The organism is Pedobacter sp. JY14-1 (assembly GCF_029269825.1).
Lineage (GTDB): Bacteria > Bacteroidota > Bacteroidia > Sphingobacteriales > Sphingobacteriaceae > Pedobacter.
Genome location: NZ_JARJHU010000005.1, coordinates 288,357 through 345,074 on the forward strand (window position 1 = coordinate 288,357; position 56,718 = coordinate 345,074).

Genomic DNA, 56,718 nt, shown 5'->3' on the forward strand with positions numbered 1-56,718 from the left:
GTGCGGAATACAACGTCTTTCAACGTTTTACTGAACTGACCCTTGGTAAAATGGCTGTACTGATCTCACATCGTTTTTCCACCGTAAGGATGGCGGACCGCATTGTGGTGCTGGACAAGGGGGAGATTGCAGAGATCGGCACGCATGATGAGCTACTGGAAAAAGGCGGGCGGTATGCTGAGTTGTTTGAGTTGCAGAAGATGGGGTATCAGTAAATAAATTTATATTCACCATAACCAAAGCCCGTTTGCAATGAACATCCGTATTGCCTTCCTCTCTACCCTCCTATCGATCGCAGCACTACCTTCAACTGCCCAGCAGCCGCAAACGGAAGCGCAGAAAAAAGGCCGCTTCAATGTTGGTGATGTCACTACTGATCCCCGCATTCACGATCCGTGTATGGCAATGGAAGACGGGACCTATTATGTGTATTCAACTAATGGGGGCATTCAGGTTTATTCGTCTAAAGATAGGAAGTCCTGGAAAAAGGAGCCTTCGGTGTTTGACAAGGCACCTGCCTGGGTGTTGGAAAAGATCCCAAGCTTCAAGGGACTTAGTTTTTGGGCACCTGATGTGAGCTACCATAACGGGCAATGGTATTTGTATTATGCAACCTCGGTATTCGGCAAAAATACTTCGGTCATTGGACTGGCTACCAACAAAACGCTGAATCCGAAGTCTAAGGATTATAGGTGGGTAGATCAGGGTATGGTGCTGCAGTCGGTCACTGGGCGGGATTACTGGAATGCCATCGATCCGAATCTTGCTGTAGATGAGGAGGGCACGCCCTGGCTGAGCTTTGGATCACATTGGGGAGGTTTGAAGCTGGTGAAACTGAATAAGGATTTCAAGACGGTCGCCGAACCGCAGGTCTGGTATACGATTGCAGCACGTCCGCGCGACTTTAAATACCGTGATGAGGAGCCCGGGAACTCGGCGATTGAAGCTCCGTTCATTTTCAAAAAAGGTAATTACTACTACCTCTTCGTATCCTGGGATGCCTGCTGCGTTGGTCCTAAGAGCACTTATCATATCCGGGTTGGTCGGTCGACCAAGATCACTGGGCCGTATCTTGATAAGGATGGTGTGAGTCTAGCCCAAAATGGGGGCACACTGGTGCGTGGTGGTGACACCGGGCCTGACAAGAAGGTTTACGCAAGGGGGCATAACTCAGTGCATACTTTCAATGGAACGGATTATTTGGTTTTTCATGGGTATACGGATACGTATGAGAAGATGGGGATTGAGAGGATTACGTGGAAGGATGAGTGGCCGGTGGTGGAGGTGCAAAATTAGCTGTAAAGGTGGCGGAGGTAAAGCGCTGGGTTATCCAGAAAAGATTTTGTAAGCTGATAATGCTCGGTTTCCTGATAGGTGGTTTGTTGGACTCCCGAGTCGCTAAACTCAAAAACCGCAGCGTCCGGATAACAAATGAGCATCGGAGAATGGGTAGCAATAATAAACTGTGCCCGTTCACTGATTTGCAATTCGTGGATCACAGAAATGAATGCGAGGATCCTTGCTGGTGAAAGTGCTGCCTCTGGCTCATCCAAGATGTAAATTCCTGATGTAAACTGATTGTTGAACAGCGAGAGAAATGATTCGCCATGCGACTGCTGATGAAGTGATTTGCCACCATAACCCTTAAGTACTTTATCATCTACCTTGGCTACCTCATCAATGTAGGTCGCAAAATTGAAAAAGCTTTCCGCGCGCATAAAAAATCCGTTGGTGATCCTGCGGGGCGTCCAGGTAAGGTGCAGGTATTTACCCAGCGGGGATTCATAACCGGCAGTATCCTGACCAAGAAGGTGGTTTCGGTTCCCGCCCCGCAAGCTAAAGCCACATTGATCAGCGATTCCTTCTAACAATGTAGACTTGCCAGATCCGTTTTCGCCAACCAGGAAGGTTACGTTCTTCGTCAAACGAAGATCAAGTCCATTCCTGAAAGATGGGATGCTTTGCAGGTAGCTGCTATCATCGATCGGGGATAGCCTGATATTGGAGAGGATGGCATAAGGCGTTTGTATAAATCAAATTTATGAAATATGCCCGGGTTCTGCATCTTCTGGTTAACTTAACGAAAACCAAATATGACCAAAACCTCTTTCGCCATGATTTGCTTATGGCTTCGAACTTTAGCATTTAGCACCGTGCTTTTATTTTCCAGCGCTGCCTTTGCGCAAGACACCAGACTTGATGCGATTAACAAAAAGGCTTACGCTCTGAGCCTGGATTCGACCGCAGCGGATAAAGAACTGTCTTTTTTGTCTAAGGAGCTTCAGGGAAAGACTGTTGTAGCAATTGGTGAGGCTTCGCACGGGACGCACGAGTTTTATGCGCTGAAGACTCGGATGATTGATTACCTGGTGCGGAACTGCGGCTTCAAGGCGATCTTGTTTGAATTTCAGAAAAATATGATTGATCCGCTGAACACATATCTGCAATCGGGAAAAGGAGATCTGAAGGCATTAATGCAGGGTATGGCGCTGTACAATACTAAAGAAATCTATTCGCTTTTTGAGCGGATGCGAAAGTACAATATTGGCAAGGATGCTAGTGAAAGGATAACGCTCGCCGGTGTAGATCGTGAAGAGTACTGGGGTGACCCGATCGGCCGGGATAAGCAGATGGCGGCTAACCTCATCAACTACAATGACAGCACGAAACGGAAGGCGATCCTTTGGACGCATAATGTGCATGCACTGAAGGATACGACGATTGACGCGGAACCTATGGGCTATCATCTGAAGCAGCATTTTGGGGATAAGTTTTACGTGATGGTGTTTGATACCTACCAGGGCACGGTAAATGTGTTGAATAACGGTGCGTTTGAGGCACATGATTTCAAATCCGGAGATGATGGCTTAACGGGGTTGCTGGCACGGGCCGGTCATAAGGTATTTTATCTTCCGGTCCACGGCGCCGCAAATCCATTGGGTACGGAAGTCCGCAAGATCATGAATATTTATTCAAACTGGCAGGAACCGAAGCCGCTCCCGGTGCGACCTGGAGTGGACTTCGATGCGATTATCTTTGTAAAGGATACGAGCGCTTCTGTGAAGTTGGAATAGCCTGTTATTCTTCCAGAAAAGGATAATCGATATATCCTTCTGTACCGCCGCCAAACATGGTGGCCCGGTCGGGTGCGTTGAGCGGTCCGTCCTTTTCAAATCTCTTTGGAAGGTCGGGATTGGCCAGAAAGAGGGTGCCGTAGGAGATGAGCTTAGCGACGCCCTTTTTCAGTTCTGCTTCGCCGGATGCCTTATTGTAGCCGCTGTTTGCAATTACGGTGGTTTTGATTTGTTTGCCGAATAGTTCGATCTCGTCATCTGGCGGGTAACTGGCGACGGGAAACATGGGGCTCCGTTTCATCAGCTCGACATAAGAGAAATCCAGTTGATTGAGCTGATCGATCAGGTATTGGAAGGTTTCGACCGGATTGTCGAACAAAATATCGCCGTAAGGATGAAAAGGTGATAGTTTGATGCCTACTTTGTCCCCTCCTACTGCAGCGATCAGTTCTTCCATGACTTCCAGGACAAAACGGCTCTTATTGGCGATGCTGCCGCCATACTCGTCTGTGCGCTGATTGGCATTGTCTGCCAGGAACTGGTTGGGTAAGTATCCGTTTGCAGAATGCAATTCTACGCCATCAAACCCTGCTGCCATCGCGTTTCTCGCGGCCTGGCCATAATCTTTAACGATGGCTTGAATTTCGTCGATGGTGAGTTCCCTGGGTGTCTCGAAGTCTTGAGGCCCCTGGGAAGTGAAGTGCTTCGACCCGGTGACGGCGACAGGTGACGGAGCTACCGGAAGTGCGCCTTTGCGGTCTATGGAGTGTCCTACTCGGCCGGTGTGCCAGAGCTGCGCAACGATAAGGCCGCCTTTTGCATGAACGGCCCCGGTTACCTTACGCCAGGCTTCGGTCTGTTCAGTTGTGAAGATGCCCGGCGTGAGGGGGCTTCCGATCGCCTGTTCGCTGATGTTGATGGCCTCGGTGAGGATCAGTCCTGCTCCTGCCCGTTGTGTATAATATTCGACGTGGATGTCGCTGACCAGCCCGTTAACGTCTGCACGGCTTCTGGTCATTGCAGACATGACCATGCTGTTTTTGAGATGTAGATTTCCCAGTGTGGTTGTTGTTAAGAGTTTCATGATATTTAGTGTTTACTGATGATTGACAGTGATTAACTTGTTTAAATTGATGTTGTTTGGTTGGGTCAGGCTTTTTGAGTGGTGAGATCAATCGCTATTTTGCCGATGTAGCCTCCTTTTTCGGCATAGGCATAGGCTGCCTGGGTTTGTGAGAACGAAAAGACCTTGCTGACGTGGATCTGAAGCCCGTTTTCTACGGCTTGTAGCAAAGTGCCAATGTTTTCCTGTGACGGCGCAGTGATGAGGGTAATGTGCTTTCTACTCCGGAACAGGTTTTTAATAGGCGTGGTGATTATATCTATTGGTCGCGGAACGGGATCCAGGTATATGCCCCTGGCATTGAGGAGTTGCTTTGCGTTTTGATAGCCCAGTTTACCAGAAAGGTCAATGACGATATCGTACCGGGCTCCCAGGGTAAGTGGATTCTCATTGCGGTAGTCTATGACGGCATCTGCTCCCCATTCCTGGGCATACTCGGTGCCGGCTGTGCTGGTAACCGCAGTAACATTTGCGCCTTTAGCTTTCAGCAATTGCAGCAGGAACATACCGAACCCGCCGGCGGCTCCATTGACGAGTACACGGGTGCTGGAGTCGATGTTGCCCATTTTTCCAAGTGCAGTCACTGCAGCCGCGCCTGCGGTCGGAATTGCCGCAGCCTGGTTTAAAGTGATTTGTGCAGGCTTCTTCCAGATCAGGCTGGCGGGCACGGCGACGTATTCTGCAAGTGCCCCTTCTTTCATGTTGTTTTTGACAACGCCAAATACTTCGTCTCCTTTTTTAAAACCGGATACGGAACTGCCGGTTTCCTCGATGATTCCCGAGAAATCGGTTCCTGTATGTTTGGGAAATCTGGAGCCGGACATCAGTTTCATCTCTCCTTTCCTGATTTTCCAATCTAGTGGATTGATGGAGACGGCGCTGACCTTGATCAATACCTGATCTGGCTGGATGGACGGTATTGACTCTTCTGTGGTTTGCAATACGCTGGTATTGCCGAACGCTTTGTATGCGATTGTTTTCATATGTCTTGAGTTATGAATGAACTACGCAACAAAGATGGTGGGTTGGCGGCTAGTAGACTTGTATCAAATCACTGTTGTGCTTTAAGGCTGTGGGAGGCATTCCGAACATCTGGTACATGTACTTATTCAATTGTGGAAGGTCATAAAAGCCGGAGTAATAGGCGATGTCGGTGAGGGCCTTGTCTTTTTCGGATAGGGTGACGTAGATGGCTTCTCTCAATCGGGTCCAAAGCAGGTATTTGGAGAGGCTGCTGCCGGTTTGCTGTTTGAATAATGAAGCCAGGCGCGAGGGAGAAAGGAAAACCAGGTCTGCAAAGGTTTGCGGGTTGATTGCGCGTTCGAAATAGTTGGCGTTGATGTAGTCGACCATGGTGGTTACCCTTTCGTCGTATTGTGGGGTTGCTGTGTCGGAAGTCAGGGAGGCAATAACGGAATGGGTATCGAATTGTTCCGTTTCCAGTTTGAAATGGTTTTGTATGTCGGCTTTAGAGGTAAATAGGATGCAATCTTGGCCGGGCAGGAAGCTTTCGGATAGCTTGAGACCAACATTGGAATAGGGCTCGATATTTAGCACGCTGAGGCTCCCCTGCTCGGCATTACATAGATGCGTGACCTGGGGTTTGATGATGAAGCCGTAGATGTGCTGGTGGAGCTGGCCATTGATCGTTGAGGTGAATGGCAAGTCGCCCGACAGGACGATCTGGTAGGCCGAATGCTGATGAATTTCTACGGTGAGATTGCGCGCAGTGAGTGCAAGGATAAATGGATTTTTTAATTGGGCTTTCATTGTGTAAATTCACTTCTAAATTAACAATCTATGTCCAAGATTAAGTCAGCATTTTCTACTGATACTCCTGGGGTGACCATCTAACTGTTATGGAACTTATAAACATCATTGCAAAAGTTTTGATCGCGGTTGTCGCGATCGAACACCTGTTCATTTTATGGATGGAAATGTTTGCCTGGGAAACAATTGGGAAAAAGGTATTTAAGAAGGCTATGCCTGAAGAATTATTTAAGCCTACCAAAGGTTTAGCAGCCAATCAGGGATTGTACAATGGTTTTTTGGCAGCAGGGCTGATATGGAGTTTTTTCATTTCCGATCCGGTATGGCAAAAGAACGTTGCGCTGTTTTTCTTAGTATGCGTAATCACTGCGGGTACCTACGGTGCAATCGTGTCCTCTAAAAGAATATTTGTCACCCAAGCATTGCCAGCAATTATTGCTTTGGCGTTTTTGTTGATGACGTAGGGCGAGGGCGGGCTGTACCCGGTAGTCAACTGACATCACAGGCTACCATTTCCCATGTTTGATAACAAAGGTTGACCTAAGGAACATCGATGTGCCGATTGCAGGTAAGAAAACCACAAAAATGAGCCAAACCAACTTCTCTGGTCGGGTCAGGTTTTTGTTTTTGATTACTGCTACAAGTCCATATAAGATGAAACAGAAGATAATGAGGTATATAAGATTAATCAAGAGGCAGTGATTTAGATAGTTAAAAATAGCATTTTCCAGGTAATAGCTGTAAAGAGGATACAAAAGGAAATTATGAGCATTTGAAAACGTAAAAAATATCCATAGGCGATTTTGCTGGGATTTGCAAAAGGTAACCTCAGCTGATCATCTTTGCTTTGATGGGTTAAGTAGTTGACTGCAGGAACAAAAATTATGATAATCGCATAAAATTAATATCTTTAAGAAACTAATGATTGAAAGTATGCAGCCATTTCAGCCAGTGAACCCGATACTACAACTGATCCGCCGAATATTGATCTGGGGAACAGTTGAAGCCCTGTTTCTTCGTTTTTTCCTGAATGTACCATGGGTACTGGTGATGATTTTTGTGACCGGCTTTGTGATGGTTCAGGTGGCAAGGCACTTCTGGAAAGCCAGACGGCTGGCTTCCTGATCAATTGCTCATAACCCGTGCCGGTTCATAAAGGATTTTTCTTCGTCTAAAATATGGTCATCATCGATTGCCGGTGCGGCCTTGATCCCTGCCAGGGAAAGTTCATCCATAATGTCAACAAAATTCTTGTAGCTGGAGCCAGAGGTAGGCTTAATGATGATAAACAGGGGCTTACGGTTATCATTATGATTTGCTAATGCTACTTTTTGCATACTTTCTATAATCGATTTTCTGATCTGATTGAAGTTGGTTATGTCAGGTTTGACCTTTCCGGGCTCACCCACATACCAGGCGATTTTGTCATTTTTTCCAAGCAAAATGGTCATTGTCCTGGACGCAGGCCAAGCCTCCTGCACGCCGCCGTCATCCGGCTTTGCCACATCCATAGCAACGGGCTTTGAAAGTGAAGTGGTCAACATAAAAAAGGTGATCAACAGGAATGCCAGATCAACCATTGCAGTGAGGTCCACTTTAGGGACCGCCCTACTGTTTCGGGATACGCTAAGTTCAGCCATAATCTTTTAGTTTTAGATATCTGAATGATGACACAATCTTCAGAAATCCATACGATTATTCGCTTTATATAGAAAAAAATGCACCCTTATTCTTTGAAAGCGTTACCGATAGCTGGCTTATTGGCCCAGTCAATCCGGTTATTCCTCAGTTGAAACTTCTCCTGAACTCCATTGGCGATAACTCTGTACGCGCCTTGAATAACCTGCTGAAGGACTGCGGATGCTCAAAGCCCAGCGCATAGGCCACCTCACTGACCGATAAGTTTGTGGTGGACAACTTTTCCTTGGCCTTTTCGATGAGCCTTTCATGGATATGCTGCTGCGCGTTCTGCCCGGTCAAGGTCCGCAACATATCGCTCAGGTAACTGGGCGACAGGTTCAACTGCCCGGCAAGATACTGTACAGTTGGAATACCGCGGCTCAGCGCCTGCTCATCTGCAAAATAAGCGGACAGGATTTTTTCGAGCTTTACCAGCAGGTCGCTGTTCACCACCTTCCGGGTAATGAACTGCCGCTTGTAAAACCGTTCCGCATAGGTCAGCAGCAGCTCAATCTGGGCGACGATCATATCCTGGCTCAGCTCGTCGATGCGATTGTCCAGTTCCTCCCCTATGCTTTCGAATATCGCAATGACTTTTGCCTTCTCGCTTTCAGACAGGTGCAGGGCCTCGTTCGCAGCATAGGAGAAGAATCCATATTGCCTGATCTTCTTGGCCAGGGGGTAGTTCCAGAGCAGGTCCGGGTGGATCAATAGCGTATACTGGGAACAGGCACCACTGCTCAGCTCCTCTCCACCACCCATCACCTGCCCCGGAGCGGCAAATAAAAGCCCGCCCTCATCAAAATCATAATGACCCTGGCCGTAGCGGATGCGTCCGCTCAGCCGGGGTTTATAGGAGATCTTATAAAAGCTCAGTACATGTCCACCGGCCGGTGGCCGGACCTCTGCGTCCGTTCCGGTGCCGATCAGGGCCACCAGCGGATGTTTGGGACCGGGTAAGCCCATGGCCTGCAGCGCCTCGGTGAGGGAGCTGAATTTTTTCGGTGCTTGTTCTTCCTTCTTCATTACAATAAAGCTAAGCGTTAGTCATCGCAAAACCAGACTTATTTTTGCGCCGATGCAGAAATCTCGTTCCATTCTTCCCAAACGGCCATCCGTTCCTGGTAAGTCTTCCGGGTCCATTCCAGGTTATGACTGCCCAGGTTGAAGCGCAGCGGCGGATTGCCGGAGTCGACCATTTTGAACAGTGCCTGCGGCGTCGCTTTAGGATCGCCACGTTCCAGCGCCTGCAGGCTTTTGAAGAACTCCGCTTTATAGTCTCCGTAAATATCCATGCCCGCAGCAAATTTCAGCGACTCCTGGCTGCCGAATTCGGTAGCATATGCTCCGGGTTCGATAATGGTTACTTTGATGTTGAACGGTTTCACCTCGGTCGCCAGGCTTTCATGAATGGCTTCGAAGGCCCATTTGGATGAACAATAATAACCGATAACCGGCAGCGTAACGTGGCCGAGGTTGCTGGAAGTACCCAGGATATGGCCATAGCCTTGCTCGCGCAATAAGGGCAGCGCTGCCTGGATGACCGAAACAGGTCCGATCACGTTCGTTTCATACAGCATACGAATGTCATCGGCACTGCTTTCCTCTATTGTTCCTACCAGCGAATAACCTGCATTGTTGAGCACGATATCCAGATGACCGAAATGTGCATATGCTTTTTCTACTGCATCTTTGGCCTGCTTAGCGTCAGTAACGTCCAGTTCGAGCGTCAGTACGCGGTCCCCGTATTTATCGTTCAGGTCGGTAATGCTGCTGAGTTTACGTGCGGTGGCAGCGACCCTGCCGCCACGCTCCAGGGCTGCCTCGGTCCATATCCTGCCAAATCCGCGTGAGGCGCCGGTAATGAACCATGTCTTTGATTGATAAGTTTTTTGTTCCATAGTGGTACAAATGTCCCTATTGTCTTTTCTGGAGAAATAACTGAAACGGGGATGTTTGTAACCGAAACCGGGATGGAATACCCTTGCTCCTATGACTGCCTTAACTTCACAAAGCGCTGGTCCAGGTACTGGACACCTAAAAAGGCGACAACTACTGTGAGAAGGACAAACTTACCTGAGTACAGGATGCGCAATAGCTGTTCAGCGAGCGACGCGTTTAAAATAAACAGCCCGATGAAAACGAGGCAACCGGTCAGCAAACCCCAGGCCACTGCAGCTACCGAAGCCTTAAACTGCCTTGACCGGGCAAATACATGGCGTGTGACCATCGCCGGAAAGCCAAGAGGTAAATCCACTTTAGGTTCTTCCTTCAGGGCCTGCATCAGCAGGCGGTCCAGTTCCTCATTTTTCATATCACTCATGCTTTAAGTAAAGTTCCAGTTTTTCCCTTAATAATTTCTTCGCCCTGAACAGGTAGTTTTTTACTGTGCCCTCCGGCATGCCGGTGATCTCCTCGATCTCCTGGTAGCTGAATTCCTGCAAATGGTACAAGGTCAGCACCGTCCGGTAATTCAAGGGCAGCTGGGCGATCAGGTGGTGCACATAGGCGTTCACGTCCTTCCGGATCAGGATTCGCTCCGGTGTATGCTCTGTAAAATGAAGGTTATCCAGCTCGTCGTTTTCACTGGTGCTTCTGTTCAGTTGGTCATTTTTGTATTTACGCAAATGGTTAACGGAGGTCAGATAGGCGATCCGTGCGATCCAGGTACTCAGTTTAGACTGAAAAGTGAATGTGCCAAGTCCCTTATGTACCTTAATAAATACTTCCTGGCAGACGTCGCTCAGATCGTCTTCATTCCGGATCATCCTGCTGCTCACATGGAGTACCAGCCTTTGATACTGCTCTACCAGGCACTTAAAGGCCCGTGCATCTCCGGCGAGTACTTTACTTACCAATTCCTTTTCAGGTACCATGCGCGAGTAGACACGGGCAATCCGTTTAATGTTGCAAATTTTTTAAAGAAAGTAACTGGAATAAAATATCGTATTTTTCTGCAACATTATAAAAAAGCGGCGTGTCTACTGTGGCAATTGATCACATTTAAAATTTACGATTATGCAATACATGGAAAGTATCACCATCTCAATAGCGTTTTTTGTTACCGTGGCAGTAGTTGTCATCGCTGTTTTGAACTTCATTCTTAAAAACCGGCTGATCAGTTCTGGTCAGACAGACCCTGAGCTGCTCAAAATGCTCAGCAATTCTTTCGACCATCAGCTGGCCTCATTAAAATGGGGCGTTGTCCTGGCCTTTGCCGGACTGGGCCTGGTGGTAATTAATTACATCCCGGATGCCCGTACCCTTGAGTCGCCGCTGCCCTACGGCATCGAATTGCTGTTTCTGGCCATCGGTTTCCAGGTTTACTACCTGCTGGCCATGAAGTCAAAAAAACCATAATCCCTCAAAGGCTCCGACTACACTTACATCATGAGATCATACACGAAATTCCTGCTGATTTTAGCAGGCCTGATCAGTATTGCCTTTTCAGAACCATCGAATGCGCAAACCAAATACGCTGGTTTCAGCATACAAGGGCAATTGATCGACTCGGCAAGCGGCAGGCCCGCATCCTGGGCAACCGTCCGCCTGCTGAACAACAATGCCCAAAATGTCAAAAGTACTACCGCAGACAGTACGGGCAAGTTCCGGATCGGTAGTATCCCCGCAGGCAGATATTCCCTGAATATATCGCAGATTGGATACCAGGACAATACCCTCCGGGTAGACCTGGAAGACACGCTGAAAGCTCAGACCGATCTGGGTATGGTCCGTATCCGGGCCAGCGCGGCACAGCTTAAGGGTGTTGAGGTGCGGGCCATAAGGCCCCTGGTGAAGCAAGAGACCGACCGGCTCGTTTACGATGTCCAGGCAGATCCGGACAGCCGGGGCAACAGCGTACTGGAAATGATGCGAAAGGTACCTTTTGTTTCGCTGGACGGGGAACAGAACCTCCTGCTGAAGAACAGTACGGGTTTCCGGATATTTATCAATGGCAGGCCGTCAGGAATGGTCGAACACAACCCCAGGGAAGTACTCAGAAGCATGCCGGCCGCTACCATTGAAAAGATCGAAGTGATCACCAATCCACCGGCCCGGTATGACGCCGAAGGATTTGCAGGCATCATCAACATCATGATGACGAAAAAAACTGCTGATGGCTACAATGGTACCCTTAACGCTAACGTCAGTCTTCCTGCCGGAGGCCCGGGCCTTGGCGGCAGCTTCAACTTCAAGGCAGGCAAATTCAATGCTTCAGTATTTACAGGTGCGTCTTACAACGAGGTGCCTGCCACTACTCAGTATCTGCAAAGAAATGCCGGGGACGGCAGCTTTCTTGATCAGTCCGGTCAGCACAAATCCAGCGGTAAGACTGGCTATGCCGGTACAGAAATCAGCTACGAGATCAGCGAGGTGCAGTTGCTGTCTGCTCAGTTCAATGCCAACAGGAACTGGTCTGATGCGTTTCAATGGCAACAGTCTGCGCTTACACAAAATGGCGCTTTAATGCAAGGTTACCGCCTGGAAAATGTCTTTAATGGCAACAATGACAATATTGAAGCATCTGTCAATTACCAGCTCGGGTCAAGGACCAGCAAGGCACGCGCCTTTACCTTTTCCTATCGGTATGCTGATTACGAGAATGAGAATGGCAACCGGCTTGCCTTATCCGAACTGGTCAGCTACCCCTATTCGGGTTTCCGGCAAAACAATGAGGCAGGTACCGGCGAACATACCCTCCAGGCCGATTACGTGGATAAATTCGGCGAACTGGGTCTTGAGGCGGGTATAAAGTCCATCCTCCGCAGCAACAACAGTCACTTTACTTATTCATCGGCAGAGGTTACGCGGAATGATTTTAAGCCGACGCAGGATGTATACGCAGCTTATACTTCGTTAGCCTATAAGTTTGGAAAATGGGGCGTTAAGGCCGGGGTAAGGGCTGAGCAGACGATAGTCGGCGGCGACATCGGCCAGGATTACCTCAACGTAGTGCCGTCCCTGTCCATTGGTACCCAGCTATCGGACAAGCACAACCTGAATTTCGGGTTTTCCCAGCGGTTGAAACGCCCGGGCATCAACAGGCTCAACCCCTTTACCGATCGCAGTAATCCCAATGCGGAATTTACAGGCAATCCTGCGCTCAGACCATCTACCATCAACAATGTCATGGCTGGTTATAACTTGAATGGCAAACTGTCCGTTAATCTCGGCCTGACCTGTTCTTTCTTCAACAACCTCGACTTCCGCATCGTTACCTATGACGAAGCCACCAAGGTTACCAGGAGTACTTATGCTAATGTCGGCAAGGGAAAAGCCCTGACTGCAGATCTTTACCTGAATTACACACTGGGCAAAAAGGCAAGCCTGAGCTTCAATGGTAATCTCGCGCTTTTAGATGTCTCTGCTAAAAACGAAATTGTACCGCCAACCGAAGGTGCGTTTCATAATTTTACATTTACTGGCAGCTACCGTCCGCTGGCTGTCTGGCGGTTATCGGGAAATGTCAACGTGGTCGGAAGGTCACCCAGTTCCCGTTCCTTTCAGTCATTTACAGCGTCCCTGGTCAATACCAGCTTTACCAGCAGCCACGAGCTCATTAAGGACAAACTGGACTTTACCGTGACGCTGAACAATCCCTTCTCTAAGTTCCGCACACTGGTAATACTAACGGAGGGCTCTGACTTCACTGAACGCAGCAGCGACCAGTCTTATCTGAGGGCTTACAGGTTCAGTCTCAACTATAAGTTCGGAAAGTTAAAGGAGGGCGTTAAGAAAACCAGGCGTGGCATCAGGAATGATGATGTATCCAACTAAAACTGGCGATCCAGCGTATAATATTTTGAGAGAGCGTTAATTTAGATGGCGGGGCATGGCCAGTAGGCCTCGCTCCGTTTTTTTTTATTACCTGTTAGGCTGAGGTGTAGTCCTCAGGTAAGGTTTGATCACCTTGTGTCCTTTAGGGAATTTTGAAGGGATATCCTCTGTCTTAATGCTGTTGGCGACAACGACATCCTGTCCGTCTTCCCAGTCTGCAGGGGTAGCCACGCTATAATTAGCGGTCAGTTGCAGGGAATCGATTACCCTAAGTACTTCGTTGAAGTTACGGCCGGTTGAAGCCGGATAGGTAAGGGTCAGCTTTACTTTCTTGTCAGGAGAGATCACAAAAAGTGAACGTACGGTCAGGGTATCGGAAGCGTTGGGATGGATCATATCATAAAGATCGGCTACCTTTTTGTCCTCATCTGCAATGATCGGGAACTCTACATTCGTATTCTGTGTCTCGTTGATGTCGTTGATCCAGCCTTTGTGCGATTCTACGGAGTCTACACTTAAGGCAAGTACCTTTACATTCCTTTTTTCGAATTCATTCTTCAGCGAGGCGGTACGGCCAAGTTCAGTAGTACACACTGGTGTATAATCTGCAGGATGTGAGAACAATACTCCCCAGCTATCGCCAAGGTATTCATAGAAGTCAATTTCTCCAATGGAGGTTTTTGCCTGAAAGTTGGGCGCGGTGTCCCCTATTCTTAAACTCATAATTGTTAATTTTTAAAGTTTATAATAATGTCTACAATTTAGGTATAGTAATTAAAATAATTCTCTTTGATTTGTAATATCTTCATCTGGCCTCAGGAATTTAATTTCGGGGATCTTCGCGCCCAGATGTTTGTTGAACTGCTGAATGGTATAGTTTGCAAGGATTGGCGTGTCCTTTTCGTCATGCTGGTGAAGGAAGAAGTATATCTCAGAGAGTCCCTTATCCATCCACAATGCGATTCTTTCTACCCATTCGTCTACCCTTGAAAAATCGGAAGCCTGGTGCTTTTCTCCGTTCCCCACAAAACGGACGAATATCTCGGGTATGGTCACTTCCATATGTACGCAATCCCTCCTGCCGCTTGCATCGGTAATGACGGCACCTTTTCCATAACGGGAGAGCATTTCAAAAAGCCCACTCCTTGCACCCGGATCTGAAAACCACTGAGGGTGTCTGACTTCGACAAAGACTTTCAGGTCTGCTGGCAAGTGTTTAAGATAGTGATCAAGCACATCCAGGTTGTTCGGACCGAAATTATCACCCAGTTGCAGGAAACAGGGGCCCAGAAATTCCCCAAATTCATGTATGCTGGCCAGGTACAGGTCTGTAGGTATCTCGGCGTCCTTCAAACGCTTAATATGGCTGATGGTCCTGGAAAACTTAGGACAGAATACAAACTTATTTGTGGCGTTTCCGGCGGTTTTATCGTACCATTTCCTGATGAGTTCAGGTGCAGGAATACTGTAAAAAACGGCATTAAGTTCTATGGAATTGAAATGTTTTACGTACTCGTCCAGGAAGTTCGCTTCCTTGGTTTTAGGCGGATAAATCATCCCTAACCACTCCTTACGCCCCCATTTGGCGCAGCCTACAAAAAAATGCGGATCGGGCACCTTGCTCCTGTTTAATATCTTTATGGTCTGTGCCCCGTCAGCGGGTAAAGTGAAGTCTACGGATTGCAGTTCTTGATCAGGTAATTTTCCAAAATCCATCTGAAAGGTAATTAAATACAAAACCCCGAAACTAATGTAAAGTTTCGGGGTTTGCCATATATCCTGAAAAGGAATTTCTATTTGTAGACCTTGATCATGAAAACGTAGTCCTTGATCTTCTCGATCTGTTTGGTTTTGCTCAGCCCCTGGAGATTATTCCTTTTGCTGAACGCAACTTTGGTATTCAGCGAATCGTTTGGAATAGAGTTCAGTGCTTCCTGGATGTATTTTGACTTAACTGCGAATGTGGCACCGTCAACCTGGTTCTGCTTTGCACTGATGACACCGATGATATTGCCACGCTGATCCAGTAAGGGACCTCCGCTGTTTCCGGGGTTAACCGGGATGGATACCTGGTATTGAGTGGTATCTCCGTTATAACCGGTCCTGGAACTTACATAGCCTCTTCCGTAAACGGCATCATCTTTCGGAAAGCCGAGGGTGTATACTTCCTCACCCATTCCGATGGTATTTGATTTAAGCCTGTATGGCAGACTGGAAAGTCCTTTAAACTTATCGTCCGTGATCTTCAGGATGGCAAGATCATACTGTGAATCTGTCCTGATGACGCGTACCTTGTAAGGTGTACCGCTATTGTCCACCACAGTGATGGATTCTGCTCCTTCAATAACATGCAGGTTGGTGAGCAGGTAGCCATTGGAGGTAAGTGCGAAACCTGTACCGCCATAATTTGCCGGACGTTCATTCCTGGGCTCCGTGGCAACGGCCGCAGAGGAATTTATCTTTCTGATCAGGCTGCTTTGAGAGTTTTTGATCTTGCCCAGTTCGCTCCGCATCAGTTCCACATTCCCGATCTGCTGAGTGTTCTGGTTAATGGAATACAGCATCGCAAAGGAAAGCAGGATAAATGAAGCGGCAATGCCTATGGTCGCCTTGTTTTTACGCCACATGTTGACGATAAAGGAAGGATGCGGCCTTAATGCCTTACTCAGGGCTTCGACATCAATACTTGCGTGGGCCTGGTCCATTCTGTGCTTTAGCGCTACGGTTTGTCCATAGTCTTTAAGTGATTCGAGGAAGACTTTGTGGGCTACGACCCTATGGTCTATAGACGGGTCCTTGATGCGAAGTGCCTCGAAGGCCTGCATTTCAGCCGGGGTAAGTTTACCGTTCAGATAATCCTCAATAATTGCTTCCAGTTCTATCTCGTTTCTCATTTCACTATGTTTGAAAAAACAACTTCTTTAACCTTTGCAGACATTTATACTTTTGTGTCTTTGCATTATCTGTATTGGTATAACCAAATTTCTCACAGATATCCTGCATAGACAGGTTATGGATATAAAAGTCCTGAATAATGGTCTTGCAAGGTTCTCCAAGATGAAGGAGCGCAGCCTGCATCTGCTCAAACTGCCGGTCTTTCTCTTCATGATGCTCGATGTCTTCATCGACAGCGATCACAACATCTTCGAAGTCGGCGATATTACTGGTCTTCTTACTCTGCTGTGCAAGTTTCTTTAACCAGATTCGCCTGCAAACCGAATAAAGGTAGGTTTTCAACTTACTGCTCAACTCGAAATTGCCGCTTTTAACCTTATTATATACAACGATGATTCCTTCCTGGTAAACATCTTTGGCGTCGTCATCGTCCCCGTTATTGTTCAGTATGAACTGCAACACCATCGGGAAATATCCTGCATACAATCTGTTCAGCACCTCCTCCGAGCCATTCAGTATCCCTAATACAACCTCTCTATCTGTTGGAACTGAACTGCTTAACTTATTATTCACCAATTAATACTTTTATACATGAATGGTAACCCAATGTTAAACAAAAAAAAGATCATTTTTTTGTCACAGCTTCTTTTTAACCCGGAAAAATATACCTTTTCGGGCGTAAAACAGGACCGGATATTTTTTTTTTATTTTTTTCGGGTTACCTGGGTTACCTTTTGCCTTCCGGGGTATTAAGAGTAAAATTAATTAATTATTTAAAACAGAATTAGAAATGAAAAATGCATTTAAATTTGGCTTTTTAGCTTTAGCAATCTCTTTATCAGTAGCTGCTTGTAACTCTGAGAAATCAGGTGAGTCTACAGACACTACAATGACTGACTCTTCTACTATCACTACTGAAGTTGACACTACTGTAACTGACTCAACTGTTAAAGATACAGCTGTAACTACCACTACTACTACTACTGACACCGTTAAGCACTAAGCTAAACTTGACAGATAAAAAAGGCTTCTGATACGTCAGAGGCCTTTTTTATTGCCCTCGTATTTATTATTTGAATAATGTTAACTTTGCGGCTTAAAAAATACCGCAATTCATGACTTTATCTTCTCTCCAGGCCATTTCTCCGGTTGACGGACGTTACCGAAATACTACAAATGCCCTTTCCGGTTACTTTTCAGAATACGCACTGATAAAATACCGTGTGTATGTAGAAATTGAATATTTTATTGCTTTGTGCACTATAAATATTCCGGGGCTGCGGGGTTTTGACCAGGTTAACTTTGACAGACTGCGTGCGATACATGAGCAATTCTCTGAGGAAGATGCACAAGAGATCAAATCAACGGAAAAGATCACCAATCATGACGTAAAGGCGGTAGAGTATTTCATTAAGAAAAGGTTTGACCAGTTTGGCCTTCAGGATTACAAAGAGTTCATCCATTTTGGACTGACTTCGCAGGACATCAACAATACGGCCATTCCGCTGACGGTGAAGCTTGCACTGCAGGAGGTCTACTATCCACAACTGGAGACACTGATCGGTAAGATCAGGGAACTGGCCGGAGAATGGAAAAACGTTCCCCTGCTTGCCCACACCCATGGACAGCCAGCCTCACCTACAAAACTTGGAAAAGAGTTCCTGGTATTTGCTGAAAGGTTGGAAATACAGCTGGACAGCCTGAAAAAGATCCCTAACAGTGCAAAGTTTGGTGGTGCCACAGGCAACTTCAATGCGCATCATATCGCTTATCCGGAAGTGGACTGGGTTTCGTTTTCAAATCACCTGGTAAACGACATACTTGGGCTGCACCGTGCACAGCATACCACCCAGATTGAACATTATGATCAGTTTGCCGCACAGTGTGATGCAATGAAGCGGATCAACAACATCCTTATAGACATGGACCGGGACATCTGGACCTACATCTCCAAGAACTATTTTAAGCAGAAGATCAAGGAAGGCGAAGTGGGTTCTTCGGCCATGCCGCATAAAGTAAATCCTATCGATTTTGAAAATGCGGAAGGCAATGCAGGGATAGCCAATGCACTGTTTGAGTTCTTTGCAGCCAAACTACCGGTATCCAGGTTACAGCGTGACCTTACTGATTCCACTGTATTACGCAATATCGGGGTACCCGTGGCCCATACTCAAATTGCCTTTGCCTCTACGTTAAGGGGCCTGAACAAGCTGCTGTTAAACGAAGAAGCCATAAACACTGATCTTGAAAATAACTGGGCTGTAGTAGCGGAAGCCATCCAGACCGTACTTCGCAGAGAAGCCTATCCGAATCCTTATGAAGCCCTGAAAGACCTTACCCGCACCAATGAGAAGATCACTGCCGCAACGATGTCAGTATTCATTGATGGATTGGATGTGAGCGAAGCGGTGAAACAGGAACTGAAGGAAATTACGCCCTTTAATTATACCGGAATATTCTAGTCCTGATAGCATAAAGGTCTTTAGCGTCATAGGATTATCCTGTCCAGGTGAACTATATAATGACCTAAAACAGACAACGCCGTCAGTCTTTGCATTGGGTAATTATTTATTTTTGTATAAAAAAAAGGAAATGACCATTAACGTATATACAGAACAAACACCAAACCCTGCCACCATGAAGTTCATGGTCAACAAATTACTGATCAACGGCAGTGAAGACTTTGCGACCAGGGAAAGTGCGGAACACTCTCCTTTCGCCAGGGAGTTGTTCAAGTTTAATTTTGTGAACGGGGTATTCTTTGCGAGTAACTTTGTTACGATCACCAAGACGGAAGATGCCGATTGGACAGATATAGAACCGATCCTTAAAGACTTTGTGAAGGGGGCAGTAGAGTCAGAGTACAAGATAAAGGAAGATACTACAGCTGAAAGCCCGGTCTTTGAAGGAACAGACACAGAAATTAAGATACAGCAGATCCTGCATGACTATGTGCGTCCGGCCGTGGAGCAGGACGGTGGTGCCATCAGCTACAAATCGTTCGACGAAGCTGAAGGGGTAGTTACTGTCGAACTGAGAGGTTCCTGCAGCGGATGCCCCTCTTCCACGATCACTTTAAAATCGGGAATACAAAACTTGCTGCAACGCATGGTACCAGAAGTAAAGGAAGTTATTTCCGAAGCATTATAAGAAAAAGGCCGCTTAAGCGGCCTTTTTTATTTGTTGAAGTGCAGGCGCATTTCATCCAGTAATTCTGCCTCTACTTTTCCGTTACCGGCAAGTATTTCCCTTTCTTCTATAAATTCTTCCCCGCCTTTAAAATTTGATACGGTGCCGCCGGCCTGTTGTACCAGGTAGGCACCGGCTGCTACATCCCAGGCATTGAGGTTATATTCGAAAAAAGCATCGAACCTTCCACAAGCCACATAGGCGAGGTCAACTGCGGCAGAACCCATCCGCCTTAAGCCGTGGCACTTTCTCATTAACGAGCCTAGCAAATCCATGTACTGTTCCTGATGTTCAAATGCATAATAGGGGAATCCGGTAGCCAAAAGGCTGTCAGCAAGCCGGGACCTGTCTGATACGCTGATCTTCCTGTTGTTCAGGAAAGCGCCGCCGCCTTTATACGCATAGAACATTTCTGACCTGTTGATCTCATAAACCACTCCGATCACAGGCTGATCTGCTTCATATAAAGCGATACTGATTGAATAAACCGGTATGCCATGAATAAAATTGGTGGTGCCATCCAATGGGTCTATGATCCAGTTGTAGGTCTCCCCTCTGCTGGTTTCGGTCTTTTCCTCAGTGGTGAATCCCGCCTCCGGCAACAGCTTCTTCAGGTTTCTGGTCAGTTGCTTTTCCGCATTCTTGTCTACATAGGAAACCAGGTCATTCAGCCCCTTGGTTTCTATCGCAGAGGCATCGAAGCCCATCGATTCCTTTCTGATGAAATTACCAGTAAGGCGCGCGATCGCGACAACCTTCGTACATAACAGTTCGTAATCCAAATCTTATAGCTAATAATTCTTCAATTTTTCCTTGTTCCTTATGGAATAGGTAACCAGCAACAGTCCTGAAAGGAACAAAAGTACCGAGATCATCTCGGCCTGTGTAAAGCTAAGCCCTCCAACATGGTATTTTGTGTTTACCCTGATCAGTTCGATAAAAAAACGCTCCACACCATTCATCATCAGGTAAATACCAAACATCATGCCCGGCAGCTTGATCCGGTTTCGCAACTTCCATAAGATCAGGAATAAAACAAAACAAACGATGACCTCGTAAATCGGCGTAGGGTAAACGGGCTCGGGGAGTACATTGCAGAATCTGCCGACGCAGCCAGGTATAGGTACACCTTCATTGGCTACGTTATTGGGATAGGTATAGGCCCATAACCAATCGGGAAGCCAGCTGAAAGGTTTGGGATTCAGGTTAACAATCCCCCAATCACCATCTCCTGACATGTGGCAGCCGATCCTTCCCACACTGTAGGCCAGCATCATACCAGGCCCGCCGATATCGAGCATATGCAAAGGCTTGATCCCATTTTTATTTGCAATATAAAGTACCGCGGCACCGCCACAGATCAGGCCGCCATAAAAGGTCAGGCCGCTAAAGGAAAGCAGGCCACCGATCGGATCCTGTACAAAAGTATCCCAGTGTTCAAGATTATCAAATATCTTAGCACCTAAGAACCCCCATACTGCGGCCCAGACGATCAGATTGCTCATCAGTTCATGAGGTTTCTGGATCACCTCAACGTTTTTGGGTTTATCCAGCTTACGGGCCTCTTTCTCTTTATAATCCCAGTAGGCAAAAAGGCCGGCAAAAAATAATCCGCCTAGAAGATTTCCCTTCACCGAGAGCAGTACGGCTTGCGCATCGCTTACCAGTAGCTTGTAGTTGAGCAGGGAATAAACGAGCTTATATCCTATCAGGAAGCCGAAAAGGCCATTCAGCACCAGTTCGCCTGCAGTCGCGGGCTTACCTGTCAGTATTGTCTTTTTTATAAATCTTAAAATGCCCAGTGCTTCCTTACGTTTAAACTCCTCGGTAAAAGCCCAGTACCCGGCAATGAAAGCCAAAGCTACAAATACACCGAAAGTGTTAAAGGGAAGTGGGATCTGAATACCGAAAAGATACTCCAGGAAGTGGGAAACAGTAGGAAACATACGTAAAAAAGTTTTATGCGAATATAGGATTAATGCGCTAAAACCGTTTCGATTTCGGCAACTTCCACTTCGCCTGCTGCACCGATCTCTACCAGTTTGACCAGTTTGACTTCATTGACAAGTACAGGGTCATATTTTGCCCGCACTTTTACATAGTTCCGGCTAAAGCCATGCATAAACCCATCCTTCTGATCATCCTCAAAGAGGACTTCCGCAACTTTTCCGATCTGGGACTCATAAAAGGCCCTGCGTTTTTTGTCTGAAAGAATGTGGAGCATTTTGTTCCGGTCAGCGCGTACGCTCCCGGCAACGCGTTCCTGCATTTCTGCAGCGGCGGTCTGTTCGCGTTCAGAATAGGTAAACACGTGCAGATAAGAAACTTCCAGCTCATTGAGGAACTGGTAAGTGTCCAGAAAGTCCTCCCGGGTCTCACCAGGGAACCCCACAATAACGTCCACACCGATACAGCAATCGGGCATTACCGACTTGATCCTAGCCACCCTTTCCGCGTACAGTTCCCGGCGGTAACGTCTGCGCATTAAACCCAGTACTTTATTGGAACCCGACTGGAGCGGAATGTGAAAATGGGGGACAAAACGTTTAGAGATAGCCACAAAATCAATGATCTCATTAGACAGCAGGTTAGGCTCGATTGAGGAAATTCTGATCCTTTCTATCCCTTCTACTTCATCCAGCGCCCTTACAAGGTCAAAGAAACGGTCCTCCCGCCTGCCATCGCGTATCCCGAAATCGCCCAGGTTTACACCGGTAAGCACAATCTCCTTGACGCCTGAGGCGGCGATTTGCCGCGCACGGTCCATTACGTTTTCTATGGTATCGCTCCTGCTGCCGCCTCTGGCCAGAGGTATGGTGCAATAAGTGCAGGGATAATCGCAGCCATCCTGTACCTTCAAAAATGTACGCGTACGGTCGCCAATGGAATAGGCTGCAATGAAGTTATGGTTTACCTTTTCGATGTTCTGCTGATGGATAACGGCTTTTGGCTGCTTGGTGAGGTCGGAAATAAACTCTACGATACGGAATTTCTCCGCTGCGCCAAGCACCATATCTACGCCCTCGATCTCCGCAATTTCGGCGGGCTTTAACTGGGCATAACAGCCCACGATCGTTATATAGGCGTCAGGAGAATATTTCAGGGCCTCCTTCACTACCTTGCGGCACTTTCTGTCTGCGTGTTCAGTAACTGAACAGGTATTGATCACATACACATCCGCACCATCCGTAAACGCTACCACGCGATAACCTGCATCCGTAAACAACCTGCCTATGGTGGAGGTCTCTGAAAAATTCAGCTTGCAGCCCAGCGTGTAAAATGCAACCGTCTTCATTTAGCCCGCAAAGATAACAAAACTATTCGTTCCACCGAAAGCTGTCCTGTTCCAGTCCTGCCAGGTCGACTACCCTGCTGACTACAGTTTGAGCGACATCTTCAATGGTCTTGGGCAAGGCATAAAAGGAAGGACTCGCAGGACAAATGATCCCTCCGGCTTCGGTGACCGCCTTCATGTTGTTGATATGGATCAGGTTAAGCGGCGTATCTCTGACCACGGCAATCAATTTCCGCCTTTCCTTAAGCATCACATCCGCTGCACGGGAAATCAGGTCGTTGGATATTCCATGTGCAATACGGCCCAGAGTTCCCATCGAGCATGGAATAATAATCATAGTGTCAAATTTTGCAGAGCCTGAAGCAAATGGCGCATTAAAGTCCATTTTATGATAAAAATCGAAAGGATAACTGTCATACAGATCATTGCCCAGTTCATACTGCCATACTTCCCTGGCATTGTCAGACATAACTACGCCTACGCTGGCTATCTGCGCTTCCAGTGCTGTTAGATTATCCAGCATCAATTTGGCATAAATGGCCCCGCTTGCACCCGTAACCGCAATAACTATTTTTCTTTTGCCCATCCTTACTATAATATTAAAAAGCGGTTGATGCCGCCGGAACTCCTTATAAAAACAAAAAAAGGGCCGAAAAATTACTTTTCGACCCTACATCTACCTATGAAAAACATACCCCTTTGAAAGGGTAAGCTCAAATGTAATATCTTTTTTTCAATAAATGAAAGTTTAAACACAGTTTTTTGTACGACTGCACACAGGTTTTATTCAGCAAACTTTCACCGTCAATAAGCGTTAACCATTAAGATAAACATACATTATGGACAAAAAAACAAATGAGTATTTCGATATCGAACTCGAAGATCACGATAAGAAGATCAGTGTCTCAGTGCACCGCAATGAAACTACAGACGGCTCCCCCTTTTTTGAACTTGAACTGGGCGGTAAAAAGGTACAACTCCGTAAAGAAGAACAATGGCAGGTCATCTGGGGTGAGATACCTCAGCATGAAATCGACAGGATCGGCAGGGCCATTGACCAAAAGATACAGACCTCTGCCTTATAATACAAGTACCCGTTCCGGATTGGCGATGCAGTCCTCAACTTCCCTGAGCAGGTAGTTGATTTCAAAGGGTTTAGCGACGAAGGCGTTGCAGCCGTAACTACCCAGGGAGAGCAGCACTTGAGGATAAGCAGAACAGATGACCACAGGAACGTTTGCTGTAGTAGGTTCGCGTTTCAGTTGTGCACACAGCTCGCCACCGTTTATACCCGGCAGCAGATAATCCAGCAATACTACATCTGGCTTGTGTTTGTCAAATACAGCAAAAATATCATCCACATGCTGATATGCATAGGTCTGATATCCATTGCCCTCAAAGATCTCCTCTAACAGCTGTAACAGCGATTGATCATTCTCGATGATCAGGATCCGCTTTGGCTCACGCGCATTCATTTCAACAATAATATCCTGTAATGGCTTAGGATAACAATTCCTCCCAGTGTTTGTTTTGCACTTTTAAAATTCAGCATTATTGGCACAAAAAAGACCCATTACTTAAAATATGCGTATATTATTACTATTATTCTTATTTTTAACGACACACCAAATTAAACCTGACCAACCTATGAAGCCGCAGTTGCTCAAAGTTTCTAACCACCCAGTCAACTCCTTTAATGCAAGAAGGGACAACGTACCTTACATTAACAACCGCTGGCATTATCATTCCGAAGTAGAACTTATCTATTTTAAAAAGGGTAACGGGACTCAATTTATTGGGGACAGCATTAAGCGTTTCCGTTCAGGCGACGTGATTTTGGTAGGTGCGCACCTTCCCCATTACTGGAAATTCGATGAAACTTACTTCAGCGAAGACCAGAAAAATAACGCGGATGTAATCGTTGTGCATTTCAATGAAAGCTTCTGGGGAAGTACGTTCCTTAACCTTCCCGAAAACAAGCCACTTAAGACCATCCTGGAAAAAGCGCAACGGGGTGTCGTGGTACAGGAGAAAAGCAAGAAACCTATCGGGGAAATGATTGAGTCCATTCTTTTCTCTGAAGGCCCCAGGCGGTTGCTCTTGCTCATTGAGTCGCTCCTGGCCATAGAGGCAAACGCAAACCCAAATTTACTGTCTTCAATTGGTTTCCGTCACAATTTTGAGGAAACGGAGAAGGACCGTATCAATGCCATTTATAATTATTCCCTTACCAATTTCAAGCGTAAGATCCCCATGGAAGAGATGGCGGCAGTGGCCAACATCAGTCCGAATTCATTCTGCCGGTATTTCAAATCGAGAACACGTAAAACGTATACGCAGTTTATCAGCGAAATACGTGTCGGCCATGCCTGCAAATTATTGATCGAAGACAACATGAACGTGAAGCAGATCTGTTATGAAAGTGGTTTTCAAAACTTTGCCAGTTTCCACAAGCATTTTAAGATGATTACCGGAAAAAGCCCGCTAAGCTACCAGAAGTCATTCCTTCAGAAAGGTTAACGGCCCATCCAGCCTCCGTCAACAGTCAGGACAGTGCCATGAATATAAGCGGAAGCCTCTGAAGCAAGAAAAACCACTGGCCCCCTGAAGTCATCCGGATTGCCCCATCTGCCTGCGGGTATACGTTCCAGGATTGCCCGGCTGCGCAGCTCGTCCGCCCTTAAAGCAGCTGTGTTATCTGTCGAAATATAACCAGGCGCAATAGCGTTGACATTTACTCCTCTTCCGGCCCACTCATTGGCAAAGGCTTTGGTCAGCTGACCTATTGCACCCTTACTTGCTGCATATCCCGGTACATTTATGCCTCCCTGAAAGGTAAGCAGTGAAGCGGTAAAAATAATTTTTCCTGTACCTCGGCGCACCATCTCCGCTCCTATTTCCCGGCTTAATATGAAAGGTGCGGTCTGGTTCACGGCAATAACTTCGTCCCAATATTCATCGGGATGTTCAGCAGCGGGTTTCCGCTGTATCATACCTGCATTGTTCACCAGGATGTCAATAACAGGGTGGTCGGCCTTAACTGCATTACAAAACGCCTTCAGTGAATTTCTGTTTCCGAAGTCGCACCGGTAAGCATAAAATCTCCTTCCCGCAGCTTCAACGGCCTGCGCGATTTCACTATTTTGCAGTTCCATGTTAGTGGAAACGCCGATAATATCTGCCCCGGCGTCTGCAAGTGCCTCAGCCATTGCTTTTCCAATCCCCTTATTACAGCCCGTAACCAGGGCCAGTCTGCCATTTAAATTAAAAAGTTCTGATACTGGCATGATTAAAATTATTTTAATACCCTAACAATTACCGGTTTCCGTAACCCTTCTGAAAACCGCTCAAGATAGGCAAACCACAAGGCATGGTCTGTGATATGGCCTGCCTTATTCCAGGCTGATCCATGGTAATAGACCAGTGGCTGACCTGGTTTTGCATCAACATGCATCAGGAAATGCTTCTTGTCCTCATCTATTCTTAAGGGACTTACCTGACAGATCACGCCTATCCCCGTGTGGCCATCCTGCCCGTGTTCAGGTTCCCAATATCCAAGTATGCCGGATTTCTCCCGCATCAATACCCTCCCTTCTCCTTCACGCTTAACGATACCGACAACGGCTGGCAGTTCCTTTCCGCTGAATTTGTAGGCGACCTCTACACGGTTCATGTACGAGCCTGCATCCAGCGAAATGGTCTTGGTCACCGAAACCGGTTTGCCAGCCACATCCCAATTTTCATAGCCAAGCTGAAAAGTAAACCTCAGAGGTCCGTTCTCCAGTATCTTCCAGCTCCGGTAATTGCCTGAATAATAGATAGAGTCTTTATTAAAGGGAGCGATATCGCCTGCACCCAGTGTAAATCCGACACTATAATAATCCATACCCTCTCCATGATCGGTATGATAATCGCCGCGTTTATACCAATCGTCAATGATCAGGCGTTCCGTCCGCTTTACCCAGACATCTGTACCAAAGGCATTATCCTTTCTGTTTTCCAGAGCTTTTCCATACATGCGGTGCGCCACCTTGTCATTTTCCCAGGCAAAATCATCGAACCTTTCCGGCACATACCGGCCATATACCTTACTGTCAAAAAACATAGCCTTACCCGTCAGTACAGTCAGTTTCATTTTCTCATGCGGGGCCAGTTTCAATTGCAGCAGCAACCTGCGCTTACCACCGGCATTCCCGTTTTCCAGTTGCCATGGTACTTCTGCTCCTGTGGCATCGACAACCTTAAAATTTGCCGGGTCTATGGCAGGATTTCTTTTAATCAGCGCTGACCATTGAACCTCCGCCAGCTCACTGCGATCAAGAGCCGAAGGATTCTCAACCGCCAACACCGCCATCACCTTATCCTGTGATCGGAGTTCGGCACCGGCTGAAAGCGCAAACAACAACAATAAAGACAGGTATCTTTTCATGCATTTACCTCAGTTCCGTTACCGCACAATGGTCCATATCGCCGTAATCGAGATTCTCACCTGCCATTCCCCAGATAAAAGTATAGTTTGATGTACCTGATCCAGCATGCACTGACCAGTCCGGAGAGATCACCGCCTGTTCATTCTGCACCCATATATGCCTGGTTTCCAAAGGATCTCCCATAAAATGACAGATTGCCTGACCATCCGGAACCTCAAAATAAAAGTACACTTCCATCCTCCTGTCATGCGTATGCGGAGGCATGGTATTCCAAACGCTCCCCTCCTTTAATTCTGTCATGCCCATCTGGAGCTGGCAGGTCTTCACTACGCTATTTACGATCAGTTTATTGATGGTACGTTTGTTTGCAGTTTCGGCAGCACCAAGTTCAACCACTTCGGCATTTTCCTTTGATACCTTCACAGCTGGGTAAGCGGTATGCGCCGGTGCGCTGTTGATATAAAATTTCGCCGGTCTTTCCGGATCATCCGAGATAAAAGATACCGCTTTGGTACCCCGGCCTATATATAGAGCTTCCTTATAATTCAGGTCATAAGACTTTCCATCTGCAACCACTTTTCCGCTGCCGCCTATGTTGATCACCCCAAGTTCCCGTCTTTCCAGAAAATAATCTGCCTTTAGTGCTTCCGGGGCCACAAGGCCTATGTGGCCCTCAACCGGCATAATGCCTCCTGCAATATACCGGTCATAATGACTGAGGGTAAGACAGACACTATCGGGTTTAAATAAAGAGGTGATCAGAAAATTAGTTCTTAATTCCTCTGTATCCATTCCCCTGACCTCCCTTGGGCTGCAGGCAAAACGCCCTTCAAAATATGTTTTCATTTGTCAACTGGATGCTGTGTTTTGGTTTTATAACAATGCAGGTTCCTGAAGCGCAAGCTACTCATATTTTTCAAGTTACCGAAAACGGGCAGCTTCCGGTCATAAAACCACAAAACCTTGCTAAAATCGTATAATTTTTAGCCAAAAACGTAGAATTTCAGGTTTGTTTAAGCTTTACTTTTACCGCCCATACTCAACCAGATATGATTACAGTCGGACTCTTTATACCATGTTATGTGGACCAGTTTTACCCCGGAGCAGCTATCGCTACCCTGAAATTACTGAAGAAGCTCGGGGTCAACGTGGTGTACCCTGCAGGGCAGACCTGCTGCGGGCAACCCATGGCGAACTCAGGGTATGAGCACCTCACAGGAGGTTGCAACCACCTGTTCATCGATAACTTTTCCGGCTTTGACTATATCGTCTCTCCTTCCGGAAGCTGTGTGCTCCACCTGAAGGAACATCTTCATGCACAGGGCCAGGAAGACAAAGCAGCGCACATCAGAAACAGGATATATGAACTTACGGAGTTCCTGACCGATGTGCTCAAAGTAAAAAAGCTTAATGCCCGCTTTCCTCATAAGGTAGGTGTACATCAAAGTTGCCACGGACAACGCGGGCTGATGTTGTCACAGATGAGTGAACTGGTAGCCCAGCCCTTTTCAAAGCCGATGCAGTTACTGAATATGGTCGAAGATCTGGAAGTGATCAGCCTGAACCGGAAGGATGAATGCTGTGGCTTCGGCGGAACCTTCTGTGTAGCCGAAGAAGCCGTCTCTGCGAAAATGGGTAAAGACAGGGTGAATGACCACCTGATGAACGGGGCCGAATACATTACCGGTGCAGACATGTCCTGTCTAATGCACATGGAAGGCATATTAAGGAGACAGAACAGTAACGTTAAAGTGATTCATATTGCTGAGATCCTTAACGCAGAACCAGAGCGTATACCTGTCACAACCGATTGATTCCCATGAACACAAAAAATAAAGACCACGCGGCCCTGTCCGATGATTTTAACAGGGATGAAGCCAGGGTAAACTGGCATGACGAAACGCTATGGTTCGTACGTGCAAAGCGTGACAAGGCGGCGCATCAAATCCCAGAATGGGAACAACTGCGGTCCGCCGCCTCGCAGATCAAGGATAATGTACTTTCCAACCTCCATGACTATCTCCAGGAGTTTGAGAAAAATGCAGCAAAGAACGGAATTACCGTACACTGGGCATCAGATAGTAAAGAACACAACCAGATCGTACATCAGATCCTGAGCAGACACAAGATCGACCGTATTGTCAAAAGCAAGTCTATGCTTACTGAAGAGTGCCATCTTAATGAATATCTGCAACAGCAAGGCATAGATGTAGTGGATACGGATCTGGGCGAAAGGATCGTCCAGCTTGCAGAGGAACCTCCAAGCCATATTGTACTACCTTGTATCCACAAGAAAAAAGAGGAGATCGGGGAACTTTTCCATGAACACCTGGGCACACCTGAGGGCATGGCAGACCCGGTTTTTCTGACCGCTGCCGCCAGAGTACACCTGCGGGAGAAATTCGTTACCCGTAAAGCTGCCATTACCGGTGTAAACTTTGCTGTCGTAGAAACCGGCGAATTCGTCGTATGTACCAATGAAGGAAATGCAGATATGGGCGCTCATCTGGCCGATGTCCATATTGCCTGCATGGGGATTGAGAAGCTCGTCCCCCTGCGCCGGCATCTGGCGATATTTCTGAGGTTGCTGGCCAGAAGCGCCACGGGACAACCGATAACTACTTATTCCAGTCATTTTAGGAGACCGAGACCAGGCCAGGCTATGCACATCGTGCTCGTAGACAATGGCCGAACTACGCAGCTTGGAAGGGAAGATTTCCGCAATTCCCTGAAATGCATCCGTTGCGGTGCCTGTATGAATACTTGCCCTGTATATCGCCGTAGCGGTGGCCACAGCTATCATACCGCCATTGCCGGTCCTATCGGGTCTATCCTGGCCCCCAATCTGGATATGGATAAATATTCAGATCTGCCTTTTGCCTCTACCCTTTGTGGCTCCTGCAGCAATGTTTGCCCGGTGAAGATCAATATTCACGAGCAACTGTATAAATGGCGGCAGGTCATCGTACGGGAAGGACATTCTGATGGTAAAAAAACAGCGGCAATGAAAGCGATGAGTCTTACATTATCCAATCCGGCATTATATAAACTGGCAGGAAAAGCTGGCCGGCTGGTCATGCGTTATGCGCCCTTTGCCGTCAGTAACGGGCTCAACCCCTGGTATAAGCACAGGGAAATGCCAAAGGCACCTACGCAATCCTTTAGTGAATGGTATAAACTGAACAAAGAAAATGAATAGCAGGGCACAAATACTCTCCAGGATAAAACAAAATCAGCCGGGCTACCGTCCGCTGCCAGATGACATACAACAATATGCTCCGGCAGGTCAGCAGGAAGCACAGGCCGTCAACAAAGCAGCCATCGAACAGTTTAAAACTGTACTCATTGCCATTGGGGGTGCCGTAGCCGATGTGTATAGTTATGAAGAGATATCTGCATTCATCGCGACCCATTTCAAAGACCATAAGCGCATCATCAGCACATTTTCCCAGTTATCGGGCAGCATCGAAAGAGACTGGCAGGAAAATGACCCGCACAGTTTCGAGAATCTTGACCTGGCCATTATTGAAGCGCATTTCGGCGTGGGGGAAAATGCGGCATTATGGATTACAGAAAGCCTGATGCAGCAACGTGTCGTACCCTTCATCTGTCAGCAGCTTGCCGTCGTGGTACGTGCGAGGCGCATTTACCCAACCATGCATGAGGCTTATAAAGAGATCGGGGCTACGGATTATGGGTTCGGTGCATTTATCGCAGGTCCTTCCAAAACTGCAGATATCGAGCAATCACTGGTACTCGGAGCTCATGGCCCGAAAAACATGACCGTCTTCCTGCTGCATGACTGAAATCTTCCGGATAAGATTGAATTACAACCCGAAATAACTTTTTGCGTTTTGATAACAAATATCGCCAGCGATCTGCCCGATCCATTTTTCGTCGTCAGGTAGCAGGCCGCTTTCCATTTCCGCGCCAAGGAGGTTGCAAAGTATCCTGCGAAAATAGTCATGCCGCGAATAAGAGAGAAAACTTCTGGAATCCGTGAGCATACCAATAAAATTACTCAAAATGCCCATATTGGACAATGCGTTCAATTGCCGCTCTATGCCGTCCTTCTGGTCGAGAAACCACCATCCTGAACCGAATTGCATTTTTCCTTTTACATCCCCATCGGCAAAGTTTCCGGTCATCGCGGCAAAAGCCTCATTATCGGCAGGATTAAGGTTATAAATAATCGTTTTGGCCAACTGGTCGGTTGCACTGAGATAACCAAAAAATTTAGACATGCGCTCTATCTGTGCAAAATCACCAATAGAGTCATATCCCGCATCAGCACCCAACCGGTAAAACATACCCAGGTTATTGTTCCTGATCGCGCCCAGATGGAACTGCTGAACCCAGCCCCGCTCATGATACATGCGGCACAGTTCTGTCAGCACATGCCCGCAAAAGGCATCGGGGTTGGAGAAAACACTTCCTTCGGTCATCAGAAAAACTTCAAACTCTGACTTTTCCGCATCAGTCAGCAGGTAAGTTGCAGGTAACGCAGACAGGCCATGATCTGAAATAACGCAATGGTGCAGATCAAAGTACGCCACTCGACTTGCCAGGGCTTCAATCAGCGAAGGCAGATCTGTGATCTCTACACCGCTTACGGTAGAAAGCCTTTTCATATATTCCCGGAACTGTTCTGTTTTATCAATCATCAAAGCCTTATCCGGCCTGAATGATGGCTTGACCTTCACAGCATATCCGTTCTCTGTTAACTGCCGGTGATGAGCGAGATCGTCGCAGGGATCGTCCGTAGTACCCACCATTTCTACCTTATAGTGTTCCAGCAAGCCCTGTGTCGAAAACCCGTCCTGGCACAGCAACTCATTACAATGTGCATAGATCCATTCTGCCGAGCGTTCATTAAGGTAATTGTTCAAACCAAATGGATCCCTAAGTTCCATGTGCGTCCAGTGAAAAAGCGGGTTTCTTACCGTAGCGGGAACGATCTTCGCCCAGGCCATGAACTTTTCATAGTCTGAAGCCTCCCCGGTAATAAATGCTTCGCTTACGCCAAGCGCACGCTGGGCACGCCATTTATAATGGTCCCCTTTCAGCCAGATCTCCGTCAGCGTGCTGAACTTCTTATTTTCTGCAATCTCAGCGGGAGGCAGGTGATTGTGGTAATCGATTACCGGCAAATCCTTAACATAATCATGATAAAGCACCCTGGCTTTACCGCTGCTTAATAAAAAGTCTTCTGATATTACTGCACCTTCTGTCATTGCCCGGATTTGTATAATTCGCAGATCAGGCCAAATTCCAGGCCTCTTAGTTCGGCAAGTCCTTTTAACCTGCCGATACCCGAGTAACCGGGATTTGTATTTTTTTTCAGGTCGTCCAGCATCTGATGCCCATGATCAGGACGCATGGGCAGCCGTACCTTCCGCTGTTGCTGAATCGCTAATATAGCACTAACGACAGCATGCATGTCCACATCTCCCTCAAGATGATTATCTTCATAGAAATCTCCTTCCTCGTTCCTTCGGGTACTTCTCAGGTGAAGGAAATGTATCCTGTCACTAAACATCTTCAGCATTTCAGGCAGGTCGTTGTCTTCCCTTACCCCAAAAGAGCCGGTACAAAAGCAAAGTCCGTTGTTTACCGACGGAACAGCCTTAAATAAACGTTGCAGCATCCCGGCGGTACTGACTACCCTGGGCAGGCCGAAAATGGCATAGGGAGGGTCATCCGGGTGGATTGCCAGCTTTAAGCCCTCTTCATCTGCCACGGGAACAATTCTGGAGAGGAAATAGATAAGGTTTTGTGCAAGCCGGTCCGCATCAATACCCTTATAATTATCCAATGCCTGCTGAAACTGCGCGAGGGTGAAACTTTCTTCGCTTCCCGGAAGGCCGGCGATGATATTCCGCTGCAGGGTTTCTCTTTCCTGTATATTCATGGCTTCAAAGCGCAGCTTTCCAGCTGCCAGTTCTTTAGCAGTATAATCGTCTTCTGCACCGGGCCTGCATAACATAAATACATCAAAAGCAATCAGCGCTGCACGCTCAAACTTCAGTGCCTTTGCTCCATTGTCCAGTTCATAAGCCAGGTCCGTTCTGGTCCAGTCAAGTACAGGCATGAAATTATAGGTAACGACCCGGATGCCACAGTTTGCGAGGTTCCTAAGCGATTGAAGATAATTATCAATATAATGCTCAAAACCCTCACGCTGTGTCTTTATCGCCTCATGTACCGGAACACTTTCTACTACCTCCCATTGGAGACCCGCATCTGCGATCAGACGCTTATGCGCTTTGATAGCTTCCACAGACCATATTTCTCCGTTGGGGATGTGGTGTAAGGCACTTACCACCCCAGTACATCCCGCCTGGCGTATGTCCCATAAACTTACCGGGTCACTTGGCCCAAACCAGCGCATTGTCTGTTCCATAGAATAAATAGTTCCTGTATCGCTCATGATATATTTGTTAGCTAAATATAGAGCTTGAAAACACAAAAGGGGCAGTTCCTGCCCCTTTTATTATCGAAAACGTTTGCGCTATTCTACTTTGTAACGGACGATCTTCCGGCCCAGTTTTCCATCGGGGGTCATCCCTTCTACCAGTACACGGTAAGTGCCTTTGCTATCTGCGTTGAAGAAATCAAAACTTGCCTTTCCATCCTTGCTGACGATCATCGGGTTCCAGTAAACAGTTGTCCTCAGGTCAGCAAGCTGGGAATCATTACCATCATTATTATACTTAGGTGAGTAAAATTCCTTGCTCACGTCGTAGCCCTGTTGAGAATATTGTTTCACCGAGAAATCGTTACTCAGTCTGTAGGCTCCGTGCTTGGTGGTGACTATCAGTGCGGATCCGCCGATCATATTCATCAGCGCCATGTTACTGCGGACTACATCGATCTTGACAATATCCGAAGGGTTAGCCTCGTACAAAGGCAGGTTTTCACAAGGGGTAAGCTTGCGTCCGTTAAGGATAATGGTCAAACGCTCATTTCTGGAATAAGGGACCATCAGCTGACCGCATTCGCCGGTATCCTCCATCCTGAAGGTAACGTTAGGGAGACGCATGGTCATGAACTCAAGTACATCCTTAAACTGATCAGTAGGATCGGGTTTGATGGTATTGTCTGCATGCCCGTCAGGAATGGAGTAAATTCCGTTGGAATTTGTCGAACGCTTGCGCGCCTTGATCTGTACCTCCCTCAATTGCTGTGTCCTTCCCAGCATTCCGCGCTTCAGCAGGTCACTCTCCTGTTTTCGTGAGTTTTCAAGTACAGAAGCCATCGTCTTGCGGGAATCCAGTTCTATATCACCTATATTAGGGTTAGGTGTAGGCAATTGAGCGCTTGGCATATTCAGCTTCAGTTCAACCTTATTGCTGCCTTTATCAGATCTCGCCTGGACGGTAAACTCTACACCTTTCGCAATCAGCAGACGGTCAAGCTTAAAATTGCCCTGGGCATCCGTAACCGTATCTCCAACAATGCCACCCATCTTATTGCTCATAACAATCACCTTAGCACCCTGCAAAGGTTTGTTGCCCAGGGTAAGTACCTTTCCGGTAATTTCCGAGGTCAGCTTCTCAGCCTTGAAGCTCTGCACTGACGGCTTTCCTGAAGCAAGGTCTTTCCACAGGAATCTTCTGTATCCCTGGGTCATCATCAGTATATCCAGGTTCGACCTGGTTTCTTCACTCACATTTGTAAAGTAATAGTTTGGCTCCTCGATATAGCCTTTGATATCCGAAGTCAGGAGCAGTTGCGCAAAAATGCTGTTTTCCCTGCCTTCTTCCACAGGAACAGCAGTTTCATTGATCACTGATACAGAAAAGCTACCGGTCAGCGGTTTGCCTTCCGCATCCGATGCGGTCAGGTCAATGGCTACTTTTTCCCTGACTCCATAAGACTGCTTCGATGGCGTCAGGTTCAGTTTCATCTCCTCACCATGCTGTATAAATACGATACGTTCGTTTATGGCAGCACCGGCTGAAGAGATCAGTGTAAACTGTACAATACCGGTCGGCAGTTCCTTAGCAGGTACAGGTATCGTTACAGTAGGTTTGTTTACAGCAATATTGTTGGCGAAAAATACCGTACCGCCAGACTGGGCGATCAGACCGACACTTTCATTGCCACTTTTTGAGGCCGCAGCACCGGGTCTTATCCTGATCAGTACCGTATCGGTCTCTGAGTTGTTAAAGACTGCCATATTAAAGCCATCGTCTGATGCTGCAGGCAGCTTTACCGTATTTTGGGAACCATCAGCATAAGTCACCTTAGCGGTATACTGCTTGCCTGTTTCTGGTGTCATCTGGAAAACACCCATACCAAGGTGGCTGCTTTCAAACTCTGCTACCTGGTTATTGTCATTGTCCACAATAACGCCCTTTACATCAATACCGTTTCCGCCGGTACCTGTAGCTTTAAATGCTATACGGCTGCGCGCCCCGTTTACAAGCGGCCCGCTTTCAGGGAAAAACTGGAGATCAGATTCCATAGCGACCGATTTGACCATAAAATTCTTGGTAACAACAGATTCCTTGTCAAGGCGAAGGCGGGTGGCCAGACGAGAATTGGTAAACTTACCCTGTTTGCCGGGTTTAAGTTCTATCCTTACTTCTCCCTTAGCATCTGTCTGCTTCTTTCCGTTCACGATCATGCTGCTGTTGTCGAGCACGTCATAGCTTACCTCCTTGCCGGCATAAGGTTCACCCTTATCATCTGTATAAGTTACCACAGCAGTCACGACTGTATTGGCTCCGTTCTTTGCATATTCATATTTTATCGTCGAATATACCGGGTTTGCGATACTGTTACCCACCCTGAATACACGGTCATAAAAATAATCGCTTCCGGCATTCCGCATCCACTGCGTATAAGCCCTTATCCTGTAGCTGCCGTCGCTCATGGTACTGTCCGCCAGTACAAATGCGCCGCTCGCCATGCCTGCTGTGAGCGGTAATTTCAATGATTGTGCAGTAGAGTCCGATTCACTGATCAGGTCGACATAAACAGCGCCGCTGAGTGTCGACAGCTGATGTTTCGCACCAACAGCAACATAAGCCTTAAACCAGATGGTATCTCCGACCAGGTAGTAAGGTTTGTCCGTATGCAGATAGATTTTTTCCTGAGGATTGGCGGCCGTCCATTTTTCCAGGGCAGCTACCAGCTTTTCAAGCGGATCATCATTCCCTGGGGCAAATGCAATAATACCTGAAATCAATAATGTGGTTAATAGAAAAATAAAGGAGCGCTTCCGGCGTCCGGTGATAAAGGAGCGTTTTGTATCCATAATAGGTTTTTTATAAGGTTATATCTGCGACTAATATAGGGAATCAATTTGCAATATCAAACGCTACCGGCTGCCGGCCTGAGGGAACTGCGCTATCCTCAGTGTAGTGCAGCCATAAGGGACCAGGGTAATTTCCTCTTCTTCACTTTCCGTTTCCAGTCCATAAATATGACTGTACGGAAGTGGCCCAGCCATGTCATTATACAACTTCCAGGAAGGGATACGTTTTGCCCTGGTCTTGATCTGTAAAGGAGCATTCTCTAAATTCCAGGGGTAGTTACTTACTTTTCCGGTGGCCTCTATCCTGAAATGCTCTGGTAGCTTGTCATTGCTCATGTCATAGATCCCGTAATTCCATGGGGTCGTCGGATACACTTCATAATAGTAATCACCATAATCCTTCGGATCTTTAACGTTTGTCACTTTTTTAAAGTCCTCCCCTATTTTTAGCGCATAGGTAATCGGCCCGCGCTCAATGGATATGGAATTTTCATACCACTTGTTCTTAAAGAGATGCATCGGCAGGCTCAACTCGATCACATCCCCCGGCTTCCATTCCCGGCTGATCTTTATGACCTGGTTTCCTGCGGCCTCCTGCTGCAGTTGACCATTTACCTTTACAACAGCCTTTTTACACCAGGCAGGTATGCGCAGGTGGAACGGATAACTTGCCTTCTTGCCACTTTGCAACGTAAACTTAATCTTCTCCTCAAAAGGATAATTCGTTTCCTCTTTCCAGGTTACCTCTACGCCACCGGCAACTTTCGCAGTGGCTTCACTGGCCGAATATACGAGGGCAGCGATCCCCTTGTCAGCAGTAGTGTACCACAGGTTCTGCGTAAATTTTGGCCAGCCCTGGTGCATATTTGAGGCATAGCAAGGATAGCCCGTCAATAAACCGAAACAAATGTCCGTACCACCGTGGTTATCGCCAAAATTATGCATCTGCCTGGTCAGCATAACCTGGTTTGCCTGCTGAAAATACTGATGCGTCATAAAATCATCCGAAATCTGTGTAGGTAAAGCATTAAAGGCGATCTTTTCCAACTGGTCGGCATATTCCGCATCTCCTGTAATTTCCAGTCCGCTTTCCAGGGTAAACATCATTTCCACTGCAGTACACAGTTCAGAGCCCTGTGTTGGATTGTTGCCGTGGAGCGCCTCGTCACCGCCATACAATCCATGGGCCATCCCATTGTATTTGCGCAGATCGGCAAAGCCCTTTTTTGCAGCGTCGAGGTATTTCTGTTCCGGGTGGTGCTGATAATAGATCAGCGGTTCCTTCATGCCCTGCGAAAGGTTCACAGTATGGATGCTGCCCATCCTGGTCAGCATGTCCGTATTCAAAAAGGCATTGGTGAAATCAAATGTCTGCTTATGCAACAAGTCCCCCAGCTCCAGTAAAAACTGATCGTGCGTGATATTGTACAACCAATAGACCATCATCAAATTATCGCCGCCACGGTACCGTGCCCAAAAAGTCCAGTGGTCAAGTGGCTTTCCGGGCAGCTCCCTTAACTGGTATTTGAAATAGTTGGTCATCAGTTTAATGACACGCTGATCTCCTGTTGCCGCATAATACTGCTTTAGTATCTTCAGCATGACCATTTTCGGCCACCAGTCCCGGCTATTGTCTCGCTGGACACCCGGCTCTCCCGGATAATCCTTTGAAGGTCCGAAGTACCCATCCTCGGTCTGGCTTTTTAGCGACCATTCTATCCAGGGTTTCACCTTATCAATAAGCGTTTTATCCTTCAGTATATAGGCAAGCGGGACAAGGCCGTCTATCCAGTATGGCCCACGCTCCCATTGGTCGCCATCCCCGCCAAGCCAACCATTACGATGGTTCATTACCAGAGGATAAAGTTTGTCCAGGTTACCTGTTGCACCATCCTTCTGGCGCAATAGCATTTCCTTTAACCAGCCCTGCGGCTTAATAGCGCCCAGTGGCAGTTCTCTGTATGGGTTCTGCCTTAACTGCGCCGAGGCTTTCAATGAAGCGCCCAGCAGCAGCATGATCATGATCTGTTTAAATTTCATTTGTGGTCAATTTGGTTTTGTGCGGTGCCATGCAGCACATGCTGGTGCTGCACACATAGCTGCAATATAAAGCTATTGCCTCATATATCCGGAAACGATGTGGTTAACTGCCGGAAATTATACCTGTCAGACCCGGGCGGCAAACAGGACATCAGTCCATCAAACAGAACATTATTCTTAGACAATTAGCAACAAACCACATACAAAGAATTTTATTTCAAAAGACCTGTTTTCTTCAAAATAATAAGTTATATTTGTAACACAGGCGCTCATCCCTTGTCTGTTTTAAGAGGACCTGATATAATTTACGGATTTTTTTAAAGACTACAGTAAACCAAGGCTGTATGAGCACTCAATATCTAGACCAGACCGACCGCGAAATCCTAAAGCTGCTTCAACAGGACGCAAAGCTTACCAGTAAAGAAATTGCCGCAAAACTGCGCCGCAGGCCCAGCACTATTTTTACGAGATTTAACCGTTTGAAGAACCTGGGTTATATTAAAGACAGCGTAACACTCATCGACAGAGAAAAACTGACCGGCCTGATGATCGTTTTCATCAACGTACAACTCGCCGATCACAGTTCAGGGGCACTCACCGTATTTCAGGAACAGATCAGGGTACATCAGGAGGTCATGGAATGTTACCATACCACCGGACAGATCGACTTCGTTCTTAAGATTGTCGTACAGGATATGCTCGCTTACAAGGAATTCCTGATCCAGAAGCTCTCAAAGATGACAAATGTACAAGCCTATACCAGTCATTTTGTGATCAATGAAGCCAAAAGGGAACTTGCTTACCCGCTGGAAAACATATAACATTCATCGGAATAAAAAAGGGCCTTCCTGTCGGAAGGCCCTTTTCTTAAAGTGCATTTTCCAGTTTCAGCACAATCAGCTTTTCCGGCACATCTCCGGGCTTCAGGCCTGAAAGGTCTACAACCGCATCCTTACCTGATTTCTTCAGATTCAGTTTCGCGTTACTACCCAGTATACTTACCTTAACACCTACTCTTGGATTCAGGCCACGTACTTTAAGAACCGGGCTGTAGGCAGGATAAATACAAAACAGATCCTTACCCTTCACCGTATAAAAAGCCTCTACATAAGCCTGTTCCTTTGTCGGCTGCACCATTTTGGCAATATCATATCCAGCCATATAGCTTTTACCGCTTTTTTCAGGCATCTTGCCTTCGCTCCACTGATACGATTGTTTATATGCTTCTGTCCCATATATCGCCTCGCCGTTTATGGTAAGCCAGCTTCCGATATCTGTCAATCGCTGCTGCATGATCACGGGGATACGCCCGTCGGCGGTTGGACCGATATCCAACAGCAGGTTCCCGCCCCTGGATACAATGTCTACCAGCATCAGGATCAGATCATGGCTGGTTTTGTAATCCTCCAGCTTTTCATTCCTGTTATAACCGTACGAATGACCTATTCCCCTGCTTTCTTCCCAGATTACATTTGGGTCCATACCACTTCCATACTCAGAAGTTGTATAAGTAGAAGCCGTATTCTTCTCCCTGGTATTGCTGCCCCACCGGTCGTTCACCACCACTTCCTTAGCCACAGGTGATTCATTATAGAGCCAAGCCAGGAGTTCAGGACTGTTCCACTCCGTATCCTTGAGGTCCCATTCTCCGTCTGAAAATATTACAGATGGCTTGTACCGGGTGACCAGGTCTTTAAATTGGGGGAACATGTGTTCTTTTACATACTTTTGCCGGTCCTGTTTCCAGACGGGGTTGTACCACTCATAGAGCGAATAATAATAACCCATCTTTAATCCTGCATCGCGGACCGCACTGGTCAGATCGCCCAGCAGGTCGCGCTTTGGCGTACCGCTTACCGCATTCCAGGGCCTTCCCCAGCTTTTATCCGCTTCCTTGCTGTCCCAGAGCGCATAACCTTCATGGTGCTTGGAAGTTAATACCACATATCTGGCGCCCGAACGCTTAAACACATCGGCCCACTGCTTCGGATCAAAGAGTTCTGCATGAAAACGCTTTTCAAATTGAGGGTATTCAAAGTCGGCACCAAAATTCTTGTTATGAAAATCAAGAAAATTCTTCGATTTCTCCATGATCCGGTACCAGTACCATTCAGAATAGCTTTCGCCGCTGTTTTCAATTACAGGAGCAAAGGAAGGTACTGCATAGACGCCCCAATGGATAAAGATCCCGAATTTGTCCTGGTGAAACCACCCGGGTATCTTTCTTTGGTTCAAGGAATTCCAGTTTGGCTCATATTTCTGGCCCTGCGCCACTCCCATAGACAAAGCCATAAAAAGGATGGTAAATAACTTCTTCATATTTGGTTTGTGTGTAATTTACCATCCAAGATAGGTATTTCCGCTAAACTTTTAGCGTACCTTCTATGGAATCGTCAAGCGTTCTGCCAATAGCCGCTCCGATCATCATCTTGATGCCTGCCACCAGGTTGCCGTTTTTATTGTCCCAGTAATAACCAGAGGCGGGCGCAACCTTGATCAGGGATATCCTTGGATCACTTTCCCCTTCGGTAAACCAGGTCTTCATAATTGGGTTCCACAGCTCCCTGATCTTATCCCTGTCTCCAGATATCTCCGCCTCACCTGTCAGATACAGAAAATCCGAATGTTTAGAGCCCTGAAAATAAAGTTTCACACGATTGTCCAGTGCAATCTCCGCATTGGCATGGCTGTCATTGGCACTCATGATCCACAGTATGCCCTCCTCATCTATTTGCTGTACCGTCATGGGACGTACCCCCGCAGAAGGTCCGTTTGCAGGTTCTGTGCAGAAGAAACATACGTCCGACTGTTTTATGATTTCACGGATCTTTTCGATGGCGTCATACTGGCTCAGGTTTTCTGTATTGTGTTCCGGCTGGTTTTGATTGATGCTGTTCATAGTTATGTTTTTTTTCTGAACTAACAACGGAAAGCCGGATTTTGTTACAGTAAACCTGATTTACCCTGTTCTGCCTCAAATTCTGCATCAATAGCCAGTGCCGTTCGGTTCCGGGAAGCAGCTACAGCGAGCTGGTCACAGCGCTCATTCTCGGGATGGTTATTGTGTCCTTTCACCCATACGAACTTCACTTCATGAAGCCTGTAGACCTGCAGGAACCTCATCCACAAATCCTTATTCTTTTTGCCTTTAAACCCTGTCCTTACCCAACCAAAAACCCATTTCTTTTCGACAGAATCGATCACATACTTAGAATCTGAGAATACAGTTACCTGCTGTCCCGGAGATTTCAACGCACTAAGGCCTACGATCACGGCCATCAGTTCCATCCGGTTATTTGTCGTCATTCTGTACCCCCCACTCAGTTCCTTATAATGCGCGCCAGCGCGCAGGATAACGCCATATCCTCCGGGCCCCGGATTGCCGCTTGCCGCTCCGTCGGTAAAGATCTCAATCATCATAAGCCGCAAAGCTAGCTTTTTACCGGGAATTGCCATAGTGCGCCACTACTTGCCTGTCACTGCTTTCATACCTGCTTTATTGCATTATATGCTTAAAAACTGGTTGTCTGACTACATACTTTCCCGCTATTGGCACCGGCCTGTAGTTTTGCCCAAAAAAAACCTATGAACAAACGGAACTTTTGTCTCAATGCGCTATCCCGCAGGGTCATAGTTTTAACAGCATCATTTTGCATTTCATTAGGTACACCCGTACTTAAGGCACAACGCATCTTCGATAACAACTCATTCCGCGCTCCCCTGAACCTGCCCACGGACGGTAATTCTCCCCGCTATCTTGCATCAGGCGATCTGAACGGCGACGGTAAGCCAGATATTGTGGTCAGCAATACCGAAAGCAATTCAATTACGATCTTCCCTAATGCTTCAGCACCAGGAAGCATTAGCTTCGCTCCTAAAATAGTGTTGCCGACAGTACCGGCTACGGGCGCTACATCCGGAGTTACGGTCAAAGACCTCGATGGCGACGGAAAGCCGGACATCATTGTTGCCAACGCAGTAGACAGAAGCCTGACCATTTATCATAATACGACAACAGATGCGGCCTCGGTCACCTTCACTTCCAGCAGCATTACGCTGGGTGGCATACTTTATCCATTTGCTACAGTTGTATCGGACTTTAATGGTGACGGAAAACCGGAAATAGCGGTATCTACAGGGGCCAACAGCATCGTTTCCAATATCGTGATACTTCCTAACCTGTCAATACCGGGGCAAATGAGCTTCGGCCCGGCGCAAGTGTTTGAATGTGGTCCCGCCAATTCAATCGCAAATTTCTTCGATGCATCAGACCTCAATGCGGATGGCAAGCCAGATCTCGCCATTACAGTGGGAAATAACGGAAAACTATCGATAATACTCAACACTTCCCCAGCCGGAGGTCAGCTCGCCTTTACCGATCCCGTCTTCTTTGATAACGGCGCGCAGCCTAAAGGGCTTAAGATTGCTGATATGGACAGTGACGGCAAACCCGACATCGTGGTCAGCCAGGCAAACAGCCTCGTTGTGTTCAGAAATAACCATACAGGATCAGGGCCTTTCACCTTAGATACGCCGGTTCCCATTGGATACGCCAACTTTGGGCTGGATATAGCCGATCTGGACAACGATTCCAAACCAGACGTCATTTCAAGTGCAATTGTCAATTCCGCTGTCTATGTGTCACGAAACAAATCAGTACCTGGACAAATTAATGCCAGCTCATTTAATGCTCAGATTACGCTGAATACCGGTCAGACCTATACCCATCAGGTGATCGCGGCTGATCTTGACGGCGACGGTAAACCTGACCTGGTTGCGGCTAACCAGATCAGCCACTCTGTTTCCATATTCCGGAATACAATAGACATTACAGCTCCTGGTACGCCAGCGGGGCTAACCGCCCGTCCCGGCAGTACGCAGATTGTCCTTAGCTGGAATGCCGGAACCGAACCAGACCTGGTCAGTTACAAAGTCTACGGTGGTACCAGCGCTGATCCTGCAACCCTGTTGGGTACTGTCGATGCCCCCACCAGAAAATTCACAGTGAGGGGCCTTACAAACGGTACAAAATACTATTTCCGGGTTTCAGCTGTCGACAATGTAAATAATGAAGGTACGCCATCTGCGAACGCCAGTGCGACTCCGGTATTCCCGCCTGCCATTACTGCCTTCAGCCCACTTTCAGGACCAGTAGGAACACCGGTAGTGATCACCGGAACAAATTTTAACAGTGACGCCTCGTCCAACGCCGTATTTTTTGGAAGTGTAAAGGCCGCAATAATCTCAGCTACTGAAGACCGCCTGGAAGTCAGCGTACCTTCGGGGGCCACTCATGAACCCATCACGGTAATTAATACCGCATCTGATCTTATGGCTTCCTCAACACATGCTTTTAATATCACTTTCAACAACGCTAAAGGGCAGCCATTTGAAAATGGCAAAACTTTTTCACCACAGGTCACATTTGAAGCAGGCGGCGGGCAGGCCAGCGAGATCAGGATAGCAGATCTTGACGGCGACGGAAAAACCGATATCATTGTCGGAAGCGGCAGTGTAAGCCGTTTCGCATTATACCGGAATACCTCATCGGCCGGTGGTTTCAATACCAGCACATTAGATCGGATCATCCTGGAAACACCTGGCATGCAGACCAGCAGGTATGCAATCGGCGATGTCGATGTAGACGGCCGTCCGGACCTGCTTGTACCTTACGGAGCGCGTTTGTATGTTTTCAGAAACACATCGGCTACCGGAAACATTTCTTTTGACGCCCCTGAGGAATTTCTGATCGGCAGCTTTACCTACGGACTCGAAGTGGCTGACGTAGACGGAGATGGCAAGCCCGACCTGGTTGGTGGCAGCTCACAGGGAGGTTATACGACACTGGAAATCCTCCATAACATCAGTGATGGTGCCGGAACATTGGATTTCGCTGCACCGGTGTACCTCAACAATCAGTCATTCGATCTCCTGTCTGTGAGCGATCTGGATGGCGACAACAAGCCGGACATTGTGGCTTCAGGAGGCTCGGGTATCTATATCTACCGCAACCGCTGTGTTCCGGGGAAAATAGAGCCCGGCTCATTCGAAGCCCCATTCGTTCAGGCAGACAATTATGGTGTCCGGGACCTCACCACGGGCGATATCGATGGGGACGGAAAACCGGAAATCGCATTCAACGGATATCCCGGGCGGTCGGTCTCAGTCCTGAAAAACAATTCGTCTGCCGGTACCTTCAGTTTTACCCAGACCGATCTGACTGCAGCAACAGGTACGCTTTGGAGCATCAGCATCAACGATATCGATGGAGACAGTAAGGCAGACCTGGTCGTTACTTCCGATGTCAGTCCTCAGTTGTCCCTTTTCAGGAACAACGGGACACCGGGCAATATTAGCTTTGAAAATGCGGAGGGTTTTGTTACCGGCGCTTCACGACCGGGCATTACAGGCGATCTCGATAATGACGGTAAGCCTGACCTGGTAATGGCCGGAGGAAATTCACTTTACATTGCCCGCAACAACATCATCATTAAGGAAGACCAGACGATTACCTTTGCCCCTTCACGTACTGTAACCTATGGCGACGCTGATTTTCCGGCTGGTGCGACCAGTACGAACAGTACGATACCCGTCACCTATAAAGGTAACAACGACCAGGTAGCTACGGTAAGCAGCGACGGCACCGTTCATATTGTGAAGCCAGGTAAGGTCAGCATTACCGCCAGCCAGGCAGGTAGTGACCTTTATCATCCTGCAACAGATGTGGTGCAGGAATTAACCGTTGCCAAAGCCGCCCAGACCATTACATTTGCGGCGACCCGCGCCATACCTTTCAATACCCCTGATTTTGAGCCGGGAGCTGTAAGTAACAATCCGGGGATACCTGTTGTATACCTGAGTGATGACCCCGCTAACGCTGCAATTGTCAACGGAAAGATACATCTGCTGAAGCCCGGCTCGGTAACTATCAGGGCCACGCAGGCCGGAAATGACTACTACGAAGCGGCACCCGAGGTTGTTCAGGTACTCACGATCGGAAAGCTGAGCCAGCAGATCACCTTTGCCGGTACAAGGACAGAAGTATTTGGAACGCCTGACTTTGAGCCCGGGGCACAGAGCAGCAACAGTACAATACCGGTCGGTTATGCAAGCGCAGACCCAGCCATAGCTACGATCGTCAACGGAAAAGTACATATCGTTAAGGCCGGTACGGTAAAGATCACTGCCAGTCAGCCGGGAAATGAGTTTTATGAAGCGGCTGCCAGTAGAGAACAGATACTGACCATTGCCAAGGCAGATCAGACCATCGCTTTTGCCGCTATTCCGGTTAAATATGAAGGTGATGCAGACTATGACCCGGGTGCAGTTGCTTCATCGGGACTGACGGTCAGTTACCATTCCGATAATCCTGCTGTGGCTGCCATAGTAAATGGAAAGATACGCCTCCAGGGAAATGGTACAGCCAATATTACCGCCAGCCAGCCAGGCAATGAGAACTATAATCCGGCGCCGTCGGTCAGCCAGTTGATCCGGGTAACTTATTTCCAGGCCGAGATCATACCTGACGGCCCACTCAACTTCTGCGAAGGACAAAACGTAACCTTTACCGCCTCTGATGCCAGCAGTTACAGATGGCTGAAAGATGGCCAGGCTATTAACGGACAAAGCGGCAAGACGCTGAAAGTTACCCAAAGCGGTAATTACACTGCAGAGCTGACCTTTACTAATGGTTTGCTCAAGACCACCTCTGCAAAAACCGTTACTGTGTCGTCTGTTTCCGCCACCATCTCCTCTCCCTCCGGCACAGAGATAACCAGGGGCACGACATTGACACTGGAAGCTGCAGGAGGGGTCACCTTTAACTGGGAAGACGCCCCAGGTATAATTGGAGCAAGAAACGAGGCATCTTTGACCATACAGCCACAGCAAACTACCGTTTACAGGGTCAACGTCAGCAACAACCTGGGTTGCGGGGCCATCGCAGAAATTACCATAACTGTCAGGGACAAAGAACCTGAACCGCCGCAAAACCCAGTCATTACTGCCGGGAATATCATCACACCTAACGCAGACGGCATCAATGATACCTGGACCATAAAGAACATCGAGCTTTATAAAGGGAACCAGGTCAGGATCTTTGACCGTGCAGGCAGGTTGCTTTATTATAAAAAGGGCTATGCCAATGACTGGGACGGCACCTATAACGGAAGCCCGCTGGCGGAAGACACCTATTATTATATCCTGGATCCAGGTGACGGAAAAACGGTAATAAGGGGATTCATTACCCTTGTCCGGGACGGTCGCTAGCTTACCATTTACATCTTATATATGAAACTCAGACATATCCTTCTTTTTATTGCGGCCCCGATGTTTGTGCCGTTACTGACCAGCGCACAGCTGAATCCTCCTGCGGGACAATATTTTTTCAACCAGTATCTTGCAAATCCTGCAATGGGGGGCCTCAGGAGCGGGCTCACCTTCAGTGCAATGATAAGGAAGCAATTTTCAAATACGCCGGGCGGGCCGATGTCCCAGTCACTCACCGGCGAATACCAGCTAAGTCCCAGGGCAGCCATAGGGGTCAATCTGTTCAATGACAAAGCCGGGCTGCTCAGGCAAACCAAAGGATTTGGTACGTTTTCCTATCATATCCCGCTGAATGTAAGTGGTTCCCACCTGCACTTCGGACTTGGTGCAGGATTTATGAATGAGCGCATCAATCCTGCAGATATCCAGGGAGATATAGATCCCTCTGTTGCCAGGTTAAATGACCGAGAGACCTTTCTGGACGGCTCCTTTGGCATTGCCTTCACTTCTTCTGCATTTTCCCTGCAGGCAGCAGTACCGCATCTGAAGCAGGTTTTCGCCAGAGAACAGGAAAGGATCACTGTCGACCGGGCATTACTTTTCAGTGCGGCGGCCTACAGGTTTTCGTTTGAGGAAGGGATGGACAGCTGGTTTGTAGAGCCTAAGGCAGCATTCAGGCTGATCAAGGGTGCAGACCACATTGTTGATGCAGGGGTACAGGTAGGTCTGATGCAGGGCCGGCTCCGGTTCCTCTCCGTTTACCACTCTTCTAAGGCCGCAAGTTTCGGATTTGGTTTTAGCGGACTGTCCGGATTAGACTTCCAAGCCATCTACACCGCTCCCACTACCGCCACCACTCGTGGCCTCGGCAACAATTTCGAGGTAAATGTAGCCTTCCACTTTCCCGGAGAATAGCGCATAACCTCAGTGTTTGCCATGGCCATGGCCTCGCCCGCCACCATTACCCCTGCCCTGGCCATCATGCCTTTTATAATGGCCTTTGGCCTTCCCCGGGTGTCCTTTCACCACAAAATACTTCGGCTCCCTGCTATTCCTGATCACAAGCTGGTTGTGCATCGATCTGTAACCAGCATATTTCACTTTGTGATCATTAAAGTAACGGTAGGGACGTGGCGAATTGAGCACCACCTTGTACCCCCTGTAGAGGTTATAACCTGCATATCTTGGAGGCAGCCCTGAGGAAAATACCCATTGCCCGTTGCTGAGATAAATGAACTGATGCCGGGGCACAGAATAATAAGTCTCTATCTCTGGCAGATAATAATAATCGGCATAATCATACCCGGCTGGCCCCCAGAGAGGCTGGGAGCCGATGTTTACATTGATACTGACTTGTGCCTTTGCTTTCGGGACAACCGCTGCGGTAAGTCCAAAGCATATGATGAAGATGATTTTTTTCATGTTTACATTATTTTAGTTCAATGATACCTGCATCCGTCTGCTGGCCTGCGATAACCGATACTTTGGGTAATACGACCTCATTATATCCCTCGAAGGGGACAATTTTCAACTGATAGTTTCCGGTGCCCAGACCGCCGATAGTAAATCTTCCGGTTACGGCATCTGCTAAAGTCCCTACAGTATCTGTACCCGAAATGGCCAGTATTTCAGGATGTGCGTCAAGCGGCAATACTGTTCCGGTAATCAATCCTGTTGTAGCGGCAGCAATTCCCCTTACCACAGGCTTTAATATATATTTACCATTGCCAGTGCGCAAAACCGATCTGGCGGCGTCGAAATCCAGCAATAAGGTATAAGTGGCTCCCGGAAGCAGCTCAGGGTTCTCATTAAGTTTTACCTTCCATCCCGAACTTTGTGCACTTGGTGTTATCAGGTCTTCTTCCACACCATTTACTACGATCGTATTGCCGGAATCATACAGTACCAGCCTTACTTCTGAAACTTTCCCGGAAGGCATTTCCCCGTTGGCGATCAGCAGATCGGGAGTAGCGGTACCCATCCGGAAATCAAGGACATTAAATACACCGTTACTCACCTCAAAAGAGTAAGGCTTTCCTTCAGACACCAGGATCACCTCTTTCACATGCAGGTTAATCTTATCAAAATCACCAGGTGCATCGGTCATCCTGATCTGTACCACGGTTGTGCCTTCCATCTCTTTGTCTTTTTTACATCCTGTAAAAGCCAGTGCTGACAACATCAGCATCAGGAGCGCAGGTAACATAAATTGCGTTTTCATAGCTACAGATTTTTAGTTTATGGTCCAAAGCTCAATACGCAACATGAAATGCACATGAAATCTTATTTTTTTTTCCTTTTTGTTTTTCATCTTAAATTCATTTTCGGTGCTGAACTTCGATACTGATTTGAAAAAGCAGCAAATCAAGAAGTTTTTAGGGGAGTGATTGTTTGCCCCGAAAGGGGCAAACTTTCTATATTTACCATATGAGCATGCAAAAGCCATCGACATCCCGTCTTCTTGTCAAATCCCCGTCGTTTATCGCCGGACTGGTCCTATTCAGTATACTACCCTTCGCATCTGCTGCACAGCAGGTAAAGAAGAATAAAAAGCAACAGACAGAGGTCAGCCAGCCGGAAGTCAGGAACAATATACACAAGCCTGATATTAAGGAAGTACCCAGGTCCAGGAAGCAGCTCAAGCCCGCCAGTGTAAAGGCTAAAGTGAAACCAATTAAGGTGGTGCGCCCTAAAATCAAGAAACCCTGATCTATGAAAGCTATTGCCTGGCTTACCCCCGCTCCCATTCTGTTATTGTTTTTTTGCAACAGCTTATATGCTCAGCAGCCCTCCGGGACAGGCATACAGGAAAATGAGAAGCCAACATTAACCTTAGCTGCGTTATACAGCAACAATGTCAATTATTACGGGCAGTCGACAGCCGAAAGACTTCCTTATGTACTGGCCAATGCTACTTTAAGACTACCGTCTGGACTTTACTTTTCAGCCGGTGGCTACCAGTTGTTGAATGTAGGCGGAGGCTTGTCAGAGACCGATCTGGGGCTTGGTTATGACCATGATTTCAATGAGCACTTCAGTGCCGGCCTGGCTTATACCCGTTCTTTTTTCCCAAAGAACTCACCGCTTTTACAAGCCTCAAATCCCAATAACATCAGTTTAAGTTCCAGTTACAACTGGGCGTGGTCCAAAAGTGTCCTCTCTGCCGATTACGCGTTTGGCGAAGAGAACGATCTTTTCCTCACAATTACGCAATCAAAGGATATAGAGCTCGGCACCTTGTTCAGCAGTGAGGATATGATATCAGTTGAACCGGCTATCGAATTCGTCGGCGGTACACAACATTTTCTTACTACCTATCAGCGGGAAAAAGAGAAACGGAACAACGGAAAGGGACAGGGCAGCAACAAGCCTGCAACCGAAACCATCACAGAATCCCACACCAGCTTCAATATGCTCAGTTACAATTTTCGGATACCGGTCAGTTACAGTCGTGCCAGTTATATGGCTGAAGCCGGTTACCAGTTTTCAGTTATCGGAAGGGATGCCGCAACTGAGACCAAACGATACCAGCACTACCTGAACCTCGCATTTTATTACCAGTTTTAGCACCCGGAATAGATGAAAGTACTCATCATAGAAGACGAAAAAACCCTGGCCTATGAAATGGAAACCTTCCTGAAAAGGGCCTTCTATATCTGCGATCTTGCCCATACGTGTGTTCAGGCGAAAGAACAGATCGCTGTGAACGGGTATGACTTCATCCTTCTCGATCTTGGTTTGCCAGATGGTGACGGACTTGATCTCCTCTCTTTAGCAAGAAAACAAAACCCGGACGCTGCTTACATTATCCTTACTGCCCGCGGCAACCTGGAAGATCGTATTAAGGGGCTGGATCTGGGTGCTGACGATTATCTTCCCAAACCCTTTTCATTATTAGAACTCCAGTCGCGCATGCAGGCTATTGCACGGCGGAAGTTCAGCATCAGTGAAGAGACCATCCCCCTTGGCGATTTCCAGGTTAACCTGCAAAAACGGATATTACTCCACGGCAATAGCGAAATCGAACTTTCCAGGAAGGAATTTGACCTGCTTAGTTATTTACTGCTCCATAAGAACCGGGTGCTGACCCGTATGCAGTTAAGTGAGCACATCTGGGGCACCTTTGCCGATGACGATTATGACTCCAACTATATCGACGCCCACATCAAGAACATCCGTAAAAAACTCAATGTCTTTGCCGGGACAGAATGGCTTGAAACAGTGCGCGGAGTAGGATACCGCATCAGGAAATAAACAAACAGCACATGAAGTTATCGGCCAAACTTATCTACTACATTACCGGTTCCAAGGTGGCCATTGCCCTGCTCTTCATTATTTCTTTGCCTTTCCTCATATCCGGGATCGCATCACAGTACACCAATTACTCATTACGCGACCAGCAAAGAAAAGTGATGACCAGCATCCGCAAAAATGGCGTGTCATTTTATCTGCAGGGCGATTCGAGTTACGGCAGCTATACCATGCTCAAACAAGAGTATATTGCCCTGGAACCGGTTTCCGATACAACAAGTACCGATACCATCAGGACAACCAGGCGTATTGTAGAACAGGATACCCTCAGCTATAGGGTACTCAGCTATACCTTCAGGGAAGGTAACAAAAATTACCTCCTTGAGATCGGAAAAACCACCGCGAGTATCAATCAATACAACAAACCGCTTCAGCGGATCGCACTCTATATGCTGATGGGCCTTATAGCTATTACCCTGCTCGTTGACCTAATTTTTACCCGTATCCTCATCCGTCCGCTTGGTCAGATCATCAGGACCAAGCTCATCAACCGGAAATTCCCTTTCAAAGAACCGGTAGCGCCGGTGAAAACAACCACACAAGACTTCCGGTACCTGGATCAATCACTTATGAGTTTAATGGAGCAGATCAGTGCCGATTTCCAGAAAGAACGGGAGTTTACCGCCAATGCATCACACGAGTTAATGACTCCTATCAGTATCCTGCAAACGAAGATGGAAAACCTGCTCGCAGAAGAACATATTACCGAAGAGATGTCTATGGCCGTGATTGCGATGATGAAGACGCTGGGCAGGCTTAAAAAAATATCTTCATCATTGCTGTTTATATCCCGAATTGAGAACGATCAGTTTGCCAGAACAGATCATGTCCGGCCTGCCATACTGATTGCCGAAGTAGTAGAGGAAATCGGGCACAGACTGGAAGAAAAAAAACTTCACCTGGAAATTAACCTTTCTCCCGACGTTGTATTGACTGAAGTCAACCAGGACCTCATGTTCCAGTATTTCTATAACCTGATCAATAATGCCATCAAATACAATAGATACGGCGGAAGTATCAGCATTACAGATCAGAGGACCCCGCAGGCTTACACCATAACCGTCAGCGATACCGGCATAGGCATTCCTCAGGAAGAACTTCCCTTTATATTTGACCGTTTCCGCAAAACAAACCTGGGCACTACTACCGGCTATGGACTCGGATTGTCTATTGTTAAGAGTATCGCAGTTTACCACGGCTTTGAGATCAGGGCAAGTTCAAAGACAGGAACAGGCAGTAGCTTTGTCAGTATTTTTTCAGGTGCAATATAATCTTCAGAGCGCCCGGATTCATACGTTCATTACCCGGACTGAGTACCAGATTTAGGCAATACGAAGTGCATTGTCGTACCGGTCCCTTCCTCACTGTCGCACCAGATGCTGCCACCATGCCACTGAATGATCTGTTTAACGATGGAGAGACCGAGGCCGACTGATGGCTCTCCATTTAGTCCGTTACGCCCCGCATCACTGAACCGTTCAAAAAGTGTTGGCAGCTTATCCGGGGGAATACCCAGGCCGCTGTCCGAAAAATCAAATCTAACCTGGTCATCCAGTTCACTAATCGTAAGCATGATCGAGTCGCCTTCCCTGGTAAATTTAAGTGAATTTGACATCAGGTTATTCAGCACCTGCATAAACTTGGCATCGTCGATATCCATGAAAATATGCTCAGCGGAAGCAGAAAGGCCGATCTTGCGTCCTACTGTCTCAGAAACCATATATTCATCGAGATATTCTGTGATCATTTTTACAATATCTGTACGCTTACGGACCAGCACCAGCTCCGTGGTTTCCAGGAATTCTCTGGTCAGCAGGTCATTGATCAGCCGGAGTGAAGATTCAAGAATACTTTTGACACTATAGGCCTGATCGAGCATCTTGCCATCGGTCATCTGCTTTTGCATTACTTCCAGTAACGTTCGGGCTATATTCAGAGGGCCCCGTAGATCATGACCCAGCATGTGCAATACAGAGTTTTTCTTATTGGCATATTTCAGGATAGACTCATTGTGTTCCGTCTCACCGGTAATGTCTTCGGCAGATCCCACTATCAGAAAATCGTTTCCCTGGCTTGTTAAGATAGGGACGATGCGCAACACGCTGTATTTATTATCATTAATCACACGGATGGTTACGGAACCTGTAAATGTGTTGCGGCGTAATCCCGGATATATTCCTTTAAACACCTGGATATCCTCATGATGTATCTGGCCGACGATGGGTGCTAAATCTGCTTCTACTTTGTCCAGTCCGAAGAGATCAGCAAGCATAGGATGCATAAAACTGAACCGACCGGCTGCGACGTCATATACAAAATGGACATTGGCCGAAAACCGAAGCCGCTCTCGCATGGATGCGTCATATTCCATAGATGGTAAAGCTGTTTACTGCAATAACAGTGATTTATCTGGAAATGTTCTTGAAAGCTCATACAACATGCAACTGAACCAGATCAAAAGGCTTCATAGTTAAATCGCTGTACACGTGTACTGTTTGTAAAATTGACTGTGATCCCGCTTACCAAACCTTCCTCATTAAATTCCAGACGGGGTTTATAGACTGATGCATCCCGAAGAAAGGGTTTGACAGAGGTGAGTTGCCAGACGTTTGCATTGTATTGCTCTGCGCCTACGCCAGGCAGGTCTACATGATACAATGGGTTCGGCCTGCTGTCAAATTCTGTGGTTATTTCTGATAACTGTACAGGAGCGTAATTACGGAATTCAAGCACCCTGCACTTAACAAGATTGCCTGCATGATCAGGTGTATAGCTGGATTCACTGCGGTATGCCCCGTCAGCAGTCCGGTAATAGACCTCCTTCACCAAATGACCGGCATCATTGAAGGTAAAAGTACTTTTAGCTGCCCAGGCGCTGTCCGGAAAGAGTCTTTTCGCAGTGATGCTTAACTCCATTGCAGAAGACCATAAATATTCAACTACCAGTACCGGATGAAAAGGATCCCCATTACCCGCACGGGCCTTGACCTCGATTCGGCTCAATGTGTCTCCCTGGTAAAAATAAGTATGCTGTTCCCTGTTCTGATTGTCAGAATTCATCCCGATAACCGTACTGATTTTCCCACCCTGGTAGAAAAGAAAATAGGTGTAATCGTTGTTGCGATAACTTTTAAGCCGGTATTTCTTCACCGTTTCAGTCAGTGGTTTAGTTTCCTTTTTACAGGACAAGATGAAGACTGGCAAAGCCAGCATAATGACCAGATATCTACTGAATTTGAGCATAGATGATAATCCCGTGGCTTTCCCCGTTCAGAAGATAAATATAGTATTGTTTATGAAAGAAACCCACGCTATAGTTAAAGTTCCTTTTACTATTGTCAGTATCTACCAGAGGGACTATCATGACCTAACGGTACTGGTATCGGTAACAGATGTATCTCTTCCTATTACCCGTCGTATCAGACGGAGTGCCTGACCTGTTTATTAAAACAGAAAGACCAGTAACAATCCTGTGTAAATACTTGCACCATACTCTGGATGATACTTAGTTATCTAAACCTTTTAAAACATAAAAGCAGATATCGGTACGAATCCTGAATCCCAGCCTGTGGTATAATGCTACCGCCCTGGCATTGTCTGTCCTGACATGTAAATAAGGCGTATTACCTGTAGCAACGATATCACGTATAACAGAATGGATAAGGCTTCGCGCATATCCTTTCCCACTATGTTCCGGGTGAGTACATACAGCACTGATCTCCGTATAACCTCCTGACTTTAAACGCTGGCCGGCCATCGCCACAAGAATATTACCCTCAAAGATCCCTTTATACCCGCCAAAAGCAATTGTCCGTTCCGTAAAAGGACCCGGTTGGGCGAGTTGCGTCAAGGCCAGCATTGCAGGGACATCTTCATCGGCCAGAGAGACCGGATCACTTCCTACTATAGCTTTTGGAAGTATTCCCTCAAATACCATCTGATAGCCGGGAATTTTTGCTATAGTCTCAAAAGGTAAGGTATCAAGATTTGCCTTCGGTGAAAACATCACCACCACCCTATTACTTTCTGTCCTATTATAAAGCTCCCTGAAATTTTCCGGTGTATCCTCTTTAACCGCCCCAAATGGAGCAATATCAAGGTCAAACAACTTTACCTGGTCTGTCCCGCTACCTAAAGCTGAATTATCTGAACAAAGCGCAGACCAGATCGGGTTGTCTAACAATGCTGTCCTGTCAATCATCCGGCAAAGATAAAGATATGCGCAGTTTCTGCTAATTTGTATCTTTCTTACCAGGTAGGATATTTTTCCGGTAGTCAGGTAGGCTACTTCGCTTAACGAATAACGATCATTTTCCATCAATTGAATAGCTTTGTCGATCCGGAGCTTACGCATGTATTCGCCAAAGGAAAGATTATCAAAATATTTGGAGAACTCCCTGGACAGATAGGCTGGGTTGATCTCCAGTTCCTCAGAGGCCTGTTGCAAACTGAACGTCATGTTAGTGTCCAACTGATCCTGAATCATTTCCTTCAGACCCGCTGACTGGGCCGCAAAATCATAACGGTCTGTATCTGCCCCCCGGACAATAGCTGCGATCCGGTCTAATGCTTCATCCTTCAGCCAGTTGGACCAAAATACGTATTACTACCTGATTCTCAGAATAAAACGCAAAAGCGTCTGAGTTAATACGGATTCAACTCAAAGTGTTGATGATTAACAAAATAACTACTAGTCACCAGCGTATTGTATACGAGTAGCATGTTTTTTAGGGTTGATAAAAGGGAGCACCGGATGGAACTCCCTTTTTTAGTCAAAATCATCGGCTAGAGCCCCCAAACAAAAACACATAACTCCATGTTTCAACTATAATACAACATAAAAACAAACATGATGAAGATACAAATCAACACGGACAGGAACATCGACGGGAATGAGCGTTTACAGGGATACTTTGATAGCAAAATTACCGCTGCATTCAGCAGGTTTGAGCGCCACATTACCAGCATTATTATACATTTAAGTGATGAAAATGCAGGAAAAAGCGGACCTGATGACAAACGGTGTGCTTTAGAAGTTCGTGCAGATTCAATCAATCCTCACACTGTAAGTGCTAGTGCTGATACTCTGGACAAAGCTGTAGACGGCGCGATCGCAAAAATGAAACGGGTACTCGAGACCGAATTCGGAAAGTTGAATGAAGTCAGGTAGTAATAAATATCTCAACTTTAATCACTTTACATGGACCTGCTCAGCTTAGTTCATTCAAGTTTATTCAGTTGTGTTTAAATTCGAAAGGCTGATATAACCGGAACCTGGCTGGTTTACCGTCCCTTAGGCCGGGTGTATATGGAGGCAAGAGCTTTAGTATTCTTACCACTTCAGATTTCACCTCTGCCGGACCGACACCGGTGACATTCCAGGAAGATACCGTGCCGTCCTTTTCGATGACTCTGGCTACTTCCAATTTGGTATATATCTTGTTTTCCTGCATAATCTTGGAAGAAATAAAATGCTTATGGAAAAAGCTATTGTACTCCTGCATGCTCAGCGCCATTTGTGGCAGGATCAGCTCATGTCCGTCAGACCCTGTACGGTCATCATATATGGTGGTGTCTGCGACCTGGGTTAGCGGAGACTC

At 47.1% G+C, this 56,718-nt stretch carries 58 protein-coding genes (2 of these 58 running past the window's edge); 23 read left to right on the forward strand and 35 right to left on the reverse strand.

Annotated elements, in window-relative coordinates; translation table 11 throughout:
* Both P2W84_RS11695 and P2W84_RS11700 read left to right on the forward strand, forming a co-directional pair.
* Positions 1-215 carry the end of an ABC transporter ATP-binding protein gene (locus P2W84_RS11695; RefSeq protein ID WP_276090322.1) on the forward strand. The gene continues 1,600 nt to the left of window position 1, outside the view, so only the last 215 of its 1,815 coding nucleotides appear in the window; its start codon lies beyond the left edge, outside the window; its stop codon occupies positions 213-215.
* A gap of 37 nt (positions 216-252) precedes the next feature.
* Positions 253-1,296 carry an arabinan endo-1,5-alpha-L-arabinosidase gene (locus P2W84_RS11700; RefSeq protein ID WP_276090323.1) on the forward strand — a complete coding sequence of 348 codons (1,044 nt, stop codon included), beginning with the start codon at positions 253-255 and terminating at the stop codon, positions 1,294-1,296.
* Here the strand turns inward: P2W84_RS11700 and P2W84_RS11705 are convergent.
* Positions 1,293-2,030 (reverse strand): AAA family ATPase, encoded by a 738-nt coding sequence (locus tag P2W84_RS11705; RefSeq protein WP_346348963.1) that lies wholly within the window; start codon positions 2,028-2,030, stop codon positions 1,293-1,295. The two genes, P2W84_RS11700 and P2W84_RS11705, sit on opposite strands and share 4 nt — an antisense overlap.
* Before the next feature lie 123 nt (positions 2,031-2,153).
* Between P2W84_RS11705 and P2W84_RS11710 the strand changes: the two genes are divergently transcribed.
* A complete protein-coding gene (locus P2W84_RS11710) occupies positions 2,154-3,074 on the forward strand; it encodes an erythromycin esterase family protein (RefSeq protein WP_276090324.1) in 921 nt (306 codons plus the stop codon).
* A gap of 4 nt (positions 3,075-3,078) precedes the next feature.
* Here the strand turns inward: P2W84_RS11710 and P2W84_RS11715 are convergent, their stop codons facing one another.
* The 3 genes from P2W84_RS11715 to P2W84_RS11725 form a co-directional block, all read right to left on the reverse strand.
* Positions 3,079-4,158 carry an alkene reductase gene (locus tag P2W84_RS11715; protein ID WP_276090325.1) on the reverse strand — a complete coding sequence of 360 codons (1,080 nt, stop codon included), beginning with the start codon at positions 4,156-4,158 and terminating at the stop codon, positions 3,079-3,081.
* A 65-nt stretch (positions 4,159-4,223) separates the two neighbouring features.
* Positions 4,224-5,180, reverse strand: coding sequence for an NAD(P)-dependent alcohol dehydrogenase (locus P2W84_RS11720; RefSeq protein ID WP_276090326.1), 957 nt, complete (start codon positions 5,178-5,180; stop codon positions 4,224-4,226).
* A gap of 49 nt (positions 5,181-5,229) precedes the next feature.
* Complete coding sequence (locus P2W84_RS11725; protein WP_276090327.1) at positions 5,230-5,967, reverse strand: AraC family transcriptional regulator; 738 nt, start codon at positions 5,965-5,967, stop codon at positions 5,230-5,232.
* 89 nt (positions 5,968-6,056) lie between these two features.
* Here P2W84_RS11725 and P2W84_RS11730 point away from each other — a divergent pair, with 89 nt between their 5' ends.
* Both P2W84_RS11730 and P2W84_RS11735 read left to right on the forward strand, forming a co-directional pair.
* Positions 6,057-6,431, forward strand: a complete 375-nt coding sequence (locus tag P2W84_RS11730; RefSeq protein ID WP_276090328.1) for a DUF1304 domain-containing protein — start codon at positions 6,057-6,059, stop codon at positions 6,429-6,431.
* A 469-nt stretch (positions 6,432-6,900) separates the two neighbouring features.
* Positions 6,901-7,092, forward strand: coding sequence for a hypothetical protein (locus P2W84_RS11735; protein WP_276090329.1), 192 nt, complete (start codon positions 6,901-6,903; stop codon positions 7,090-7,092).
* An 8-nt stretch (positions 7,093-7,100) separates the two neighbouring features.
* Here P2W84_RS11735 and P2W84_RS11740 read toward each other — a convergent pair whose 3' ends face one another.
* The 5 genes from P2W84_RS11740 to P2W84_RS11760 form a co-directional block, all read right to left on the reverse strand.
* Entirely contained in the window at positions 7,101-7,607 is a 507-nt protein-coding gene (locus P2W84_RS11740) for a biopolymer transporter ExbD (RefSeq protein WP_276090330.1), read from the reverse strand.
* Between the two features lie 145 nt (positions 7,608-7,752).
* Positions 7,753-8,673 carry a helix-turn-helix transcriptional regulator gene (locus P2W84_RS11745; protein WP_276090331.1) on the reverse strand — a complete coding sequence of 307 codons (921 nt, stop codon included), beginning with the start codon at positions 8,671-8,673 and terminating at the stop codon, positions 7,753-7,755.
* Between the two features lie 38 nt (positions 8,674-8,711).
* Positions 8,712-9,548, reverse strand: a complete 837-nt coding sequence (locus P2W84_RS11750; protein ID WP_276090332.1) for an SDR family NAD(P)-dependent oxidoreductase — start codon at positions 9,546-9,548, stop codon at positions 8,712-8,714.
* An 89-nt stretch (positions 9,549-9,637) separates the two neighbouring features.
* Positions 9,638-9,970: a hypothetical protein gene (locus P2W84_RS11755; protein WP_276090333.1), complete on the reverse strand. Its 333-nt coding sequence runs from the start codon at positions 9,968-9,970 to the stop codon at positions 9,638-9,640.
* Complete coding sequence (locus P2W84_RS11760) at positions 9,963-10,523, reverse strand: sigma-70 family RNA polymerase sigma factor (protein WP_276090334.1); 561 nt, start codon at positions 10,521-10,523, stop codon at positions 9,963-9,965. Before P2W84_RS11760 ends, P2W84_RS11755 begins: the two co-directional genes overlap by 8 nt.
* A gap of 142 nt (positions 10,524-10,665) precedes the next feature.
* Here P2W84_RS11760 and P2W84_RS11765 point away from each other — a divergent pair, with 142 nt between their 5' ends.
* Positions 10,666-11,007, forward strand: a complete 342-nt coding sequence (locus P2W84_RS11765; protein WP_276090335.1) for a hypothetical protein — start codon at positions 10,666-10,668, stop codon at positions 11,005-11,007.
* A gap of 30 nt (positions 11,008-11,037) precedes the next feature.
* Positions 11,038-13,425, forward strand: a complete 2,388-nt coding sequence (locus tag P2W84_RS11770) for an outer membrane beta-barrel protein (RefSeq protein ID WP_276090336.1) — start codon at positions 11,038-11,040, stop codon at positions 13,423-13,425.
* A gap of 87 nt (positions 13,426-13,512) precedes the next feature.
* Here P2W84_RS11770 and P2W84_RS11775 read toward each other — a convergent pair whose 3' ends face one another.
* From P2W84_RS11775 to P2W84_RS18000, 5 genes are all read right to left on the reverse strand, one after another.
* Entirely contained in the window at positions 13,513-14,148 is a 636-nt protein-coding gene (locus tag P2W84_RS11775; protein ID WP_276090337.1) for a peroxiredoxin, read from the reverse strand.
* A 51-nt stretch (positions 14,149-14,199) separates the two neighbouring features.
* Positions 14,200-15,141, reverse strand: coding sequence for a DUF72 domain-containing protein (locus P2W84_RS11780; RefSeq protein WP_276090338.1), 942 nt, complete (start codon positions 15,139-15,141; stop codon positions 14,200-14,202).
* 77 nt (positions 15,142-15,218) lie between these two features.
* A complete protein-coding gene (locus P2W84_RS11785; RefSeq protein ID WP_276090339.1) occupies positions 15,219-16,319 on the reverse strand; it encodes a serine protease in 1,101 nt (366 codons plus the stop codon).
* A 4-nt stretch (positions 16,320-16,323) separates the two neighbouring features.
* Positions 16,324-16,893: a sigma-70 family RNA polymerase sigma factor gene (locus tag P2W84_RS11790; RefSeq protein WP_276090340.1), complete on the reverse strand. Its 570-nt coding sequence runs from the start codon at positions 16,891-16,893 to the stop codon at positions 16,324-16,326.
* Between the two features lie 192 nt (positions 16,894-17,085).
* The gene (locus P2W84_RS18000; RefSeq protein WP_346348960.1) at positions 17,086-17,310 is read right to left on the reverse strand and encodes a hypothetical protein; all 225 of its coding nucleotides are present in this window, start codon (positions 17,308-17,310) and stop codon (positions 17,086-17,088) included.
* A 125-nt stretch (positions 17,311-17,435) separates the two neighbouring features.
* Between P2W84_RS18000 and purB the strand changes: the two genes are divergently transcribed.
* The gene (purB, locus tag P2W84_RS11800; protein WP_276090342.1) at positions 17,436-18,782 is read left to right on the forward strand and encodes an adenylosuccinate lyase; all 1,347 of its coding nucleotides are present in this window, start codon (positions 17,436-17,438) and stop codon (positions 18,780-18,782) included.
* Between the two features lie 130 nt (positions 18,783-18,912).
* Entirely contained in the window at positions 18,913-19,470 is a 558-nt protein-coding gene (locus P2W84_RS11805; RefSeq protein ID WP_276090343.1) for a NifU family protein, read from the forward strand.
* Between the two features lie 26 nt (positions 19,471-19,496).
* Here the strand turns inward: P2W84_RS11805 and P2W84_RS11810 are convergent, their stop codons facing one another.
* The 4 genes from P2W84_RS11810 to P2W84_RS11825 are packed head-to-tail and all read right to left on the reverse strand — an operon-like array spanning position 19,497 to position 23,390.
* The gene (locus P2W84_RS11810) at positions 19,497-20,291 is read right to left on the reverse strand and encodes an inositol monophosphatase family protein (protein WP_276090344.1); all 795 of its coding nucleotides are present in this window, start codon (positions 20,289-20,291) and stop codon (positions 19,497-19,499) included.
* A gap of 9 nt (positions 20,292-20,300) precedes the next feature.
* The gene (locus P2W84_RS11815) at positions 20,301-21,455 is read right to left on the reverse strand and encodes a prolipoprotein diacylglyceryl transferase family protein (RefSeq protein WP_276090345.1); all 1,155 of its coding nucleotides are present in this window, start codon (positions 21,453-21,455) and stop codon (positions 20,301-20,303) included.
* A gap of 29 nt (positions 21,456-21,484) precedes the next feature.
* On the reverse strand, positions 21,485-22,804 hold the full coding sequence (gene mtaB / locus P2W84_RS11820; protein ID WP_276090346.1) for a tRNA (N(6)-L-threonylcarbamoyladenosine(37)-C(2))-methylthiotransferase MtaB: 1,320 nt from the start codon (positions 22,802-22,804) through the stop codon (positions 21,485-21,487).
* Between the two features lie 22 nt (positions 22,805-22,826).
* Positions 22,827-23,390, reverse strand: a complete 564-nt coding sequence (locus P2W84_RS11825) for a UbiX family flavin prenyltransferase (protein ID WP_276090347.1) — start codon at positions 23,388-23,390, stop codon at positions 22,827-22,829.
* 253 nt (positions 23,391-23,643) lie between these two features.
* On the opposite strand from P2W84_RS11825, the gene P2W84_RS11830 reads away from it, so the two are divergent.
* Positions 23,644-23,889 (forward strand): hypothetical protein, encoded by a 246-nt coding sequence (locus P2W84_RS11830; RefSeq protein ID WP_276090348.1) that lies wholly within the window; start codon positions 23,644-23,646, stop codon positions 23,887-23,889.
* Here the strand turns inward: P2W84_RS11830 and P2W84_RS11835 are convergent.
* The gene (locus tag P2W84_RS11835; RefSeq protein ID WP_276090349.1) at positions 23,884-24,279 is read right to left on the reverse strand and encodes a response regulator; all 396 of its coding nucleotides are present in this window, start codon (positions 24,277-24,279) and stop codon (positions 23,884-23,886) included. The two genes, P2W84_RS11830 and P2W84_RS11835, sit on opposite strands and share 6 nt — an antisense overlap.
* 172 nt (positions 24,280-24,451) lie before the next feature.
* Here P2W84_RS11835 and P2W84_RS11840 point away from each other — a divergent pair, with 172 nt between their 5' ends.
* On the forward strand, positions 24,452-25,324 hold the full coding sequence (locus P2W84_RS11840; RefSeq protein WP_276090350.1) for an AraC family transcriptional regulator: 873 nt from the start codon (positions 24,452-24,454) through the stop codon (positions 25,322-25,324).
* Here P2W84_RS11840 and P2W84_RS11845 read toward each other — a convergent pair.
* Genes P2W84_RS11845 through kduI form a run of 3 tightly spaced genes read right to left on the reverse strand, consistent with a single transcriptional unit; the run spans position 25,321 to position 28,080 of the window.
* On the reverse strand, positions 25,321-26,091 hold the full coding sequence (locus P2W84_RS11845; protein ID WP_276090351.1) for an SDR family oxidoreductase: 771 nt from the start codon (positions 26,089-26,091) through the stop codon (positions 25,321-25,323). The genes P2W84_RS11840 and P2W84_RS11845 overlap by 4 nt on opposite strands.
* An 8-nt stretch (positions 26,092-26,099) precedes the next feature.
* Positions 26,100-27,233, reverse strand: a complete 1,134-nt coding sequence (locus P2W84_RS11850) for a DUF4861 family protein (protein WP_276090352.1) — start codon at positions 27,231-27,233, stop codon at positions 26,100-26,102.
* A 4-nt stretch (positions 27,234-27,237) separates the two neighbouring features.
* Complete coding sequence (gene kduI, locus P2W84_RS11855; protein ID WP_276090353.1) at positions 27,238-28,080, reverse strand: 5-dehydro-4-deoxy-D-glucuronate isomerase; 843 nt, start codon at positions 28,078-28,080, stop codon at positions 27,238-27,240.
* 206 nt (positions 28,081-28,286) lie between these two features.
* On the opposite strand from kduI, the gene P2W84_RS11860 reads away from it, so the two are divergent.
* The 3 genes from P2W84_RS11860 to P2W84_RS11870 are packed head-to-tail and all read left to right on the forward strand — an operon-like array spanning position 28,287 to position 31,040.
* On the forward strand, positions 28,287-29,048 hold the full coding sequence (locus P2W84_RS11860) for a (Fe-S)-binding protein (protein WP_276090697.1): 762 nt from the start codon (positions 28,287-28,289) through the stop codon (positions 29,046-29,048).
* Between the two features lie 5 nt (positions 29,049-29,053).
* A complete protein-coding gene (locus P2W84_RS11865; protein WP_276090354.1) occupies positions 29,054-30,433 on the forward strand; it encodes a lactate utilization protein B in 1,380 nt (459 codons plus the stop codon).
* The gene (locus tag P2W84_RS11870) at positions 30,426-31,040 is read left to right on the forward strand and encodes an LUD domain-containing protein (protein WP_276090355.1); all 615 of its coding nucleotides are present in this window, start codon (positions 30,426-30,428) and stop codon (positions 31,038-31,040) included. Before P2W84_RS11865 ends, P2W84_RS11870 begins: the two co-directional genes overlap by 8 nt.
* A 21-nt stretch (positions 31,041-31,061) precedes the next feature.
* On the opposite strand, the gene uxaC is transcribed toward P2W84_RS11870, so the two are convergent.
* From uxaC to P2W84_RS11890, 4 genes are all read right to left on the reverse strand, one after another.
* Entirely contained in the window at positions 31,062-32,468 is a 1,407-nt protein-coding gene (uxaC, locus tag P2W84_RS11875; RefSeq protein WP_276090356.1) for a glucuronate isomerase, read from the reverse strand.
* Positions 32,465-33,664, reverse strand: a complete 1,200-nt coding sequence (gene uxuA / locus P2W84_RS11880) for a mannonate dehydratase (RefSeq protein ID WP_276090357.1) — start codon at positions 33,662-33,664, stop codon at positions 32,465-32,467. The genes uxaC and uxuA overlap by 4 nt, the downstream gene beginning before the upstream one ends.
* Positions 33,665-33,745: 81 nt before the next feature.
* Positions 33,746-36,499 (reverse strand): TonB-dependent receptor, encoded by a 2,754-nt coding sequence (locus P2W84_RS11885; protein ID WP_276090358.1) that lies wholly within the window; start codon positions 36,497-36,499, stop codon positions 33,746-33,748.
* A 63-nt stretch (positions 36,500-36,562) separates the two neighbouring features.
* Positions 36,563-38,539, reverse strand: coding sequence for a beta-L-arabinofuranosidase domain-containing protein (locus P2W84_RS11890; RefSeq protein WP_276090359.1), 1,977 nt, complete (start codon positions 38,537-38,539; stop codon positions 36,563-36,565).
* A 344-nt stretch (positions 38,540-38,883) separates the two neighbouring features.
* Between P2W84_RS11890 and P2W84_RS11895 the strand changes: the two genes are divergently transcribed.
* Positions 38,884-39,360 carry an Lrp/AsnC family transcriptional regulator gene (locus P2W84_RS11895; RefSeq protein ID WP_276090360.1) on the forward strand — a complete coding sequence of 159 codons (477 nt, stop codon included), beginning with the start codon at positions 38,884-38,886 and terminating at the stop codon, positions 39,358-39,360.
* Between the two features lie 46 nt (positions 39,361-39,406).
* Here the strand turns inward: P2W84_RS11895 and P2W84_RS11900 are convergent, their stop codons facing one another.
* Genes P2W84_RS11900 through rnhA form a run of 3 tightly spaced genes read right to left on the reverse strand, consistent with a single transcriptional unit; the run spans position 39,407 to position 41,956 of the window.
* Positions 39,407-40,858: an alpha-L-fucosidase gene (locus P2W84_RS11900; protein WP_276090361.1), complete on the reverse strand. Its 1,452-nt coding sequence runs from the start codon at positions 40,856-40,858 to the stop codon at positions 39,407-39,409.
* Between the two features lie 43 nt (positions 40,859-40,901).
* The gene (locus tag P2W84_RS11905) at positions 40,902-41,438 is read right to left on the reverse strand and encodes a pyridoxamine 5'-phosphate oxidase family protein (protein WP_276090362.1); all 537 of its coding nucleotides are present in this window, start codon (positions 41,436-41,438) and stop codon (positions 40,902-40,904) included.
* 44 nt (positions 41,439-41,482) lie between these two features.
* On the reverse strand, positions 41,483-41,956 hold the full coding sequence (gene rnhA / locus P2W84_RS11910) for a ribonuclease HI (protein ID WP_276090698.1): 474 nt from the start codon (positions 41,954-41,956) through the stop codon (positions 41,483-41,485).
* A 168-nt stretch (positions 41,957-42,124) separates the two neighbouring features.
* Here rnhA and P2W84_RS11915 point away from each other — a divergent pair, with 168 nt between their 5' ends.
* Positions 42,125-46,807 carry an FG-GAP-like repeat-containing protein gene (locus tag P2W84_RS11915; RefSeq protein WP_276090363.1) on the forward strand — a complete coding sequence of 1,561 codons (4,683 nt, stop codon included), beginning with the start codon at positions 42,125-42,127 and terminating at the stop codon, positions 46,805-46,807.
* Positions 46,808-46,828: 21 nt separating this feature from the next.
* Entirely contained in the window at positions 46,829-47,722 is an 894-nt protein-coding gene (locus tag P2W84_RS11920) for a PorP/SprF family type IX secretion system membrane protein (protein WP_276090364.1), read from the forward strand.
* A gap of 9 nt (positions 47,723-47,731) precedes the next feature.
* Here the strand turns inward: P2W84_RS11920 and P2W84_RS11925 are convergent, their stop codons facing one another.
* Together P2W84_RS11925 and P2W84_RS11930 are read right to left on the reverse strand one after the other, a co-directional pair.
* Positions 47,732-48,229, reverse strand: coding sequence for a hypothetical protein (locus tag P2W84_RS11925; RefSeq protein WP_276090365.1), 498 nt, complete (start codon positions 48,227-48,229; stop codon positions 47,732-47,734).
* Positions 48,230-48,236: 7 nt separating this feature from the next.
* On the reverse strand, positions 48,237-49,028 hold the full coding sequence (locus P2W84_RS11930; RefSeq protein ID WP_276090366.1) for a DUF4382 domain-containing protein: 792 nt from the start codon (positions 49,026-49,028) through the stop codon (positions 48,237-48,239).
* Between the two features lie 212 nt (positions 49,029-49,240).
* Here P2W84_RS11930 and P2W84_RS11935 point away from each other — a divergent pair, with 212 nt between their 5' ends.
* The 4 genes from P2W84_RS11935 to P2W84_RS11950 are packed head-to-tail and all read left to right on the forward strand — an operon-like array spanning position 49,241 to position 52,389.
* On the forward strand, positions 49,241-49,516 hold the full coding sequence (locus P2W84_RS11935; protein ID WP_276090367.1) for a hypothetical protein: 276 nt from the start codon (positions 49,241-49,243) through the stop codon (positions 49,514-49,516).
* Between the two features lie 3 nt (positions 49,517-49,519).
* A complete protein-coding gene (locus P2W84_RS11940; protein ID WP_276090368.1) occupies positions 49,520-50,374 on the forward strand; it encodes a hypothetical protein in 855 nt (284 codons plus the stop codon).
* Between the two features lie 12 nt (positions 50,375-50,386).
* Complete coding sequence (locus P2W84_RS11945; RefSeq protein ID WP_276090369.1) at positions 50,387-51,061, forward strand: response regulator transcription factor; 675 nt, start codon at positions 50,387-50,389, stop codon at positions 51,059-51,061.
* Between the two features lie 11 nt (positions 51,062-51,072).
* Positions 51,073-52,389 (forward strand): HAMP domain-containing sensor histidine kinase, encoded by a 1,317-nt coding sequence (locus P2W84_RS11950; protein ID WP_276090370.1) that lies wholly within the window; start codon positions 51,073-51,075, stop codon positions 52,387-52,389.
* Positions 52,390-52,418: 29 nt separating this feature from the next.
* Here P2W84_RS11950 and P2W84_RS11955 read toward each other — a convergent pair whose 3' ends face one another.
* Positions 52,419-53,489, reverse strand: a complete 1,071-nt coding sequence (locus tag P2W84_RS11955) for a HAMP domain-containing sensor histidine kinase (protein WP_276090371.1) — start codon at positions 53,487-53,489, stop codon at positions 52,419-52,421.
* Positions 53,490-53,572: 83 nt separating this feature from the next.
* Positions 53,573-54,361 carry a hypothetical protein gene (locus P2W84_RS11960; protein ID WP_276090372.1) on the reverse strand — a complete coding sequence of 263 codons (789 nt, stop codon included), beginning with the start codon at positions 54,359-54,361 and terminating at the stop codon, positions 53,573-53,575.
* Between the two features lie 52 nt (positions 54,362-54,413).
* On the opposite strand from P2W84_RS11960, the gene P2W84_RS11965 reads away from it, so the two are divergent.
* Positions 54,414-54,554, forward strand: a complete 141-nt coding sequence (locus P2W84_RS11965) for a hypothetical protein (protein WP_276090373.1) — start codon at positions 54,414-54,416, stop codon at positions 54,552-54,554.
* 69 nt (positions 54,555-54,623) lie between these two features.
* Here the strand turns inward: P2W84_RS11965 and P2W84_RS11970 are convergent, their stop codons facing one another.
* Entirely contained in the window at positions 54,624-55,577 is a 954-nt protein-coding gene (locus P2W84_RS11970) for a GNAT family N-acetyltransferase (protein WP_276090374.1), read from the reverse strand.
* A gap of 390 nt (positions 55,578-55,967) precedes the next feature.
* Here P2W84_RS11970 and P2W84_RS11975 point away from each other — a divergent pair, with 390 nt between their 5' ends.
* On the forward strand, positions 55,968-56,288 hold the full coding sequence (locus P2W84_RS11975) for an HPF/RaiA family ribosome-associated protein (protein WP_276090375.1): 321 nt from the start codon (positions 55,968-55,970) through the stop codon (positions 56,286-56,288).
* 64 nt (positions 56,289-56,352) lie between these two features.
* Here the strand turns inward: P2W84_RS11975 and P2W84_RS11980 are convergent, their stop codons facing one another.
* On the reverse strand, positions 56,353-56,718 hold the 3' portion of the coding sequence (locus P2W84_RS11980; protein ID WP_276090376.1) for a hypothetical protein. Its footprint extends 75 nt past the window's final position; the window shows 366 of its 441 coding nt (coding positions 76-441); the start codon falls outside the window, past its right edge; its stop codon occupies positions 56,353-56,355.

Coding starts and splice junctions, on each gene's coding strand:
- rnhA (WP_276090698.1), bottom strand. CDS start 41,956: ATGATTGAGATCTTTACCGACGGAGCGGCAAGCGGCAATCCGGGGCCC.
- P2W84_RS11960 (WP_276090372.1), bottom strand. CDS start 54,361: ATGCTCAAATTCAGTAGATATCTGGTCATTATGCTGGCTTTGCCAGTC.
- P2W84_RS11825 (WP_276090347.1), bottom strand. CDS start 23,390: ATGGGCAAAAGAAAAATAGTTATTGCGGTTACGGGTGCAAGCGGGGCC.
- P2W84_RS11955 (WP_276090371.1), bottom strand. CDS start 53,489: ATGGAATATGACGCATCCATGCGAGAGCGGCTTCGGTTTTCGGCCAAT.
- P2W84_RS11745 (WP_276090331.1), bottom strand. CDS start 8,673: ATGAAGAAGGAAGAACAAGCACCGAAAAAATTCAGCTCCCTCACCGAG.
- P2W84_RS11760 (WP_276090334.1), bottom strand. CDS start 10,523: ATGGTACCTGAAAAGGAATTGGTAAGTAAAGTACTCGCCGGAGATGCA.
- P2W84_RS11920 (WP_276090364.1), top strand. CDS start 46,829: ATGAAACTCAGACATATCCTTCTTTTTATTGCGGCCCCGATGTTTGTG.
- P2W84_RS11975 (WP_276090375.1), top strand. CDS start 55,968: ATGATGAAGATACAAATCAACACGGACAGGAACATCGACGGGAATGAG.
- P2W84_RS11730 (WP_276090328.1), top strand. CDS start 6,057: ATGGAACTTATAAACATCATTGCAAAAGTTTTGATCGCGGTTGTCGCG.
- P2W84_RS11885 (WP_276090358.1), bottom strand. CDS start 36,499: ATGGATACAAAACGCTCCTTTATCACCGGACGCCGGAAGCGCTCCTTT.
- P2W84_RS11925 (WP_276090365.1), bottom strand. CDS start 48,229: ATGAAAAAAATCATCTTCATCATATGCTTTGGACTTACCGCAGCGGTT.
- P2W84_RS11780 (WP_276090338.1), bottom strand. CDS start 15,141: ATGGATTTTGGAAAATTACCTGATCAAGAACTGCAATCCGTAGACTTC.
- P2W84_RS11815 (WP_276090345.1), bottom strand. CDS start 21,455: ATGTTTCCTACTGTTTCCCACTTCCTGGAGTATCTTTTCGGTATTCAG.
- P2W84_RS11735 (WP_276090329.1), top strand. CDS start 6,901: ATGCAGCCATTTCAGCCAGTGAACCCGATACTACAACTGATCCGCCGA.
- P2W84_RS11765 (WP_276090335.1), top strand. CDS start 10,666: ATGCAATACATGGAAAGTATCACCATCTCAATAGCGTTTTTTGTTACC.
- P2W84_RS11895 (WP_276090360.1), top strand. CDS start 38,884: ATGAGCACTCAATATCTAGACCAGACCGACCGCGAAATCCTAAAGCTG.
- P2W84_RS11915 (WP_276090363.1), top strand. CDS start 42,125: ATGAACAAACGGAACTTTTGTCTCAATGCGCTATCCCGCAGGGTCATA.
- P2W84_RS11935 (WP_276090367.1), top strand. CDS start 49,241: ATGCAAAAGCCATCGACATCCCGTCTTCTTGTCAAATCCCCGTCGTTT.
- P2W84_RS11845 (WP_276090351.1), bottom strand. CDS start 26,091: ATGCCAGTATCAGAACTTTTTAATTTAAATGGCAGACTGGCCCTGGTT.
- P2W84_RS11805 (WP_276090343.1), top strand. CDS start 18,913: ATGACCATTAACGTATATACAGAACAAACACCAAACCCTGCCACCATG.
- P2W84_RS11830 (WP_276090348.1), top strand. CDS start 23,644: ATGGACAAAAAAACAAATGAGTATTTCGATATCGAACTCGAAGATCAC.
- mtaB (WP_276090346.1), bottom strand. CDS start 22,804: ATGAAGACGGTTGCATTTTACACGCTGGGCTGCAAGCTGAATTTTTCA.
- P2W84_RS11900 (WP_276090361.1), bottom strand. CDS start 40,858: ATGAAGAAGTTATTTACCATCCTTTTTATGGCTTTGTCTATGGGAGTG.
- P2W84_RS11770 (WP_276090336.1), top strand. CDS start 11,038: ATGAGATCATACACGAAATTCCTGCTGATTTTAGCAGGCCTGATCAGT.
- P2W84_RS11890 (WP_276090359.1), bottom strand. CDS start 38,539: ATGAAATTTAAACAGATCATGATCATGCTGCTGCTGGGCGCTTCATTG.
- P2W84_RS11750 (WP_276090332.1), bottom strand. CDS start 9,548: ATGGAACAAAAAACTTATCAATCAAAGACATGGTTCATTACCGGCGCC.
- P2W84_RS11870 (WP_276090355.1), top strand. CDS start 30,426: ATGAATAGCAGGGCACAAATACTCTCCAGGATAAAACAAAATCAGCCG.
- P2W84_RS11840 (WP_276090350.1), top strand. CDS start 24,452: ATGAAGCCGCAGTTGCTCAAAGTTTCTAACCACCCAGTCAACTCCTTT.
- P2W84_RS11835 (WP_276090349.1), bottom strand. CDS start 24,279: ATGAATGCGCGTGAGCCAAAGCGGATCCTGATCATCGAGAATGATCAA.
- P2W84_RS11715 (WP_276090325.1), bottom strand. CDS start 4,158: ATGAAACTCTTAACAACAACCACACTGGGAAATCTACATCTCAAAAAC.
- P2W84_RS11785 (WP_276090339.1), bottom strand. CDS start 16,319: ATGAGAAACGAGATAGAACTGGAAGCAATTATTGAGGATTATCTGAAC.
- P2W84_RS11700 (WP_276090323.1), top strand. CDS start 253: ATGAACATCCGTATTGCCTTCCTCTCTACCCTCCTATCGATCGCAGCA.
- P2W84_RS11740 (WP_276090330.1), bottom strand. CDS start 7,607: ATGGCTGAACTTAGCGTATCCCGAAACAGTAGGGCGGTCCCTAAAGTG.
- P2W84_RS11850 (WP_276090352.1), bottom strand. CDS start 27,233: ATGAAAAGATACCTGTCTTTATTGTTGTTGTTTGCGCTTTCAGCCGGT.
- uxaC (WP_276090356.1), bottom strand. CDS start 32,468: ATGACAGAAGGTGCAGTAATATCAGAAGACTTTTTATTAAGCAGCGGT.
- P2W84_RS11775 (WP_276090337.1), bottom strand. CDS start 14,148: ATGAGTTTAAGAATAGGGGACACCGCGCCCAACTTTCAGGCAAAAACC.
- uxuA (WP_276090357.1), bottom strand. CDS start 33,664: ATGAGCGATACAGGAACTATTTATTCTATGGAACAGACAATGCGCTGG.
- kduI (WP_276090353.1), bottom strand. CDS start 28,080: ATGAAAACATATTTTGAAGGGCGTTTTGCCTGCAGCCCAAGGGAGGTC.
- P2W84_RS11965 (WP_276090373.1), top strand. CDS start 54,414: ATGAAAGAAACCCACGCTATAGTTAAAGTTCCTTTTACTATTGTCAGT.
- P2W84_RS11725 (WP_276090327.1), bottom strand. CDS start 5,967: ATGAAAGCCCAATTAAAAAATCCATTTATCCTTGCACTCACTGCGCGC.
- P2W84_RS11940 (WP_276090368.1), top strand. CDS start 49,520: ATGAAAGCTATTGCCTGGCTTACCCCCGCTCCCATTCTGTTATTGTTT.
- P2W84_RS11945 (WP_276090369.1), top strand. CDS start 50,387: ATGAAAGTACTCATCATAGAAGACGAAAAAACCCTGGCCTATGAAATG.
- P2W84_RS11755 (WP_276090333.1), bottom strand. CDS start 9,970: ATGAGTGATATGAAAAATGAGGAACTGGACCGCCTGCTGATGCAGGCC.
- P2W84_RS11930 (WP_276090366.1), bottom strand. CDS start 49,028: ATGAAAACGCAATTTATGTTACCTGCGCTCCTGATGCTGATGTTGTCA.
- P2W84_RS11970 (WP_276090374.1), bottom strand. CDS start 55,577: ATGACGTTCAGTTTGCAACAGGCCTCTGAGGAACTGGAGATCAACCCA.
- P2W84_RS11950 (WP_276090370.1), top strand. CDS start 51,073: ATGAAGTTATCGGCCAAACTTATCTACTACATTACCGGTTCCAAGGTG.
- P2W84_RS11720 (WP_276090326.1), bottom strand. CDS start 5,180: ATGAAAACAATCGCATACAAAGCGTTCGGCAATACCAGCGTATTGCAA.
- P2W84_RS11905 (WP_276090362.1), bottom strand. CDS start 41,438: ATGAACAGCATCAATCAAAACCAGCCGGAACACAATACAGAAAACCTG.
- purB (WP_276090342.1), top strand. CDS start 17,436: ATGACTTTATCTTCTCTCCAGGCCATTTCTCCGGTTGACGGACGTTAC.
- P2W84_RS11865 (WP_276090354.1), top strand. CDS start 29,054: ATGAACACAAAAAATAAAGACCACGCGGCCCTGTCCGATGATTTTAAC.